Genomic DNA, 57,022 nt, shown 5'->3' with positions numbered 1-57,022 from the left:
CCCTTCGAGCCGCGCCGCTGGACCTCCACCTGGCGGCTGCTGGGCTGGACACTCCCGCTGACCGTCGGCGCCGTCACGCTGGCCGTCCACGGCCTGCTGGGCTGGCCGTGGGCCGCCGCGCTGCTGCTGGGCGCGGTGCTCGCGCCGACCGACCCGGTGCTCGCCTCCGACGTGCAGGTCGGCGAGCCCGTCGACTCCGAGACCGACGACGACGAGGTCCGCTTCACCCTCACCTCCGAGGCCGGGCTCAACGACGGCCTGGCCTTCCCCCTGGTGTTCGCCGCGATCGCGCTGGCGGCGGCGGGCGGCGGCCTGGAATGGACCGGGGAGTGGGTGCTGGTGGACCTGCTCTACCGGTGCGGGGCGGGCGTCGTGGGCGGCCTGCTGGCCGGCAAGGCGCTGGGCCGGCTGTTCTTCCGCGCCCAGGTCTCCGACCTGCGGCTCGCCGAGCATCGCGACGGCTTCGTGGCGCTGGCCGCGACCTTCCTCGCCTACGGCCTGACCGAGCTGGTGCACGGCTACGGCTTCATCGCGGTGTTCGTGACCGCCTGCACGATCAGGGCCGCCGAGCGCACGCACGGCTACAACGCCGTCCTGCACGGCTTCATCGAGCAGATCGAGCGGCTGTTCACCGCCTGGCTGATCCTGCTGCTCGGCGGGTTCGTGGCCACCGGCGGCCTGGCCGCGCTCACCTGGCGGGGCGCGGCGGTCGGCCTGCTCCTGCTGCTGGTGATCCGCCCGCTGACCGGGTGGCTCGCCACGCTCGGCGGCCGGCCGGGGCCGCGCGAGCGCGGCGTGATGGCCTTCTTCGGCATCCGGGGCATCGGCTCGCTGTTCTACCTCGCCTACGCCCTCGGCCAGGCCGACTTCGGCGTGCCCGCGGAGGAGCTGTGGGCGGTGGTGGCCTTCACCGTGCTGGCCTCCCTGGTGCTGCACGGTGTCACGGCGACCCCGGTGATGACGCGCCTGGACCGCCTGCGCGGCCACCAGGAGCCGGACGGGGCCGATGAGCGCTCCCCGGAGCGCACGGCCTAGGTTGGGGGACCGTGGAAATACGTGAGCTGACCGCCGGCGATCTCGACGCGGCGCTGGACAACCGTGTCCGGGCCTTCGGGCCCGTCCCGGAGGGCGAGGCGGAGCCCTGGCGGCGCGGCGTCCTGCCCGCCGTGGAGGAGGGCAGATACCTCGGCGCCTTCGACGGCGCCCGCCTCGTCGCCACGACCCGCATCGAGGACTTCACCCAGTGGTGGCACGGCAGGCCGCTGCCCATGGGCGGCATCGCCTCGGTCACCGTCGCCCCCGAGGACCGGGGCCGCGGCGTCGGACGGATGATCATGCGGGCCGCCCTGGACCGCTGCGCCGCGCTGAGGCTGCCGGTCTCGGCACTGTACCCCGCCACCACCCGCATCTACCGCTCGCTCGGCTGGGAGCACGCCGGGGCCCTGCACCGGGCCGTGCTGCCCACCGAGGGGCTGCGCTCGATCCGCACGACCGGCGACGTCCCGCTCCGCCGTACCGGCCCCGGGGACGCCCGCGCGCTGGGCGAGGTCATCGGGCGCGTCCACGCCGCCACCCGCGCCTCCGGGCCGGTCCGCCGGAGCGAGGCGGACGTGCGCCGGTGGCTGGAGAGCACCCGCGACTTCGTCTACCTGGCCGAGGACGGCTTCGTGGCCTACGGCTGGGACGGCCCCGACATCGCGGTCACCGGCCTGGTCGCCGGCTCGGAGGCCACGGCCAGGGCGCTGTGGGCGCTGGTCGGCTCCTCGTCCTCCGTCGCCAAGAAGGTCCGCGCGGTCGTCGCCCCCGACGACCCGGTGTTCTGGCTGCTCGGCGAGCGGGTGAACGACGAGGTCGCGCAGAGCCGCTGGATGTTCCGCGTGGTGGACCCGGCGGCGGCCGTCGCCGGGCGCGGGTTCCCGGCGGGCGTCACCCTCGACGTCGTGGTCCACGTCGACGACCCCGAGCGGCCCGCCTCCTCCGGGCCCTGGCATCTGGCGGTCTCCGGCGGCTCCGGTACGGCCCAGCCCGCCGGGACCATCCCGGGGACGGCCCCCGCCCTCACCGCCGGGGGCCTCTCCGCGCTGTTCGCGGGCGTGCCGGCCGCCACCCTGCGCCGCGCGGGCCTCCTCACCGGGCCGGCGGACGCCGACGACGCCCTCGACGCGGCCTTCCACGCCCGGCCGTACATGACCGACTCGTTCTGAGCGCGCCGGCCACGGGACGGGGTGGGACGGTGACGGCGGCGAGGGCGGTTCGATGGCCGTGCGCGCCCTGCCCGCAGACGGTAGAGTCGGGCACCGAACAGGTGTTCGGCGAGCGGAAGGCGTGCCGGTGCGGTTGCCCGAACTGCGGGTGATGGGGGTCGATCCGGGGCTGACGCGGTGCGGGCTCGGAGCGGTCGAGGGGCGCCCCGGGGCGCCGCTCCGCCTGGTCAAGGTCGGGGTGATGCGCACCCCCGCCGACGACGAGATCGGCGCCCGGCTGGTGGCGATCGAGGCCGGCATCGAGCGCTGGCTCGACGAGATCGAGCCGGACGCCGTGGCCGTGGAGCGCGTCTTCGCCCAGCACAACCTGCGCACCGTCATGGGCACCGCCCAGGCGTCGGCGGTGGCGATCCTGTGCGCCTCCCGCCGTGGGCTGCCGGTGGCGCTGCACACCCCGTCGGAGGTCAAGGCCGCGATCACCGGCAGCGGCACGGCCGACAAACGCCAGGTCGGCACCATGGTGACCAGGCTGCTGCGGCTCGACGCCATGCCCAAGCCCGCCGACGCCGCCGACGCGCTCGCCCTGGCCATCTGCCACGTCTGGCGGGGCGGCGCCCAGAACAGACTGGCCGAGGCGGCCGCGCGGGCCACCGGCGCGGGCGGCGGGGTCACCGCCGCCGCGTACTTCCGCGGGCGGGGCAGGCCCGCCGGATACTCGAGAGGAACGACGAAGTGATCGCCTCGGTGCGAGGACGGGTGGCCGCGATCGCCCCCGACGGAGCGGTGGTCGAGGTCGGCGGCGTCGGCGTGCTGGTGCACTGCACGCCCGGCACACTGGCGGCGCTGCGCGTGGGGGAGGAGGCCCGGCTGGCCACCTCGCTGGTGGTGCGCGAGGAGTCCCTCACGCTGTACGGCTTCGCCGACGACGACGAGCGGAGGATCTTCGAGCTGCTCCAGGCGGCCAGCGGGGTCGGCCCGAAGGTCGCGCTGGCGATGCTCGCCGTGCACACGCCCAACGCGCTGCGGATGGCCGTGGCCGCCGCCGACGTCAAGGCGCTGACCCGGGTCCCCGGGGTGGGCCCCAAGGGCGCCCAGCGGATCATCGTCGACCTCAAGGACAAGCTCGGCACACCCGAGGAGGCCGTCAGCGCCGCCCTCAACGGCGGCCCGGCCGTCCCCGCCTGGCGCGAGCAGGTCCACTCCGGCCTGGTCGGGCTGGGATACTCGGCCAAGGACGCCGACGAGGCCGTCGCGCTCGTCGCGCCCCAGGCCGACGCCGAGACGGCCCAGGGCCGCGCGCCCCAGGTGGCGGCGCTGCTCAAGGCCGCGCTGCGCGTGCTGAGCGTGCGGTGAGGGGGGAGACGCCGTGAGCTTCGAGCGGGAACTCGTCTCGGCCGACGCCGAGGGCGACGAGCGGCTGGTCGAGGCCGCGCTGCGGCCCAAGCGGCTGGAGGAGTTCATCGGCCAGGCGCGGGTGCGCGAGCAGCTGTCGCTGGTGCTGCAGAGCGCGCTGCGGCGCAACCGGCCGCCCGACCACGTGCTGATGAGCGGCGGCCCCGGTCTCGGAAAGACCACCCTCGCCATGATCATCGCCACCGAGCTGTCGGCCCCCATCCGGATCACCTCCGGGCCGGCGCTGGAGCGGGCCGGTGACCTCGCGGCCATCCTCTCCACATTGTCGGAGGGCGAGGTGCTGTTCATCGACGAGATCCACCGGATGGCCCGCCCCGCCGAGGAGATGCTCTACCTCGCGATGGAGGACTTCCGGGTGGACATCGTGGTGGGCAAGGGGCCCGGGGCCACCGCGATCCCGCTGGAGGTCGCCCCGTTCACCCTGGTCGGCGCCACCACCCGGGCCGGCCTGCTGCCCGCGCCGCTGCGCGACCGGTTCGGGTTCGTCGCCCACATGGACTTCTACGACGCCGGTGAGCTGGAGCTGGTGCTGCACCGCTCGGCGGCGCTGCTCGGCCTGGAGCTGCCCGGCGACGCCGCCCGCGAGATCGCCGGGCGCTCCCGCGGCACGCCCCGCATCGCCAACCGCCTGCTGCGCCGGGTCCGCGACTTCGCGGAGGTGCGGTCCGACGGCGTCGTCACCCGCGACGTCGCCGCGGCGGCGCTGAACCTCTACGAGGTCGACGCCGAGGGGCTCGACCGGCTCGACCGGGCGGTCCTCACCGCGCTGCTGGGCAAGTTCGGCGGCGGCCCGGTCGGCCTGTCCACCCTCGCGGTCGCGGTCGGCGAGGAGCCCGAGACGGTCGAGGTGGTGGCCGAGCCGTTCCTGGTGCGCCAGGGGCTGCTGGCCCGCACCCCCCGCGGCCGGGTGGCGACCGCCGCGGCATGGCTCCACCTGGGGCTCGTCCCGCCGCCGGACGCCTTCGGCGCCCCGCCGGCGTCCGCTGATCTCGGGGATGACCCGGGCTCGATGTGACGTTGGGATTGCAGAGGGAAACTCCGCGGGGTCAATCACAGATCGATGACAACGATATCGAAATGGGAACTTCCTTCGGAGCCCGTTCGTGGGTTCGTTGCCGCGCTCCTAACAGCTCGCCTAAACTCCGTGGCTTGGCTGGCTGTGTAGGCTGACGTGCTGAGCGGCGTGCCCGTTATACGACGTCCGGCGCCACGCCGGTCATTTCTGAGCGTAAGGAGCGGCCCCATGGGCGGCAGCAGCGGTTACTCAAGCCTCATCATGATCGCGTTGATGGTCGTGGTGTTCTACTTCCTGCTCATCCGGCCGCAGCGCAAGCGGCAGCAGGAGCAGGCCCAGATGCAGAACTCCCTGGCCCCGGGAGCCCGCGTCATGACGACGACCGGCCTGTTCGCGACCGTCACGGCCATCGACGCCGACGACGTGATCCTGGAGGTCGCCCCCGGCGTCGAGACCCGGTGGGTCAAGGCCGCGATCGGCCGCGTCCTGACCCCGGTCGACGACACCGCCTCCGATGACGTCGAGTCCGCGGGCGTCGTGGAGGACAATGAGGTGGAGACCGTTCAGCCGAAGAGCGACAACCAGGACTCGCAGCAGAAGTGAGCAGGCTCGCCATCCATCCCCTATAGCCGAAAGAACTGACGACCAGTGGCCCGACCGACCAGCGGCCAGAGCAAGCCGGGGCGCATGCTCCTGGCACTTCTGGCACTCATTCTCGCCATGGGCGGGGTGATGGCCCTCAACAAGGCGTTCACCCCCGAGTATGGCCTCGACCTCGCAGGCGGCACCACGGTGACGCTGACGCCCGTCACGCCCAACGGCGGGGCTCCCTCCCAGGAGAGCCTCGACCTGGCCGTGAACATCATCCGTGACCGGGTGAACGGCAACGGCATCTCCGACGCCGAGGTCGTCAAGTCCGGTGACAACATCGTCATCTCCGTCCCCGGAGCCGGCCAGGAGGAAGTCGTCAAGCTGGTCGGCACCACCGCGGAGCTGCGTTTCCGCCAGGTGCTGGCGGTGGGGGAGGGCTCGCCCGCGCCCCCGGGGCAGATGCCCACCCAGGCGCCGACGCCGTCCACCGCCCCGTCGGACGGCAAGGCCACCGACGGTGGCACGGGCTCGACGCCGGCCCCGACGAGCACCGCCCAGTCCAGCCCGAGCGCCTCGCCCACCGGCCGGGCCCTGTCGTCGGCGCTGACCGCTCCGGACCCGTCGGCGACCCCCTCCGCCGAGGCGGGGGCGAAGAAGGCCGCGCGCGACGGTGACAAGGCGAAGAACGCGGACAAGGCCGAGGACGGCGACAAGGCCGCCGACCGGGCCGCGCGCCGGGCGGCCAGGAACGCCGCGGCCCCGTCCGCCACCCCGAGCCCCAGCGCGACCCCGCCCGCGGCGAACGACCCGCTGGCCGGCGTCGACACCACCGGCGTCGACCCCAAGGCCCTCGAACGGTTCAAGACGCTCGACTGCGCCAAGGACAAGGGCCAGGGCGCCCAGGACGCGCCGGACCAGCAGTACGTCGGCTGCAGCCAGGACGGCTCGGCCAAGTACATCCTCGACAAGGCCGCCGTCACCGGCACCTCGATCGACAAGGCCACCTCCGGCGTCGACCAGACCACCGGCGAGTGGCTCGTCCAGCTCTCCTTCAAGGGCCAGGGCCCGCAGCAGTGGTCGAAGGTCACCACCACCGCCTTCAACTCCCAGCCGCCGCGCAACCAGGTCGCGATGGTGCTGGACGGCGTGGTGATCTCCGCGCCGGTCATCCAGGAGCCCATCACCGGCGGCCGGGCCCAGATCTCCGGCAACTTCACCCAGGTGACCGCCGACGAGCTGGCCAACCAGCTCAAGTACGGCGCGCTGCCGCTGAAGTTCAAGACGGACTCCATCGAGGAGGTCTCCTCGACCCTGGGCGCCGACCAGCTGCGCGGCGGCCTGATCGCCGGCGCGATCGGCCTCGGGCTCGTGCTGGTCTACTCGCTGCTCTACTACCGCGGCCTGGGCATCGTCTCGGTGCTGAGCCTCGTGGTCGCCACGATCCTGACCTACGAGTCGGTGGTCGTCCTCGGCGCCACCGCGGGCTTCCGCCTGTCGCTGCCGCACATCATCGGCCTCATCGTCTCGATCGGCATCACCGCGGACTCGTTCATCGTCTACTTCGAACGCATCCGCGACGAGATGAAGGAGGGCCGCCGCTCGCTGCGGGCCGCCGTCGAGGTCGCGTGGGCCCGAGCCCGGCGCACGATCCTGATCGCCGACGCGGTCATGTTCATCGCCGCCGTGGTGCTGTACTTCCTGGCCGTCGGCGGTGTGGCCGGCTTCGCGTTCGCGATGGGCCTGACCACGCTCATCGACATCGTGGTGGTGTTCATGTTCACCAAGCCGTTCGTCGCGCTCCTCGCCAGGAGGAAGTTCTTCGCCAAGGGCCACAAGCTCTCCGGCCTCGACGCCGAGCGCATGAGCCAGAGCCCCGCCGCCCCGACCGTTCCGCAGGAGGCCTGATGTCCGGCATCGCGCGCCGGCTGTACCGCGGCGAGGTCAACGTCGACTTCGTCGGCCGCAGAAAGCTCTGGTACGGCCTGTCGGCCCTCCTCCTGGCCATCTCCATCGTCGGCCTGATCGTCAACGGCCTGAACCTCGGCGTGGAGTTCAAGGGCGGCTCGGTCTTCTCCTTCAAGGCCCCCTCGGCGACCATCGAGCAGGTGCGCGGCACCTTCGAGGACGCCGGGGCGCACCAGGTCATCGTCCAGGAGACCAACAACGGCTGGAGGGTCACCACCGAGAGCCTGCCGGCCCAGGAGGTCACCAAGACCCAGAAGGCCGCGGCGGACGACTACGGCCTGGGGCAGAACGACGTCACCGTCCAGGTCATCGGCGGCTCGTGGGGCGGCCAGGTGGCCAACAAGGCCGTCATCGGCCTGATCGTCTTCATGCTGGCGATCATCCTGTACCTGACGGTGGCCTTCGAGTGGAAGATGGCGCTGTCGGCCATCGTGGCGCTCTTCCACGACCTTGTCATCACCGCCGGCGTGTACGCCTGGTCCGGCTTCGAGGTCACCCCGGCGACCCTGCTGGGCTTCCTGACCATCCTCGGATACTCGCTGTACGACGCGGTCGTCGTCTTCGACATGATCAAGGAGGTCACCGCCAAGCTCGGCACGACCTCCAAGATGACCTACACCGAGGCGGCCAACAACGCGCTGAACCACACGCTGATCCGGTCGCTGAACACCACCCTGGTGGCGATCCTGCCGGTCGCGGCGATCCTGTTCATCGGCACCACGCTGTTCGGCGCGGGCACGCTGAAGGACCTGTCGCTGGCCCTGTTCGTCGGCATGATCGTCGGTACCTACTCCTCGCTGTGCGTGGCGACGCCGCTGCTGGTGACGCTGAAGGAGCGCGAGCCGCGCTACCAGGCGATCGCCCGCCGGGTCGCGAGCCGCGGCACCGGGACCGCCCCCGTCAAGGGCGCCCGCCAGCCGGTCGCGGCGGCGGCGGCCAACGGCTCCGGCTCGGCCGGCTCCGTGGCCGACGGCGACAAGCGCAAGAAGAAGTAAACCCACCCAGATGGCGCCTCCGCTCCCGTCCCCCGGGAGCGGAGGCGTTTTCATAAGGAAGTGACATGAGCGACCTGCGCACCCTCATCCTCGGCCGGATCCGCGACGTGCCCGACTATCCCCAGCCGGGCGTGGTCTTCAAGGACATCACCCCCCTGCTCGCCGACCCCGAGGCGTTCGCCGCCGTGGTGGACGAGCTGGCCGGCGCGTACCGGGTGGACAAGATCGTCGGTATCGAGGCCCGCGGGTTCATCCTGGCCGCCCCGGTGGCGCACAAGGCGGCCGCGGGGTTCGTCCCGGTACGCAAGAAAGGCAAACTTCCTGCGGAAACGCTTGAGGAGTCCTACGATCTGGAGTACGGCTCCGCTGTCATCGAGGTGCACCGGGACGCCTTCGCCCCCGGCGAGCGGGTCCTGATCGTCGACGACGTGCTCGCCACCGGCGGCACGGCGCGTGCGGCGGTGGAGCTGGTCCGCAGGGCGGGCGCCGAGGTCGTCGCCATCGCCGTGCTCATGGAACTGGCCTTCCTCAACGGGCGGGAACGACTCGACGACGTCGAAGTCCGTTCCCTGGTGATCGTCTGATCCGACCCCGGTGGGGCAGGGTTCCTGACATGTCTGGATACACTGGAGGATCTGGACTCGAACGTGAGGAGTCTGAGTGCCCCGTGATGTGGTCGTTCCCGACGTGACCGCCGATGGAGGCGGGCCCGAGGAGGCCGCCCCGGCAGGCGGTGCCGGTTCCCCCATGTCCGGAGCCACCGAGGAGAAGCCTGCCGTACGACGCAGGATCGCACGCTTTGGGGGGCAATGGAGTGGCGCCATGAATCCGGTGCTGGAGCCGTTGTTCCGCACGGTCCGCGCGACGCATCCGAAGGCGGACCTGCGGCTCCTTGAGCGTGCCTACGACGTGGCGGCCTACCACCACCGTGATCAGAAGCGCAAGAGCGGGGACCCGTACATCACCCACCCCCTGGCGGTGGCGACGATCCTGGCCGAGCTGGGCACCGACGACGAGACCCTGTGCGCCGCGCTGCTGCACGACACCGTCGAGGACACCGCCTACGGCCTGGACGAGCTGCGGGCCGACTTCGGCGACAACATCGCGCTGCTGGTCGACGGCGTCACCAAGCTCGACAAGGTCAAGTTCGGTGACGCCGCCCAGGCCGAGACCGTCCGCAAGATGGTCGTGGCGATGTCGCGGGACATCCGGGTCCTGGTGATCAAGCTCGCCGACCGGCTGCACAACATGCGGACCATGCGCTACCTGCCCGAGCACAAGCGGCAGCAGAAGTCCCGCGAGACCCTGGAGATCTTCGCTCCGCTCGCGCACCGGCTGGGCATGAACACGATCAAGTGGGAGCTGGAGGACCTCGCGTTCGCCATGCTCTACCCCAAGCGCTACGACGAGATCGCCCGCATGGTGTCGGAGCGGGCCCCGCGCCGTGACCTGTTCCTGCAGGAGGTCATCGAGAGCGTCTCCAAGGACCTGCGCGAGGCCAAGATCCGCGCGGTGGTCAAGGGCCGGCCCAAGCACTACTACTCGGTCTACCAGAAGATGATCGCGCGCGACGTCGCCTTCGACGACATCTACGACCTGGTGGGCATCCGGGTGCTGGTCGACACGGTCCGCGACTGCTACGCCGCCCTCGGAACGATCCACGCGCGATGGAACCCGGTGCCCGGCCGGTTCAAGGACTACATCGCGATGCCCAAGTTCAACATGTACCAGTCGCTGCACACCACGGTCATCGGCCCCGAGGGCAAGCCGGTGGAACTGCAGATCCGCACCCACTCCATGCACCACCGGGCCGAGTACGGCGTGGCCGCGCACTGGAAGTACAAGGAGGACATGACGGCCTCCGGCGCCCCGGGGACGAAGCTGAAGCCCGCCAGCGACATGGCCTGGCTGCGCCAGCTCCTCGACTGGCAGAAGGAGACCGCCGACCCCGGCGAGTTCCTGGAGTCGCTCAGGTTCGACCTGTCGGTCTCGGAGGTGTACGTCTTCACCCCGCGGGGCCAGGTGATCGCCCTGCCCGAGGGGGCGACGCCGGTCGACTTCGCCTACGCCGTGCACACCGAGGTCGGTCACCGCTGTATCGGCGCCCGGGTCAACGGCCGCCTGGTGCCGCTGGAGTCGCGGCTGGGCAACGGCGACACGGTGGAGATCTTCACCTCCAAGTCGCCGGACGCCGGTCCCTCGCGTGACTGGCTGAAGTTCGTCAAGTCGGGCCGGGCCCGCAACAAGATCCGGCAGTGGTTCTCCAAGGAGCGCCGCGAGACCGCGATCGAGGCGGGCAAGGAGGCCATCGGCCGGGCCATGCGCAAGCAGGGGCTGCCGCTGCAGCGCCTGATGTCGGGGGAGTCGCTGCTGACCCTCGCCAGGGACCTGCGTTACCCCGACGTCTCCGCCCTGTACGCGGCCGTCGGCGAGGGCCACATCGCCGCCCAGGCGGTCGTGCAGAAGCTCGTGCACTCCGTCGGGGGAGTGGACGGCGCCGAGGAGGACATCGCCGAGGTCTCGGTGCCGACGAAGCTGCGGGGCCGTCCCCGCGGCGGCAGCGGCGGCGCGGGCGTGGTGGTCGCGGGCGACTCCGACGTGTGGGTGCGCCTGTCGCGCTGCTGCACCCCGGTGCCCGGCGACGACATCCTCGGTTTCGTCACCCGCGGGCACGGAGTGTCGGTGCACCGCACCAACTGCCCCAACGGGGATCAGCTGAAGACCCAGCCGGACCGGCTGGTGGAGGTGTCCTGGGCGTCGGGGAGCGACTCGGTGTTCCTGGTGGCGCTCCAGGTCGAGGCGCTCGACCGGCCGCGGCTGCTGTCGGACGTCACCCGCACCCTGTCGGACCAGCACGTGAACATCCTGTCGGCGTCGGTCACGACGTCCCGCGACCGGGTGGCGATCAGCAAGTTCACCTTCGAGATGGCCGACCCCAAGCACCTCGGGCACGTCCTGAAGGCGGTGCGCAACATCCCCGGCGTCTACGACGTCTACCGGGTGAGCGGCGCCGGCTCCTGACCGCCGCCCCGGGGCGTGTCCGTCCCGGGCGCGGAGAGGGAGCCGGCCCCGGGCCGTCGCACGGGCACGAGCCGACCTGACGGGCCCGCTCGGGCTCTGTCACGCGGACGGGGGCCCGTACAGCCGAACCGGGCGCCCCGCGCGGGGACACCCGGTCACGTGCCGTGCGGGAGGTCAGGAGAACTCGGCGAGCGTGCGCTCGGCCTCCTCCAGCCAGGAACGACGGGCTTCCAGGGCCTCCTCGGCGTCCTTGACGTCCTTGTCCCGGCCCGCAGCCCTGGCCTTGGCCAGGCGGGCCTCAAGCTGCTCGATCGACCGGTGGAGCTGGTCGACCGTGTTCTGGGCGCGGGCGCGGGCCTCGGGGTTGGAGCGCTTCCACTCCGCCTCCTCGGCCTTGCGGACCGCCTCGTCGATGCGGCGCAGACCGCCCTCCAGGCGGTCGCGCTGCTCCCGGGGGACCGGACCGGCGGCCTCCCAGCGCTCCAGGAGGCCCCGCAGGGTCGCCCTGGCCGACCGGGCGTCGGAGACCGGCAGGATCTTCTCCGCCTCGGCCAGGAGCTGCTCCTTGACCTCGGCGTTGGCCGCGAGCGAGGCGTCGCGCTCGGCGAAGACCGCCGAGCGGGCCTGGAAGAACTGGTCCTGGGCGGCCTTGAACCGGCCCCACAGCTCGTCCTCGACCTCGCGGGAGGCCCGGCCCGCGGCCTTCCACTGCCGCATCAGCTCGCGGTAGGCGGCGGCCGTCCCGCCCCAGTCGTCGGAGGAGGCCAGCGCCTCCGCCTCGGTGACGATCTGCTCCTTGGTGGAGCGCACGCCCTCCCGCTGCTCGTCCAGCCCGGCGAAGTACGCCTTGCGCCGCTTGGCGAAGGCCGTCCGGGCGGCCGACAGCCGCTTCCAGAGCGCGGCCTCGGTCACCCGGTCGATGCGCTCGGCGGTCTTCCACTCCTCGATGAGCTGGCGCAGCCGTTCGCCGCCGCTCTTCCAGTGCGTGGTGTCCTCGGCGATCCGCTCGGCCTCGCCGACGATGCGCTCCTTGACCGCCCTGGCCTCGGCTCGGGCCACGTCGCGCGCGGCCTTGACCTCCTCGCGGCGCTGGGCGACCGTCTCCGTGAGGGCGTTCAGGCGGCCCAGCAGCGCGTCGAGGTCGCCGACGGCGTGCGCGCCGGTGATCGCCTCACGCAGCTTGACGATTGTCGCCTCCGCCTGGGCCGGTGGCAGGTCGGTGCCGCGGACCCGCTGCTCCAGCAGCATGACCTGCCCGGCCAGCTCGTCGAACTTGCGATGGAAGTAGGCGAGTGCCTCTTCCGGCTCGCCGGCCTGCCAGGACCCGACGGCCCGTTCTCCCTCAGCCGTACGCACGTAGACGGTGCCGTCGTCGTCTACCCGGCCCCACGGGTCGGTGCTCACCGTGTCCTCCCGCACTTTCATCAGCCTTTCGAGGCTAACCGCATCTTGGTTGTATTACGTCAGCTCTTGCCGGACATTGTCACGTTTTTGATTTCGACGGTTTCCTTCGGAGCCCCGGTGCCGTCGGGTCCCGGCGTGATGACGCCTCCCTTGTTCACCTCGTCGATGATCTCCATTCCCTTCGTGACCGTACCGAACGGCGTGTAGTTCGGGGGGAGCTGGGTGTCGCCGTACACGATGAAGAACTGGCTGCCGTTGGTGTCGGCGCCGCTGTTGGCCATGGCCACGACGCCGCGGGTGTACTTGGCGCCGTCGAGGTTCTCGTTGACGAAACGGTACCCCGGCCCGCCCTGGCCGTCGGTCTGGCTCTTGCCGTCGGCCTTGGCGAGGGGGTCGCCGCACTGCAGCACCGGGAACTGCTCGGAGCCCAGCCGGTGGCACTTGGAACCGTTGAAGTAGTCCTTCTTCGCCAGGAAGGCGAAGGAGTTGACCGTGCACGGGGTCTTGTCGGCCGACACCTGGATCACGATGTCGCCACGGTTCGTCTTCAGCGTCATCGCCTTGGGCGAGGTGTCCACCTTGGCCGGCGGCATGCCGACGTTCTTCGCCGCCCCCTCGGTGTCGGGGACGTAGCCGCAGGTGCCGGTCGCCGGGTCGAAGGCGGCGGGCTTGGGGCCCTCGCTCGCGCTCGTGGCGGGGCTGGGGCTCCCCGACGCCGACGCGGCGGAGGTGGCGTCCGAGTCACCGCCCCCGATCAGGGCGATCGCGGCGACCACACCGCCCACCACCAGCACGACCCCGGCGGTGGTGCCGATGACCGCGACGCGCTTCGCCCTGGTCTCACGCTCGGTGCGCCGCTTCATCTGCCGCTCGTAGTGCTCGCGTGCCAGCTGCTTCTGGCGGTCCTTGCCGCTCACCGCTTCGCCCTCCCGAGTGCCGGAGTGTTACTTATTGAGGTGGGCGAATCGTATCGGCCAAAGGGTGATGGTTCGCAGCCCGGCGACCCGCACCGGTACCCTTCGGTTACATTCCCATCCGTATTCTTGACGAGATCGGCTGAGGCAGATGCTCATCGCCGGCTTTCCCGCCGGGTCGTTCCAGACCAACTGCTACGTCGTGGCTCCCGCCGCCGGCGAGGAGTGCGTGGTCGTCGATCCCGGGCAGAACGCGGTCGCCGACCTCGACGACGTGCTGCGCGAGCACCGGCTGCGGCCGGTCGCGGTGCTGCTCACCCACGGGCACGTCGACCACATGTGGTCGGTCGCCCCCGTCTGCGGCGCCCGCGACGTCCCCGCGTGGATCCACCCCGAGGACCGCGACCTGCTGTCCGACCCCGGCAAGGGGCTGCCGCTCGCGGCCAGGCAGCAGTTCTTCGGCGGGCTGACCTTCACCGAGCCCGACGACGTCCGCGAGCTGGCCGACGGTCAGGCGCTGGAGCTGGCGGGCATGGAGATCACGGTCGACCACGCCCCCGGCCATACCAGGGGGTCGGTGACCTTCAGGCTGCCCGCCTCCGGGGAGATCCCGGACGTGATGTTCTCGGGCGACCTGCTGTTCGCCGGCTCCATCGGCCGCACCGACCTCCCGGGCGGCGACCACCCGACGATCCTGCGCAGCCTGGCGGCCAAGTGCCTGCCGCTGCCGGACGACACGGTGGTCCTGCCGGGCCACGGACCACAGACCACGATCGGCCGCGAACGCGCCACCAACCCGTATCTGGCGGAGCTCGCCGGGCGGGCCGGGACGGCGCCGGGAGCGGGACCCACCAGGGGACTATAAGAGATGACTCTGCAGGCGCCGAAGGGCACCTTTGACTGGCTTCCACCCCGTTCGGAGGTGGCGCTCGCCGTACGTGAGGCGCTGACCGCCCCGGTCCGCCGCGCCGGCTACGGCTACGTCGAGACCCCCGTCTTCGAGGACACCGCGCTGTTCGTCCGCGGGGTGGGCGAGTCCACCGACATCGTCTCCAAGGAGATGTACACCTTCGCCGACAAGGGCGGCCGCTCCCTCACGCTGCGGCCGGAGGGCACCGCCTCGGTCGTGCGGGCGGTCCTCCAGCACGGCCTGCACAACGGCCAGCTGCCGGTGAAGCTCTGGTACTCCGGCAGCCAGTTCCGCTACGAGCGGGCCCAGAAGGGCCGCTACCGCCACTTCTGGCAGGTCGGCGCCGAGGCGCTGGGCGCGGAGGACCCGGCGCTCGACGCGGAGCTGATCGTGATGGCCGCCGACGGCTACGCCGGCCTGGGGCTGACGGGCGTGCGGCTGCTGCTGAACACGCTGGGCTGCCGGGAGTGCCGTCCCGCCTACCGCGCGGCGCTGCAGGACTTCCTGCGCGCGCTCGACCTCGACGAGGCCACCAGGCAGCGCGTCGAGATCAACCCGCTGCGCGTGCTCGACGACAAGCGGCCCGAGGTGCAGGCGCAGCTCGCCGGCGCCCCCCTGGTCGTCGACCACCTGTGCGAGGCCTGCAAGACCTACCACGAGGAGGTCCGCGCGCTGCTGACCGCCTCCGGCGTGACCTACGCCGACGACCCGAGGCTGGTCCGCGGGCTCGACTACTACACGCGCACCACCTTCGAGTTCGTCCACGACGGGCTGGGCTCGCAGTCGGCGGTGGGCGGCGGCGGCCGCTACGACGGCCTGAGCGAGATGCTCGGCGGCCCGGCCCTGCCGAGCGTCGGCTGGGCGCTGGGCGTCGACCGCACCGTCCTGGCCATGGAGGCCGAGGGGCTGCTCGGAGCCGGGGAGGCCGCCTCCCGCGTGCAGGTGTACGGTGTGCCGCTGGGTGAGGAGGCGCGCCGCCGGATGTTCCTGCTCATCACCGAGCTGCGCCGCGCGGGCCTCGACGCCGACATGTCGTTCGGGGGCAAGGGCCTCAAGGGCGCGATGAAGGGCGCCGACCGGTCGGGCGCGGGCTACGCCGTGATCCTCGGCGAGCGTGATCTCGCGGCCGGGTCCGCCCAGGTCAAGGACATGGCCAGCGGTGACCAGACCGCCGTGCCGCTCGCTGAGATCGTCGAGACTCTGAAGGAGAGACTGAGGAAATGATCCGCACGCACGAAGCGGGATCACTGCGCAAGGAGCACGCGGGCGAGCAGGTGACGCTGGCCGGGTGGGTGGCGCGCCGCCGCGACCACGGAGGCGTGGTCTTCATCGACCTGCGCGACGCCTCCGGCTCCTCCCAGGTGGTCTTCCGCGAGGAGGACGACGCGCACGGCCTGCGCGCCGAGTACTGCGTCAAGGTCGTCGGCGAGGTGCGGGTCCGTCCCGAGGGCAACGAGAACCCCGACCTGCCGACCGGCGGGATCGAGGTCGTCGCCTCCCGGGTCGAGGTGCTCAGCGAGGCCGCGCCGCTGCCGTTCCCGGTCGAGGGCGCCGCGGGCGTCTCGGAGGAGGCCCGGCTCAAGCACCGCTACCTCGACATCCGCCGCCCGCAGGTCGCGCAGGCCCTGCGGGTCCGCTCCCGGGCCACCTACCTCGCCCACGAGGTGATGCACGAGCACGGGTTCAACTACATCGAGACCCCGACGCTCACCCGCTCCACGCCCGAGGGCGCCCGCGACTTCCTGGTCCCGGTCCGCCTGCAGCCGGGCAGCTGGTACGCCCTGCCGCAGTCGCCGCAGCTGTTCAAGCAGCTCCTCATGGTCGCCGGCATGGAGCGCTACTACCAGCTCGCCCGCTGCTTCCGTGACGAGGACCTGCGCGCCGACCGCCAGCCGGAGTTCACCCAGATCGACGTCGAGATGTCCTTCGTGGACCAGGACGACGTCATCGCGCTGGGCGAGGCGCTGATCGGCCGCGTCTGGAAGGAGATCGCCGGCTACGAGCTGCCGACGCCGCTGCCCCGGATGACCTACGCCGAGGCCATGTCGCGCTACGGCTCCGACAAGCCGGACCTGCGCTTCGGCCAGGAGCTCGTCGAGATGACGGAGTACTTCTCCGCCACCTCCTTCCGGGTCTTCCAGGCCCCGTACGTCGGCGCCGTGGTCATGCCGGGCGGCGGCTCCCAGACCCGCCGGGAGCTCGACGCCTGGCAGGAGTGGGCCCGGTCGCGCGGCGCCAAGGGCCTCGCCTACGTCCTCGTCGGCGAGGACGGCACGCTCGGCGGCCCGGTCGCCAAGAACCTCTCGGAGAGCGAGAGCGCCGGCCTGGCCGGGAAGGTCGGCGCCGCCCCCGGCGACGCCGTCTTCTTCGCGGCCGGGAAGCCCTCGGAGGCCCGCGACCTGCTCGGCGCGGCCCGGCTGGAGATCGGCCGCCGCTGCGGGCTGATCGACGAGTCGCAGTGGAGCTTCCTGTGGGTCGTCGACGCCCCGATGTTCGAGGAGGACGGCGAGGGCGGCTGGACCGCGGTGCACCACCCGTTCACCGGTCCCAAGCCCGAGTGGGCCGACAACTTCCAGGACCATCCGGCCGAGGCGCTGGCCTACGCCTACGACATGGTCTGCAACGGCATGGAGATCGGCGGCGGCTCCATCCGGATCCACCGCGCCGAGATGCAGCAGCGCGTCTTCGACGTGCTGGGCATCTCCAAGGAGGAGGCCGAGGGCAAGTTCGGCTTCCTGCTGGAGGCGTTCAAGTACGGCCCGCCGCCGCACGGCGGCATCGCCTACGGCTGGGACCGCATCTGCATGCTGCTGTCCGGCGGCGACTCCATCCGCGACGTCATCGCCTTCCCGAAGACGGCCTCCGGGTTCGACCCGCTGACCGGCGCGCCCACCCCGATCACGGGTGCGCAGCGCAAGGAGGCCGGGGTGGACGCCAAGCCCAAGGGCGAGGCGTAACCTCCGCGCGGCACACGGCAGGGCCCCGGACGGATCACCCGTCCGGGGCCCTGCTCGTGCGCGGGGCCGTACGGGCCCTCCGGCGGGATCTCCCCGGGCCGTTCCTCCCGCGTCGCGACGCCGGGCCCGTACGGCCTCCGAGGGCTCTCACGACGACGGCGGCCGCCCCGCGCGGGGCGGCCGCCGGCCCTCCGATCCCGCTAGGAGACCTTCACGTTCTTGATGATCACCGGGAGCTTGGGCGCGGTGGAGCCGCCGTCACCGGTGATGTCGTCGGGGTTGGTGATCCAGCCGCCCTGGGAGATCTTCTCCAGGACCTCCATGCCCTTGGAGACCGTGCCGAACGGCGTGTACGCCTTCTCCAGCTGGGTGTTCTCGTCGCCCAGCGAGAACCAGAACTGGCTGCCGTTCTGGTTGGAGGCGTCCGCCGGCTGGGCCAGCGAGACCACGCCCTTGGCGTACGGCATGCCGAGGTTCTCGTCGTCGAAGACGTAACCCGAGCTGCCCTGGCCGTCGGTGGGGTTCTTGCCGTCGCCCTTGGCCTGCGGGTCGCCGCACTGCAGCAGGGCCACGCCGGAGTTCTCCGGGGTGGCCAGGCGGTGGCACCTGGTGCCGTCGTAGAAGTTCTTCTCGGCCAGGAACGCCAGGGAGTTCACGGCGCAGGGGGCCTGCTGCGTCATCAGGTCGATCACGATGTCACCCTGGTTGGTGGCGATCGTCATGGTCTTGAGCTTGAGGTCGGGCTTGCTCGGCGGCATGCCCACCTTCTTGGCGGGCACGCCGCTGGTGTCCTTGCGATAGGTGCAGGTCACCTTGCCGGGGGCGGCGGCCGGGATGGTCGGCGTCGCCTGGGGCGCCGCGGTCGAGGGGGCCGGGGAGGAGGCGGCCGCGGGCTCGGGATCGTCTCCTCCCGTGAAGGCCGCGACGCCGACCACACCCGCGGCGACGACGGCCACGGCGACACCGGCGCCGATGAAGGTGTTCCGCTTCGCCTTGGCCGTCGCCTGCTCGGCACGTTGAGCCTGCCGCTCCTTGTGCTCCCGCGCCAGCTGGCTCTGGCGGTCCTCGCCGCTCACCGCTATGTCCTCCAGGTTTGCCGTCTCATTACCTCTGACTGGCCGAAAGCGTACCGGCCCCCGGGTGTGCTGGACGTAAGTGACGAGGGTTAACGATGGTGATAAGTGGGAAATCAGGTGCTTTGTCCTGCTGTGTTGCGCAGCTTCCCCACGATAGATTCCGATCTCCGACGCCGGCGTCCGGCCTCGGACAGAGCGGCGACCCCCACGACCGGAGCACCACATGTTCGACGAGATCCTCGGCCTGCCAGCCCACCCCCTGCTCGTCCACGCCGCCGTGATCGCGGTCCCGGTCCTGGCGGTCCTGGCGGTCGTCTACGGGCTGGCGCCCCGTACGCGCACCGCGCTCGGCTGGGCGGTGGCGGCGCTGGCGGTGATCGCCCCGGCCGCAGCCTTCGTCGCCAAGGAGAGCGGCGAGTCGCTGGAGCACCGGCGCTTCGCCTCGGCGACAGGACCGCTGGCCCAGCGCATCGCCGAGCACGAGGAGTTCGCCGACCCCCTGCTGATCGCCGCCTTCGCGCTGGGTGCGCTCTCGCTCGTCCTCCTCTACCTCGTGCGCCGCGGCGGGAACGCCGGTGACGGCGGCCATCGCAACGGCGACGGAAACGGCAATGGAAACGGCGACGGAAACGGCGACGGCGGCCACCGTGTCGGCGGCCGCGCGGTGACGACGTCCGTCGCGGTGCTCACCGCGGTCGTGGCCGTCGTGGCGGGCTACTACGCGGTGCGGGCCGGCCACAGCGGCGCCGTCGCCGTCTGGGGGGACTGAGCGGGGCTCCGCCCCGGGCCCGCGGCTTCGGCGACCGTACCCCCGGCACCTCCCGATGCTCCCCGGTCCCGGGGCTCCCCGGCCGTCGCCCGCGCGCCCTGACGGTACTGTCGAGGCGTGGACAGCCTGTTCGACTCGGTGGCGGAGGAAGCCCATCGGGGCCACGAGCCCCTGGCGGTGCGGATGCGCCCGCGCGGCCTGGACGAGGTGATCGGCCAGCGCCACCTGCTGGGCCCCGGCACGCCGCTGCGCCGGCTCGTCGAGTCCGAGGCCCCGATGTCGCTGTTCCTGTGGGGCCCGCCCGGCACGGGCAAGACCACCCTCGCCTACGTCGTCGCCGGCGCCACCGAGCGCCGGTTCGTCGAGGTCTCCGCGGTGTCGGCGGGCGTCAAGGAGGTCCGCGCGGCCATCGAGTCGGCCCGCCGGGAACTGGGCATGTCGGGCCGGCAGACGGTCCTGTTCGTGGACGAGGTGCACCGCTTCAACAAGGCACAGCAGGACGCCCTGCTGCCCGCGGTGGAGAACCGCTGGGTCACCTTCATCGGGGCGACCACCGAGAACCCGTTCTTCTCCGTCATCTCGCCGCTGCTGTCACGCTCGCTGCTGCTGACGCTCGAACCCCTGTCCGACGACGACGTCGAAAAGGTGCTGGAGCGCGCCGTCGCCGACCCGCGCGGCCTGGACGGGAAGGTGACGCTGGCGCCGGAGGCGGCCGGCCACCTCGTACGGCTGGCCGGCGGCGACGCCCGCCGCTCCCTCACCTACCTGGAGGCCGCCGCGCTGATCGCCGACGGCGAGATCACCATCGAGACGGTGGAGCGCGCGGTGGACAAGGCCGCTGTGCGCTACGACCGCCAGGGCGACCAGCACTACGACGTGATCAGCGGCTTCATCAAGAGCATGCGGGGCTCCGACGCCGACGCCGCCCTGCACTACCTCGCCCGCATGGTCGAGGCGGGCGAGGACCCCCGGTTCATCGCCCGCAGGATCGTCATCTTCGCCTCCGAGGACGTCGGCATGGCCGATCCCACCTGCCTGCAGGTCGCGGTGGCCGCGGCCCAGGCGGTGGAGTTCGTCGGCCTCCCCGAGGGGCGGCTCAACCTCGCCCAGGCCGTGATCCACTGCGCGCTGGCCCCCAAGTCCAACGCCGTGATCACCGCCGTCGACGCCGCCGCCGCGGACGTGCGGCGCGGCGACATCGGCCAGGTCCCCGCCCACCTGCGCGACTCCCACTACGCGGGCGCGGGGAAACTCGGCCACGGCGAGGGCTACAAGTACCCCCACGACTTCGAGCACGGCCTGGTCCGCCAGGACTACGCCCCCGCCGAGATCCGCGACCGCCGCTACTACCGGCCCACCCGGCACGGCGCCGAGGCCGGCTTCGCCGACCGCTGGGCGCGGATCCGGTCCTTCCTGCGCGGACGGTAGCGCACCGCCCGCCGTACGGCCGCCCTGCCACGGCCCGCCCTGCCACGGCCCGCTCCGCCACGGTCCGCCGGTCCCGCTGCGGCCCGCCATGCGCCCTGCCCGTCCCGGAACGGCCCGCACGGCGGGCGGGCCGGGCAGGCGGTCAGCCGGGGGCGGGCGGCGTACGGCGGCGCGGCAGCCGCACCGTCAGCAGCCTGGCGCGCGGGGCGACCCTGCCGACCAGGTCGAACAGCGCCTCGGTGCGGGAGCGGTCGGCGTCGAGATGGGTGAAGACGTTGACGCCGAGATAGAAGGTGATCGCCGCGTAGGCGAGGTCGCGGGGCGGCATGAGGCGGGCGAGCGGTGAACCGCCGATGACCCGCTCCAGGGTCTCCTCGACGAAGCCGATCCACGGCTCGGCACGCTTGGTGATCTCCGCGCGGAGCTCGGGCCTGGCGAGGCCCGCCCCGACGAGCTCGGAGAAGAGCGTGATGTGCCCGCCCTCCAGATCGGCGCGGTAGATGGCGTTGGCCACCTCCACCAGCTCCTCCAGCGTGCGGGCCCCCGCCACGGCCTCCCGGTAGGCGGCCATGCGCTGCTCGGAGGAGCGGTCCAGGGCGGTCAGCAGCAGCTGGTCCACGCCGCCGAAGTGGTAGAAGACCAGGGCCGAGTTGACCTCCGCCTCCTTGGCGATGGCGCGGGCGCTGGTTCCGGCGTACCCCTCGGCCCGCAGCACCCGCGAGGCCGCCTCGACCAGCCGCTCGCGGGTCTCCGCCCCTGCCTGCCTGCTCACTCCGAGCCTCCCTTGCTCCGGCGATCTCCTCATCGTACGGTTTAATCAAGTGATTAAACCAACCGATGAAGAGGCCCCGTGAACGACTCACCCCCATCCCCCGAGCCGAAACCCGAACCGTTCCCCGAGCCGGAACGCGAGCCGGCCTCCGGGCCGCCTCCGGCACCGGAACCGGCGCCCGGACCCTCCCGGGAGCCGGACCCCGCGCACCGGAACCGGGCGCGCCGGACCCTCGCGGCGCTGGTGATCGCCCTGTTCGCCGCGCTGCTGCTCTACCGGGTGCTGCACGCCGGCCACCTGGAGCAGACGGCCCTCTTCTACCTGGGACTGCCGGCCGTCATCGCCGTCACCGTCATCCTCACCGCCCGGCCGCGCACCGTCACCGGGCTGATCATGGCGGCCATCACCGTCGGGCTCGCCCTGGCCGGTCCGCTGCTCGGCGAGGGGATCGTCTGCCTCGTCTTCGCGGCCCCGCTGTTCTACTTCATCGGCCTGATCTTCGGACTCGTCGCCGACGGCCATCGCAGACGGGGGACGAACGCGATCGCCGTCCCGCTGGTGCTGCTGACGCTGGCCGCCGGGGGAGCCGAGCTGGCCGCCCCGTCCCGCGACGGCGAGGTGACCGTGTCCGTCCAGACCTCCGGAAGGGACGTCGAGCGGGCGCTGGCCGCCGCGCCGCGGTTCGGCGCCTTCGACTCGCCGCTGCTCCGGCTGGGCTTCCCCCGGCCGGTGCGGTCGGCGGGGGAGGGGCTGCGGATCGGGGACCGGCGGGAGATCGTCTTCACCCCGCGCCGCTCCCTGGGCATCGGCGCCGCCCCCGAGCCCCGGTCGATGACCCTCGGGGTGAAGGAGCGTGCGCCGGGCCGGGTGACGTTCTCGGTGCTCGGCGACACCACCCTGGCCCGCTGGCTCGACCTGAGGGAGGCGGAGTTCGCCTGGGGCGGCGGGCGGGTCACCGTGACCCTGCGCTACCGCCGCACCTTCGACCCCGGCTGGTACTTCGGCCCGCTCCAGCGGTACGCGCTCGGCGAGGCCGCCGCCTACCTCGCCCGGACGTTCGGATGACCGGCGCCCCGGGAGCCCCGGCGGCGAGCGGCGCCGCGATGGTCCCGGCGGCGGCCGGCGGCGCGGGAGCCCGGCGATGACCGTCGCCGTGGGAGCCCCGGCGGCGGCCGCCGGTCCTGTCCCGGACCCCGCCGGTCTGAGCGCGGCCCTCGCCGGCATGACCGCGGACCCGGCGCTGGTCCGCGGCCTGGCGCTCATGGTCCCCGTGGCCGCCGTGCTCGCCGCCGCCGCGGCCCGCCGTCACCCGGAGCGGGACATCGCGGCGGCGATCCTCGCCACGGCCTGGAACCTGACGGTCCTCGCCGCCGTGAACGTCCTGGCCATCGGCGCGGGCTGGTGGCGCTTCACCGCCGAGGGGGCGGTCTGGCACGGCGTCCCCGCGGACCTGCTGCTCGGCTGGGCGCTGCTGTGGGGGGCGCTGCCCGCCCTGGCCGCCCGGCGGGCGCCCCTGCCGCTCGTCGTGGCGGCCCTGGCGTGGTTCGACCTGGCGGTCATGCCGCTCGGCCGGCCCGTCGTCGTGCTCGGCGACGGCTGGCTCACGGGCGAGACGCTGGCGGTCGCCGCCGCCCTGGTCCCCGGCCTGCTCCTCTCGCGGTGGACGTCCGCCGGGCGCCGCCTGCGCGCCCGGGTCGCGATGCAGGCGCTGCTCGCGGGCGGCCTCGGCCTGGCCCTGCCGATCGCCGCCACGCAGGCGTGGCGGCAGCCGTCGTGGGCGCTGGGCCTGCTCGTCCAGGCGCTCGCCGTGCCGCTGCTGCTCGGCCTGGCCGCGGTGCGGGAGTTCGCCGAGGAGGGCCGGGGCACGCCGCTGCCGTACGACCCGCCGGAGCGGCTGGTGCGGACCGGCCCCTACGCCTACGTGCGCAACCCGATGCAGGTCTCGATGACGGCGGCCTACCTGCTCCTCGCGACCCTCGACCGGGTCTTCCTGGCCGCCGCGGCGGTCGCCCTGGCCTACGGCGCCGGGCTGGCGGCCTGGCACGAGGGCGAACGGCTCGGCGAACGGCACGGCGCGGCCTGGGAGGAGTACCGGCGAGCGGTGCGTCCCTGGGTGCCGCGCCTGCGGCCCGCCGTACCGGAGGGTGTGCCCGGCGCCACGCTCCACGTCTCCCGCGTCTGCGGCCAGTGCGCGGGGGTCGGCGCCTGGTTCGCCCGCCGCCGGCCCGCCGGGCTGCGGATCCTGGCGGCCGAGGACCACCCGGCCGGCCTGCGCCGGATCACCTACACCGGTCCCGGCGGGGGCACGGCCCAGGGGGCCGCCGCCGTCGCCCGCGCCCTCGTCCACGTGCACCTCGGCTGGGCGCTGCTGGGCTGGGCGCTTCTCCTGCCCGGGGTGACCTGGTTCGCGCAGCTGTGCGTGGACGCCTTCGGCGGCGGCCCGCGGACGGAGGCGCGGTTCGCGGGACGTGTGCCGGGAAGGGTCGGTCAGACGCGATAGGGTCTTGCCGTTCCAGCCGGGTGAAGTAGGGAGATCGGCGCATGCTCACCGCCGGAGAGGTCGCGGGCCTGATGGTCGCCATGTTCTGGGCGATCCTGGTCTGCTTTCTTGCCGTGGTCCTGGTCAGGCTGGCACGCCTGCTGACCCAGACGTCCAAGATGGTCTCCGAGCTCGGCGACCGCGTCGTGCCGCTGCTGGAGGACATGACGGCCACCGTCGGCGAGGCCAACCGCCGGCTCGTCGCCGTCGAGGCCATCGCCGAGGACGTCAAGCAGGTCAGCGGTCACGTCGCCAAGGTCAGCGACGTCACGCAGACCCTCATCACAGGGCCGCTGATCAAGGTGGCGGCGCTGGGTCACGGCGTCCGGCGGGCCCTGGGCGCCCGCCGCGCCCGCGGCCGGTCCGCCCCCCGGGTGCTGGAGGGGCGCAGGTCATGATCCGCCGGTTGTTCTACATGTCCCTCGGCGCGTTCTGCGCGGTGTGGACGATGCGTAAGCTTCAGGCACTGCATCCGAACCACGTGGCCCGGCGCGCCCTTCACGGCGCCTCCGGGATGCTGGAGCAGGCACGGGAGTTCGCGGGCGACGCCCTGGACGGCGCCGCCCGGCGGGAAACCGAGTTGCGTTCCCGGTTCGGGCTGGACAGTGTTGACGACACCAACCACTACGACGTAAAGGACGGCCGCTGAAATGGAGTCGGCAGAGATCGCGCGCCGCTTCCTGCGCTTCTTCGAGGAGCGTGGGCACACCGTCGTGCCCTCGGCCAGCCTGATCGCCGAGGACCCGACGCTGCTGCTGGTGCCCGCGGGCATGGTGCCCTTCAAGCCCTACTTCCTCGGGCAGCAGAAACCCCCGTTCAAGCGGGCCACCAGCGTCCAGAAGTGCGTGCGCACCCCCGACATCGACGAGGTCGGCAAGACCACCAGGCACGCCACGTTCTTCCAGATGCTCGGCAACTTCTCGTTCGGTGACTACTTCAAGGACCAGGCGATCCCGCTCGCCTGGGAGCTGCTGACCAAGCCCGAGTCCGAGGGCGGCTTCGGCTTCCCCGCCGAGCGCCTCTGGGTCACCGTCTACCACGACGACGACGAGGCCTACCGCCTCTGGCACGAGAAGGTCGGCGTCCCGGCCGAGCGCATCCAGCGCCGCGGCCTGGAGGACAACTACTGGCACATGGGCGTGCCCGGTCCGGGCGGCCCCTGCACCGAGATCTACTACGACCGCGGCCCCGAGTACGGCAAGGACGGTGGCCCCGTCGCCGACGAGAACCGCTATCTCGAGGTCTGGAACAACGTCTTCATGCAGTTCCAGCTCGGCGCGGTCCGCAGCAAGACCGACTTCGACGTCATCGGCGAGCTGCCCGCCCGCAGCGTCGACACCGGCATGGGCCTGGAGCGCATGGCGGCGATCCTGCAGGGCGTCGACAACATCTACGAGATCGACACCACCTACAAGATCCTCGACCGGGCCGCCGAGCTGACCAGGACGCGCTACGGCCGTGACGAGCGCGCCGACGTCTCGCTGCGGGTCGTCGCCGACCACGTGCGCACCAGCGTGATGCTGGTGGCCGACGGCGTGCTGCCCTCCAACGAGGGCCGCGGCTACGTGCTGCGGCGCATCCTGCGCCGCGCCGTCCGCAACCTGCGCCTGCTGGGCGCGGGCGAGGAGCGCTACATGCACGACCTCACCGCGGTGACCATCGCCGTGATGGGCGATCTGTACCCCGAGCTCAAGGCCGACGCCCCGCAGATCCACGCGGTGATCGACGCCGAGGAGGCGTCCTTCCTGGGCACCCTCCGCACCGGCACCGCGATCTTCGACGCGGCGGTGGAGGAGAACAAGCGCAAGGGCCGGGGCACCCTCGGCGGGGACCAGGCCTTCCAGCTCCACGACACCTACGGCTTCCCGATCGACCTGACCCTGGAGATGGCCTCCGAGCAGGGCCTCAAGGTCGACGAGGAGGGCTTCCGCCGGCTGATGAAGGAGCAGCGCGACCGCGCCAAGGCCGACGCCGCCGCCAAGAAGACCGGCAACGCCGACATCTCGGTGTTCGGCCGGATCCTGGAGAAGACCGGCAAGGTCGACTTCCTGGGCTACGACCAGGTGACGGCGGAGGCGCAGGTCATCGGCCTGCTGGTGGACGGCGCGCCGGTCCCCGCGGCCGGCGCCGGCACCACGGCCGAGGTCGTGCTGAGCCGTACCCCCTTCTACGCCGAGGGCGGCGGCCAGCTCGCCGACCAGGGCGTCATCCGCACCGGCGGCGCCGAGGTCGAGATCGTGGACGTGCAGTCCCCGGTCGCGGGCGTCATCGTGCACCGCGGCAAGGTCCGCGCCGGGGAGATCCGGGTGGGCGACCAGGCCCAGGCCGAGATCGACGTCGAGCGGCGCCGCGCCATCTCCCGCAGCCACACCGCCACCCACCTGGTGCACCGCGGCTTCCGCAACGCGCTGGGGGAGACGGCGGCGCAGGCCGGCTCGGAGAACTCGCCCGGCCGCTTCCGCTTCGACTTCACCGCCGCCGGCGCCGTGCCGCCCAGCGTGCTGCGCGACGTCGAGGACGAGGTCAACGCCGTTCTGATCAACGACCTCACGGTCAACGCCTTCCACACCTCCCAGTCCGAGGCCCGGGCGATGGGCGCGCTGGCCCTGTTCGGCGAGAAGTACGGCGAGACCGTCCGCATCGTCGAGGTGGGCGACTACTCCAGGGAGCTGTGCGGCGGCACCCACGTCGCCAGCTCCGGCCAGCTCGGCCTGGTCAAGGTGCTGGGCGAGTCCTCGATCGGCGCCGGCGTGCGCCGCGTCGAGGCCCTGGTCGGCCTGGACGCCTTCCGGTTCCTGGCCCGCGAGAGCGTGCTGGTGGCCCAGCTGTCCGAGCAGCTCAAGGCCCGCCGCGAGGAGCTTCCCGAGCGGATCGAGGGCATCGTCACCCGGCTGCGCACCGCGGAGAAGGAGCTGGAGCGGCTCCGCTCGGCTCAGGTGCTGGCCGTGGCCGGCGAGCTCGCCGCCGCCGCCCGCGACCTGGACGGCGTCTCGGTCGTGACGCACCGGGCGCCCGACGGCACCTCCCCGGACGACCTGCGCAAGCTGGCGCTCGACGTGCGGGGCCGGTTCCCCGCCGACCGCGCCGCCGTGGTCGTCGTCGCCGGCGTGCCCGGTGACCGGCCCGTCGTCGTCGCGGCCGTCAACGACGCCGGGCGCGCCCGGGGCCTGAAGGCCGGCCGGCTCGTCGGTGTCGCGGCCAAGGCGCTCGGCGGCGGCGGCGGAGGCAAGGACGACGTCGCGCAGGGCGGCGGGGCCCGTCCCGAGGCGATCGGTGACGCGCTCGGCGCCGTGCAGCAGGCGATCGCGCAGGCCGCCTCCTGACACCGGGCGTCCGGGGGTCTGACGAGGCCCGGAGGCGGGGACGATGACCACATGAGAAACGGCATTCGCCTGGGCGTCGACGTCGGCTCGGTCCGCATCGGCGTGGCCCGCAGCGACCCCTCGGGGCTGCTGGCCACGCCGGTGGAGACCGTACGGCGCGGCAGAGGAGACCTGGAACGGCTCGCGGAGATCGCGACCGAGTACGACGTCGTCGAGATCGTGGTCGGTCTGCCGACCTCGTTGTCGGGCCGGGAGGGGCAGGCGGCGGGGCTCGCCCGCGACTTCGCGGCCCGGATCGCCCATCGGCTGGCGCCCGTCCCGGTGCGGCTGTTCGACGAGCGGCTGACCACGGTCACCGCCCAGCAGGGCCTCCGGGCCAGCGGGGTCAAGGCGAAGAACCAGCGCGGCGTGGTGGACCAGGCGGCGGCCATCGTGCTGCTGCAGGCGGCCCTGGACGCCGAGCGCGCCACCGGGAGGCCGCCGGGCAGTGCTCTGGGTGCCTCGGGGCCGCCGGGCGGGCCGCCCGGCACGGGATCGGGTGACGGGACACCGCGGTGATCCCCCGGCCCGCGTGGCTGCTGGCGGGCGGGGCCGCCGCGGTCGTCCTCGCGGCGGCCGCCGGGAGTTACGTGGTGGTCGGGCCGCGGCTGATGCCCGACGACTTCGCCGGGCAGGGCTCGGGCTCGGTCGTCGTGCGGATCCCCTCGGGCGCGAGCGCCGGGGAGATCGCCGAGACGCTCGCCGACGCGGGCGTCGTCGCGAGCGCCGGGGCGTTCGTCAAGGCGGCCGAGGAACGGGCCAAGACCGGCAGTCTGCGGCCCGGCCACTACCGCCTGCGGAAGGGCATGGCCGCCGACTCCGCCCTCGACCTGCTGCTCGCCCCGGGGTCGCGGGTGGTGCGCCGGGTCACGGTCCCCGAGGGGTTGCGCCTGACCGAGCTGTTCGACAGGCTGGCGGCCAAGACCGGTATGCCCAGGGACGCCTTCGTCCGGGCCTCCGAGGACCGTGAGGAGCTGGAGCTGCCGTCCTACGCCAAGGGACCCGAGGGCTTCATGTTCCCGGCGACCTACGAGGTCGAGCCGGACATGACCCCCGCCGACGTGCTCGGCCTCATGGTGGAACGGTACAAGAGAGCCGCGGCCAAGCTGGAGCTGGAGAACCGCGCGGCCGAGCGCGGCCTGACGCCACTGGAGGCGGTCACGGTGGCCAGCCTCGTCCAGGCGGAGGGCGGGCGCGACTCCGACTATCCGAAGATCGCTAGAGTGATCTACAACCGGATCAAGGCGGGCACGCCGCTGCAGATCGACAGTACGGTGCTCTACGCGCAGAACCGCCGGACGCTCAGGGTGACGGAGAAGGACACGAAGGTGAAGTCGCCCTACAACACCTACGCTCATCCCGGGCTGCCTCCGGGACCGATCGCGAATCCGGGGGAGAAGGCGATCACCGCGGCTCTCCGTCCAGATCGGGGTGATTGGTTCTGGTTTGTCACGATCGATCCGAAGCGTAGAATCACGAAATTCACTGACAAAGAGAGTGAGTTTGTGAGATACCGGGAAGAGCTGAACAGATACCTCGGGACGCATTGATGTCCGGCGGAACATCCCCGGTTCCGCCGCAAGCGGCGATGCCCACTGCGCGGCCGAGGCGCGGATCCCGGGACACCGGGCCGCTCGACCCCGTGTCCCCCCTCGGTTTGGCATGCCCGCTTGACGCCAGGCCGTCCCACCCGGGAGATTGGCCAGCGGACCTATGAACGATCTCGATATGGACTTCCTGGTCGGCGAGGACGACCCCTCACGTCGTCCTCGCCGGACCGGCCGTGGGCGCCGCAGACGACGGCGCCGCAACCGCGGCGGGTTCCTCGCCCCGATGCTCGCGGTCATCATCCTGGTCGGCGGCCTCGGCGCCGGCGGCTACTACGGCTACCTGTGGGTGCGCGACGCGATGACCGTCGAGGACTACAAGGGCCAGGGCAGCGGCGAGGTCGTCGTGGAGATCAAGGAGGGGCAGACCGCCTCCCAGATCGCCCTGACCCTCCGGGAGAAGGACGTCGTCAAGAGCTCCGAGGCGTTCACCGACGCCATCACCGACGCCGGCAAGAGCTCCTCCCTGCAGCCCGGCGAGTACCGGATGCGCAAGCAGATGGCCGCCGCCGAGGCCGTGAAGCTGCTCGACCCGGCCAAGCGGCTGCACGAGCGGGTGACCATCAAGGAGGGCCTGCGCCTGACGGCCATGCTGCAGGAGCTCGCCAAGCAGACCGGCAAGCCGCTGAAGGAGTTCCAGCAGGCCGCCAAGAACGGCAAGGCGCTGGGCCTGCCCTCCTACGCCAGGGGCAATCCGGAGGGCTACGTCTTCCCGGCGACCTACGAGATCACCCCCAAGATGACGGCCTCCGACATCCTGACCGCGATGGTCGACCGCTTCAAGGAGACCGCCGAGAAGGAGAACCTGGCCAGGGAGGCCAAGGCCCTGGGCTACACCCCGCACCAGATCGTGACGATCGCCAGCATCGTCCAGGCCGAGGCCGGCAACCTCGACGACATGGCCAAGATGTCCCGCGTCATCTACAACCGGCTCCACTCCGAGCCGCCGATGAAGCTCGGGATGGACAGCACGGTCATGTACGCGCTCGGCAAGTACGGCATCGAGGCCAGCCACGCCGATCTGGAGAGCGCCTCGCCCTACAACACCTACAAGCGTCTCGGCCTGCCGCCGGGGCCGATCTCCAACCCGGGCGACGACGCCATCCAGGCGGCGCTCAACCCGGCCAAGGGCGACTGGAAGTTCTTCGTCACCGTCGACCCCAAGCGCCGCATCACCAAGTTCGCCACCAACGAGACCGACTTCTTCAAGCTCAAGGCGGAGTACGAGCAGAACAAGGCGGGCGGATGACCGGGGCCGCCGGCACCGTCAGGGCCGCGGTCCTCGGGTCGCCCATCGCCCACTCGCTGTCGCCGGTCCTGCACCGCGCCGCCCACGCGGCCATGGGCCTGGACGGGTGGCACTACGAGGCGATCGAGTGCGACGAGGCCGCCCTGCCCGGCCTCGTCGCCGGGCTCGGTCCCGAGTGGGCCGGTCTGTCGCTGACCATGCCGCTCAAGCGCGCGGTGCTGCCGCTGCTGGGCACGGTCTCCGATCTCGCCGTGCGGGTGGGCGGGGCCAACACCGTGGTCTTCGACGGCGGCGCCCGTCACGGCCACAACACCGACGTCCACGGCATCGTCCGGGCGCTCACCGAGGCGGGGGTGGCGCCGCCCCGGTCGGCGACGATCCTCGGCGGCGGGGCCACGGCGGCCTCGGCGCTGGCCGCGCTGCGCGAGCTGGGCCTGGCCGAGGCGACCCTGGTGGTGCGCGACCCGGAGCGGGCCCGGACGACCGCCGGGGCCGCCGAGCGGCTGGAGACGGCCCTGCAGGTGCTGACCTTCGACAAGGTCGGCACGGCCCTGGAGACGGACCTGGTGGTCTCGACGCTGCCCGCGGGCGCCGCCGACGGCCTGGCGGACCTGGTGGCCGGGGTGCCCGCGCTCTTCGACGTCGTCTACGCCCCCTGGCCCACCCGCCTGGCCGCGGCCGTGGCCGCCCGCGGCGGCACGGTGGTCGGCGGCTTCCCCATGCTGCTGCACCAGGCGGCCCGGCAGGTCGAGCTGATGACCGGCCGGACCGACGTGCCGGTGGAGGCGATGCGCGCGGCGGGCGAGGCGGAGATCGCCCGGCGGGCCGCCACGGGCTGACCGGCCCCGCGGCCGTGGACCGGCCGGTCCCGCCGCTCCCGGGAAGGTTCGAGGGGCCTTCGGTGTTGTGATAGAGTGACTACTCGATCGGTCCGGCATGCCTGCCGGACGCGCAAGCGGAGGTTCACCTCCCACCTGGTCGGCCGAAAAGCCGGCAGGTCAAGGATCACACCGGTTGACCCCGGAAAGAGCCCGCGGCGGCGAAGCCGATGAGCTCATGTGGCCCCGCATGCGCGACGTGCGGGGCATTTCGCATTCCGGGCCCTCGGGGCCTCGGGGGTGACTTCCCGGCACGATCGAGTATGTGGCAGACGCCGCCGGGCAAGCCGGCGGTGGATCCGACCTAGGAGGCCCCATCAGCGCCGAGCCCCGCATCAACGACCGTATTCGTGTCCCCGAGGTCCGCCTCGTCGGCCCGAACGGCGAGCAGGTCGGCATCGTCTCCATCGGCGATGCCCTGAAGCTGGCTCAGGAGTCCGACCTCGACCTCGTGGAGGTCGCGGCTACGGCTCGCCCGCCCGTGTGCAAGCTCATGGACTACGGCAAGTTCAAGTACGAGTCCGCGATGAAGGCACGCGAGGCGCGGCGCAACCAGGCGTACACGATCATCAAGGAGATCAAGCTCCGTCCGAAGATCGACCCGCACGACTACGAGACCAAGAAGGGTCACGTGGTGCGGTTCCTCAAGGCCGGGGACAAGGTCAAGGTCACGATCATGTTCCGCGGGCGGGAGCAGTCCCGGCCCGAGCTGGGTTTCCGGCTCCTGCAGCGGCTGGCGGAGGACGTCTCGGAGCTCGGCTTCGTGGAGTCCCAGCCCAAGCAGGACGGCCGAAACATGATCATGGTGATCGGCCCGCACAAGAAGAAGGCCGAGGCCAAGGCCGAGAAGGCGGCGGCCAAGGCGCGACGTGACGAGACCTCCGAAGAGGCTCCGGCGCTCGTTGACGACGGCGTGTCCGTCGACGACGGCGCGGCCGTCCCGCAGGAGTGACTCGCACGGCCCGGACCACCGGGCAGTCGCGGGATTAAGCCGAGACCGGGTCCGGTCTCACAGTCAGGCATGCCCTTGACTCGGGTTACCGGCCCGGGACATCGGCACGATCGAGGGAGAGACGGCTGAGATGCCGAAGATGAAGACGCACAGCGGTGCGAAGAAGCGGTTCCGGCTGACCGGCACCGGCAAGATCAAGCGGCGCCGCGCCAACCGCGCGCACTACAACGAGTGGAAGTCCTCCACTCTCACGCGTCGTCTCAAGCCCGAGGTCGTGCTGTCCGACGCCGACACCAAGAAGATCAAAAAGCTGCTCGCCAAGTAACGACCCCCGGGGAGATAGATAGACATGGCACGCGTGAAGCGGGCGATCAACGCCAAGAAGAAGCGCAGGGTCGTTCTCGAGCGGGCGAGCGGCTACCGGGGCCAGCGGTCGCGTCTGTACCGCAAGGCCAAGGAGCAGATGCTCCACTCGATGACCTACGCCTACCGCGACCGCAAGGACCGCAAGGGCACCTTCCGCCGTCTCTGGATCCAGCGCATCAACGCCGCTGCCCGCCAGAACGGCATCACCTACAACCGGCTCATCCAGGGTCTGCGCCTGGCCTCCATCGAGGTCGACCGCAAGATCCTCGCCGACCTCGCGGTCAACGACGCCGCCACGTTCGCGACGCTGGTCGAGGCCGCCAAGAAGGCGCTCCCGGCCGACGTGAACGCGCCGGTCGCCGGCTGAGCAACACGCCCGCCGGGCCGCGGCCCGGCACCGGCGAGGGCGCGGCCCACAGCGATCACGCTGTGGGCCGCGTCCGCATTCCTGGGGGATTCGAACATGGCGGAATCTGAGCTCACCAACATCAAGTCGCCGCGGGTCAAGGCCGTGCGGCGGCTGACCAAGCGCGCCTTCCGGGACCGGGACCGGTCCTTCATCGCCGAGGGGCCGCAGGCCGTACGCGAGGCTCTGGCGCTGGACGGCGTCGTGACGCAGCTGTTCGCCACCGCCGAGGCCGAGGTCAGGCACGCCGACCTCGTCGCCGCCGCCGCGGCGGCCGGCGTGCCGGCGCAGCGCGCCAGCGGCGAGGTCATGGCCGAGCTCGCCCAGACCGTCACCCCGCAGGGCCTGCTGGCCGTCTGCCGGTTCGTGCACGTCCCCCTGGACGACGCCGTCACGGCCGACGCCCGGCTGGTGGCCGTCCTGGCGCACGTCCGCGACCCGGGGAACGCCGGCACCGTGCTGCGCACCGCCGACGCCGCCGGCGCCGACGCGGTCGTCTTCACCGACGCCTCGGTCGACCCCTACAACGGCAAGTGCGTCCGGGCCAGCGCCGGCAGCCTGTTCCACCTCCCGGTGGTCACGGGCACCCCCGTGGCACGGGCCGTCGGGCGGCTGAAGGAGCAGGGCCTGCGGGTGCTCGCGGCCGACGGCGCGGGGGAGCGCACCCTCGACGACGTCGACCTGTCCGGGCCGGTCGCCTGGGTCTTCGGCAACGAGGCGTGGGGGCTGCCCGAGGAGATCCTGAAGCTGGCCGACGAGGTCGTCCGCGTCCCGATCTACGGCGGGGCCGAGAGTCTCAACCTCGCGACCGCCGCCGCGGTCTGTCTGTACGCATCTGCCCGGTCTCAGCGGGCCGGTTCCCCGGGCAGCGCCGCGAGGCTGCCGTAGGACGCGGGAAACCCGCTATTGTCGGCGTTGTAGCGTCGAGGAGGCGGGGTCGTGCACGGCGAACACACCGACGAACGGAGCGCTGACTCCGCCTGTGTGATCGACGTGGACGACCTCCCCGACGGCCTCGTCGTGACCGACCGGGACGGCCACGTGCTGGCCGTCAACCGCGCCGCCGTCCGCCTCACCGGCGTCGCCCGCGACCGGGCTCTCGGACGGCACCTGCGGGACGCGTTCTCCTTCCGCGACCACGACGGGCGCGACTGGTGGAAGTGGTTCGACCCCTACGGGGGCCTGCCCGGCCGGGCCCGCCAGCCGGAGCTGCCGCTGCGCACTCCGGGCGGGCAGGAGATGCTCGTGGCCGCCCGCCTGGTGCGCCGGCCCGAGCGGGGCGGCCCGGTCGTCCGGGTGGTGATCACCCTGCGCGACGCGGGCGCCCGCGCCCGGCTGGAGCGCAGCCGCGCCGACCTGGTCTCCACGGTCGCCCACGAGCTGCGCTCCCCGCTGACCAGCGTCAAGGGCTTCACCGCGACGCTGCTGGCCAAGTGGACCCGTTTCACCGACGACCAGAAGCTCGTCATGCTGGAGACGGTCAACGCCGACGCCGACCGGGTGACCCGGCTGATCACCGAGCTGCTGGACGTCTCCCGCATCGAGTCGGGCCGCCTGGAGATCCACCGCCAGGTGGTCGACATCCCGGCCAGGGCCCGGAAGGTCATCGCCGGGCGGGTGGCGGCGGGAGAGCCGGAGGACCGCTTCCGGCTGGAGGTCCGCGGCGAGCTCCCCGAGACCTGGCTCGATCAGGACAAGATCGACCAGGTCCTGGCCAACCTGCTGGAAAACGCGGTGCGCCACGGTCGCGGTACGGTGACAATAGCCATAGAGCCGAACGACTGGGGAGTCGCCGTGTCCGTCCGCGACCAGGGAGAGGGCATCCCGCCCGAGCTGGTCACGCGCGTGTTCCGGCAGTTCTGGCGGGGCAACGCCCGTCGCCGGGGAGGCACCGGGCTCGGCCTGTTCATCGTCAAGGGCCTGATCGAGGCGCACGGCGGCACGATCTCCGTGCGGCGGGGCCCCGAGGGCGGCGCCGAGTTCCGATTTACCGTGCCCACCGGCACCCCTGACTTCGCCTGAGCACTTCGCCTGAGCGTCGATGCGGGCCCGGTGGGCTCTCCCGACTAGACTCATGGCCGCCTAAGCCCTGGATTCGGAGCTCCCTTGTCTAACTACGACCCGGTCGAGGTGACACCGCTGCACGCCGACGAGCTGGCGCGCATGCGGGACGACGCGCTCGACGCCATCAAGGCGGCGCGCGACCTCGACGAACTCAAGCAGGTACGGCTCGCGCACGCCGGAGACCGCTCGCCCATAGCCCTGGCCAACCGCGAGATCGGCGCACTGCCGCCGGCGGCCCGCGCCGACGCCGGCAAGCGGATCGGCGGAGCGCGCAAGGCCGTCGCCGAGGCCCTCGCCGAACGCCAGGCCCAGCTGGAGGCCGAGCGCGACGAACGGGTCCTCGTCGAGGAGACCGTCGACGTCACCCTGCCCTGGGACCGCGCCCCGCGCGGCGCCCGGCACCCGCTGACCACGCTGCAGGAGCGCGTCGCCGACGCCTTCGTCGCGATGGGCTACGAGGTGGCCGAGGGGCCGGAGCTGGAAGGCGAGTGGTTCAACTTCGACGCGCTGAACATCTCGCCCGACCACCCGGCGCGCTCGGAGCACGACACGTTCTTCGTCGAGTCCGTCGACTCCGGCAAGGTGCTGCGCACCCAGACCTCGCCGGTGCAGATCCGGGCGCTGCTCGGCCGGAGCCTGCCTGTCTACGTGGTCTCGCCCGGCAAGGTGTTCCGCACCGACGAGCTCGACGCGACCCACACCCCGGTCTTCCACCAGGTCGAGGGCCTGGCGATCGACGAGGGCCTGACCATGGCCCACCTGAAGGGCACCCTCGACCGGTTCGCCGAGGTCATGTTCGGCGAGGGCATCACCACCCGGTTCCGGCCCAACTACTTCCCGTTCACCGAGCCGTCCGCCGAGATGGACCTCAAGTGCTTCGTCTGCCGCGGCGCCTCGGCGACGCCCGGCAACCCGCCCTGCCGCACCTGCAGGTCGGAGGGCTGGATCGAGTGGGGCGGCTGCGGCATGGTCAACCCGCGGGTCCTCGTCGCCTGCGGCGTCGACCCGGCCCGCTACAGCGGTTTCGCTTTCGGCATGGGCATCGAGCGCACGCTGATGTTCCGCCACAACGTCGAGGACATGCGCGACATGGTCGAGGGAGACACCCGCTTCACGCTCCCGTTCGGGATGGAGGTCTGATGAAGGTCCCGCTTTCATGGCTGCGGGAGTACGTCGATCTCCCCGCCGTCACCGCCCACGGAGTCGCCGACGCGCTCACCCGCGCCGGCCTCAAGCTGGAGGCGATCACCTCCTACGGCCACGACATCAAGAACATCGTGGTCGGCGAGGTGCTCGCCATCGAGGAGCTCACCGGCTTCAAGAAGCCCATCCGGCACTGCCAGGTCGAGGTGGGGGAGGCCGCGCCGCGCGAGATCGTGTGCGGCGCGACCAACTTCCAGGCCGGCGACCGCGTCCCGGTCGCGCTGCCCGGCGCGGTGCTGCCCGGCGGCTTCGAGATCGCCTCCCGCAAGACCTACGGCCGCGTCTCCGACGGCATGATCTGCTCGGAGGCCGAGCTCGGCGTGGCCGAGTCCTCGCCCGGCATCCTCGTGCTGTCGCCCGGCACCCCGATCGGCGTCGACGTGGTCGAGTTGCTCGGCCTGCGCGACGACGTGATCGAGCTGGAGATCACCCCCGACATCGGCTACGCGCTGTCCATCCGGGGCGTGGCGCGGGAGGCCGCGACCGCCTTCGGCGTGCCGTTCCGGGACCCGGCCGACATCACCCCGCCCGACGGTTCCGGCGCCGCCCACCCGGCCTCCATCGCCGACCCGGCCGCCTGCGACCGCTTCGTGCTGCGCGAGGTCCACGGCTTCGACCCGGCGGCGGAGAGCCCGCTGTGGCTGCGGGTGCGCCTGGCCCGCGCCGGCGTGCGCCCGGTCTCGCTGGCCGTCGACGTCACCAACTATGTGATGCTGGAGCTCGGCCAGCCGCTGCACGCCTTCGACGCGGCGACGCTGACCGGCGAGATCGTGGTGCGCCGGGCCGAGCCGGGGGAGACCCTGGAGACCCTCGACCACGTCGTCCGCCCGCTCCACCCCGAGGACGTCCTGATCACCGACGGCTCGGGGGCGATCTCCATGGCCGGGACGATGGGCGGCCTGAAGACCGAGATCTCCGATCAGACCACCGACATCGTGATCGAGGCCGCGCACTTCTCGCCCAGCGGCGTCGCGCGGATGTCGCGCCGCCACAACCTCGTCAGCGAGGCGTCCAAGCGCTTCGAGCGGGGCGTCGACCGCGAGCTGCCGCTGTACGCCTCCTGGAAGGCGGCGCGGCTGCTGGCCGAGCTGGGCGGCGGCACCATCCAGCCGGGCGTCACCCATGCCGAGGCCGAGGTCGAGCCGGTCCGCGTCTCCATGCCGAGCGGCCACCCCGGCCGGGTCGCCGGGGTCCCCTACGACCGCGAGACGGTGGTCCGCCGCCTGGAGCAGGTGGGCTGCACGGTCCAGGCCGGCGGCGCCGCCCCGGCAGGCGGGATCGCCGCCAGACTCGCCGTCACCGGCGACGACATGCTGACGGTCACCCCGCCCTCCTGGCGGCCCGACCTGACCGACCCCAACGACCTCGCCGAGGAGGTCATCCGGCTGGAGGGCTACGAGAAGCTGCCCTCGGTCCTGCCGGCCGCCCCGGCGGGCGCCGGGCTCACCGAGGGCCAGCGGCTGCGCCGCAGGGTCGGCCGGTCGCTGGCCGGCGCGGGATACGTCGAGGTCCTCGCCTACCCCTTCATGGGGGAGCGCGACCTGGACGCCCTGCAGCTGCCCGCGGGTGACGAGCGCCGCCTGGCCGTACGGCTGGCCAACCCGCTCAGCGAGGACGAGCCGCTGATGCGGACCACCCTGCTGCCGGGACTGCTCAGAACGCTGGTCCGCAATGTGGGCCGGGGCTTCGCCGACCTCGCGCTGTTCGAGACGGGCCTGGTCTACCGGCCGGACCGGGAGGCCCCGGCGACCGCGCCGGTCCTCGGCGTGGACCGCAGGCCCACCGCCGAGGAGCTCGACTCGATCGAGTCCGCGCTGCCCGCCCAGCCGGTCCGCGTCGCCGTCGTGCTGGCCGGGGAGTTCGAGCGGTCCGGCTGGTGGGGCGGAGGGCGCGCCGCGAGCTGGGCCGACGCCGTCGAGGCGGCCCGCACGGTGGCCCACGAGGCCGGAGTCGAGCTCCGGGTCCGCGCCGACCGGCACGAGCCCTGGCATCCGGGCCGCTGCGCCGCCCTGTACGCCGGGGACGTCCTCGTCGGCCACGCCGGGGAGCTGCACCCGCGCGTCATCGAGGCGTACGGCCTGCCGCCGCGCACCGCCGCGATGGAGCTGGAGCTCACCCGGCTGGAGCCGCTGTCGGCCGGTCCGGTCCAGGTGTCGTCGATCTCCGCCTACCCGGTCGCCACCCAGGACGTCGCGCTCATCGTCGCCGCCGCCACCCCGGTGGCCGAGGTGGAGGCGGCGCTGCGCGAGGGCGCGGGCGACCTGCTGGAGTCGATCCGCCTGTTCGACGTCTACACCGGGGCCCAGGCCGGTGAGGGCAACAAGTCCCTCGCCTACACCCTGCGGTTCCGGGCGCCGGACCGGACGCTGACCGCCGAGGAGACCACCGCCGCCCGCGACGCCGCCGTGGCGCTGGCGGCCGAGCGCACCGGGGCACGGCTCCGCGGCGCCTGATCCGCGTGTCCGGGGTCCCGGCGGAGCCTTCCGCCGGGACCCTTCGGTTCCGGATCCCGATTCGGGAGGGACGATGAGGCACCTGCTGGTGTTCGCCGGCCGCGACGACGCCGAGGCGGTCGCGGAGCTCGTGGAGGAGGAGCTGCCGCGGGCGGGCGCGCCCGCCGTCGTGCGGGAGGCCCTGGCCGGCGAGGACGACGCCGAGGACGCCCAGTGGCTCGTGGTCGTGGAGAACGCCGACGGCCTGACCGCGGACGACCTGGCCCGCCTGGACGAGCTCGCCGAGGAGCACGACGGCTGGCGCGAGACGGACTGAACGACCCCGGACGACCGCGTCCGGCCGGAGCCCCGCGGGACCGGCGCCCGCCGGTCCCGCTCAGTCCAGGCGTCCCGGGGGGACGGCTTCCCGCAGAGCCAGCGCCAGCCACAGCTTCAGCCGGTGGGAGGGGTCCGAGAAGGAACGCCCCGACAACCGCTCGGCGGTGCGGAGCCGGGTCCTCAGGGTGTTGCGGTGCACACCCAGCCGCCGGGCCGCCGCCTCCAGGTTCTCCCCGCACTCCAGGAACACGTGCACCGAGGCCAGGAGCGCGGTGCCGTGCCGTACGTCGTGCTCACGGAGCGGGCGCAGCACGGTGTCGGCGAACAGGGCCGTCACCGCCGGGTCCACGGCGTCGCGCAGCAGGGTCCACGGCTCCAGCTCGTCGACGTGTGCGTAACCGGCGCCGCCCCGCGCGGCCAGTCCGGTGGCGTGCCGCACCGCGACCGGGATCTCACCGAGGTCGCGGGCCCGGCAGCCTCCGGCGACGACCTCGCGGCCGGACAGGGCGGTCAGCCGGTCGGTCAGCGCGCCGCCGATCGGCGCGCCGCCCGCGGCGGATCCGCCCTCGGGGACCACGAGGACGAGCCCCTCGGGGCGGGGGCAGACGAACGCCAGCTCCTCGGTGGCCGGGTCGCCGAGCACGTCGGCCACCGCGTCCAGCGCCGGGTCGACCAGGGCGGAGGCGTCGCAGCCGGCCGCCCGCGCCACCATGACCTCGTACGGCGGAGGCGCGGTGGAGCAGATCTCGGCCAGCCGGACGGCGAACGCCGGTTCGCCGGACAACACGCCGGACAGCACGGCCGCGCGCTGCCGGTGCGCGTGCGTCCGGGTCCGGCGCACCCCGTCCAGTTCGATCGCCAGCAGGCACGCCGCCTGGTTGGCCAGCACGCGCACGTGCCAGTCGGTGGGGCCGGCCGTCCACAGGGCCAGCCAGCCGCGGGGCGGGCCGGTGAAGCCGAGGCTCTGCATCTGCAGGACGCGGTCGCCGTGGTCGACGGCGATCGCGGTGTGCCGCGCTCCGGCCTCACCGGCCGCCTCGACCGCCTCTCCGGCCACCCCGACGGCCTCGGCGTGCCAGGGCCGGGTCGTGTCGGGGGCGGCGGCGCGGGGGCGGCCGCCGGGGTCGAGCAGGAGCGTCTCCCCTTCGGTGTGCTCGGCCAGGGCACGCAGGATGCCCGCGGGGCCGGAGCGCAGCGCGGCGCGCGCCATGGCCTCCTGACCGAAGACGGTCCGCCGCTCGCCGCGGACGCGCTCGTCGGAGTGCCATCGGGCCACCGCCTCGGCCACGGCGATGAACGGCGTCCTGCCGGTGATCTCCAGGACGGGCAGGTCCAGCCGCGCGGCGGTCTCCAGCACCTCGGGCGGCACCTCGGTGATCTGTTCGTGCAGCGCGAACGCCAGGCCGGCGCAGCCCGCCGCGGCCAGCCGTCCGACGTAGGCGCGGCACCCCTCGGCGTCACCCGGTAGCCCGAGACCGACCGTCATGACCAGCTCTCCGCCCCGCAGCCACGGCACCGGGTCGGGCAGTTCCGTCACGTGCGCCCACCGGACCGGGCGGGTCAGGCCGCCGGCTCCGGCGAGCAGCCGGATCTCCAGCGAGGGCAGGGTGAGGACGTCGGCCACGGTCAGGGGCATGTGAAGCTCCTACAGCAGGGCATATACCAGCCTAAATAGCGATATGCACCTTTCCGAAAGGTGTGCGTTCCGCACTATAGCCACTCTCCGACGGTGCGAATCGTCCACAGGCAGCGTCGTTGAGCCGCGCATATCGTCGCTGGAACGACGCACCCCCCGGAGGGCCCCATGGACGGACAACCGCCTCGCCGCACCGGCGAACCGCGCCGCGCAGGCGAACCGCGCCGCGCCGCCTTCGCCGCGTTCATCGGCACCACGATCGAGTGGTACGACTTCTACGTCTACGCGACCGCCGCCGCACTGGTCTTCGGCGACCTGTTCTTCCCCACCTCGACCGACCCCTTCGCCGGCGTCATGGCCTCCTTCGCCACCTACGCCGTCGGCTTCCTGGCCCGCCCGCTCGGCGGCATCGTGTTCGGCCACTTCGGGGACCGGGTGGGCCGCAAGTCCGCGCTCGTGGTCACCCTCCTCATGATGGGCCTGGCCACCTTCCTCGTCGGGGTGCTGCCCACCTACGCGTCGGCCGGCATGCTCGCCCCGGCGCTGCTGGTGCTGCTGCGGATCGTCCAGGGGCTGGCGGTCGGCGGCGAATGGGGCGGCGCGGCGCTGATGGCCGTGGAACACGCTCCGGAGGGCAAGAAGACCTTCTACGGGTCGTTCGCGCAGCTCGGCAACTCCGCGGGCGCGCTGCTGGCCACCGGCGCCTTCAGCCTGCTCAACGTCCTGGGCGGCGACGCGCTGCGGGACTGGGCCTGGCGGCTTCCCTTCCTCGCGTCGGCGGTGCTGGTCCTGGTCGGGCTCCTCATCAGGCTGAAGGTCGAGGAGTCGCCGGTCTTCGAGGAGACGCGCCGGAACGCGCCGGCCGGCCTGCCGATCAAGGAGGTCCTCCGGACGTCCTGGCGCACGGTGCTGCTCGGCATCGGCGCGCTGCCGGTGGCCATCGGCGGCTACTACATCACCACCACGTTCCTGCTGGCCTACGCGACCGGCCCCGGCGTCGGCGTGGAGGAGCAGGTGGTCCTCAACGCGCTGAGCTTCGCGGCCTTCCTGGAGCTGGTCGCCACGCTCGGCGTCTCGTGGCTCGGCGACCGGGTGGGCGCCCGGCGGGTGGTCATCGCCGGGCTCGTCGGCGTGGCCGTCCTGGCGGTGCCGCAGTTCACCCTGATGAGCACCCGGGACACCCTGCTGATCTTCGTGATCCTCGGCCTGATGCGGCTCGCCATGTCGGCGACGTACGGCCCGATGGCCACGATCCTCGCCCAGATGTTCCGGCCCGACGTCCGCTACACCGGCATGTCCCTGGCCTACCAGGTCGCCGGCGCCGTCTTCGGCGGCCTCTCGCCGCTGGCCGCGACCGCGCTGGTCGCCGCGTACGGCGGCGGCCCGGCTCCGGCCATCGTCCTGCTCATCGGGATGTGCCTGCTCAGCATCGGCTGCGTGGCGTTCGTCCGGATGCACCGGGACCCGGCTCCCCGGCCCGTTCCCGCGGCCCCCGGCTCCTGACCCCGGCGGCCCCGGCCGTCCGGGAGCCGGAGACGGTCCCGTCCGGCTCCCCGGCGGCTCGTCGGCCCGCCGGCCCGTCCCGTCCCCGGCGGCCTCCGCCCCTCCGGCGGGCCGTCTCCTTCGTGACCGCAGATCTCGTGACCGCAGAGTGAAGAGTGAGAGGAAGACCTCTTGTCCCCGATCGTCATCACCAACGCCAGGGTCCTCACCATGGACCCCGCCCGTCCCGCCGCGGAGGCCGTGGCCGTACGGGACGGACGGATCCTCGCCGTCGGCCGGGCGCCGGAGGTTCTCGGAGCGGCCGGGCCGGACGCGGAGACCGTCGACGCCGCAGGCAGGACCGTCCTGCCGGGGTTCATCGACCCGCACAACCACCTGCTGTCCACCGCCGAGTCCCTCGTCTCCGTGGACGCCCGCTACCCGCGGGTCGGCAGCGTCGCCGACCTGGTGGCGGCGATCGCGGCGGAGGCCGCGCGCACCCCGCCGGGCCGGTGGATCCGCGCCTTCGGCATGGACGACGCGAAGTTCCCCGAGGGCCGGCCGGACCGGCGCAGCCTCGACGAGGCCACGACCGACCACCCGGTGATCATCTACCACGTGTCGGGGCACCAGGCGGCGGTGAACTCCGCCGCGCTCGCCTGGCGCGGTCTCGACGACCAGGTGACCGACCCGGCGGGCGGCGCTTTCCTGCGCGACGAGGGCGGGCGGCTGACGGGCATGGTCATCGACTCCGCCATGGAACTGCTGCTGCCGCTCGCGGTGGACATCGGCTGCCACGGTCCCAACTTCCACACCGACCTGCCCGCCGAACAGTTGGTGTCCTGGCTTGAGGCGGCCGGGGAGACCTACCTGTCGGCCGGTGTCACCACCGTGTGCGACCCTCAGGTCTCGGCGCGGGAGATGCGGATCTACCGGGCCGCCCACGCCGCCGGCACGCTGCCGGTCCGTACGGTGTGCATGCCGCTGTCCCACCTGCTCGACGACCTGGTCAGGGTGGGGCTGACCGGGCCGTTCGGGGACGACCGGCTTCGCTTCGGCGCCATGAAGTTCTACTGCGACGGCACGCTCCTCGGCGGCACCGCCATGTTCGACGAGCCGTACGGTGAGCGCGGCCAGTTCGCCGGATCGCTGTACCACGCGCCCGACCGGCTCACCGACCTGGTACGGCGGGCCGCGCAGGCCGGATGGCAGGTGGGCGTGCACACCCAGGGCGACCGGGCGATGGGCTTCACCCTGGACGCGCTCCGCGCGGCGGCGGCGGTGTCCGGGGACGACGCCAGGCCGCGCATCGAGCACTGCGGCCACCCGACCCCGGCACAGGTGAGGGAGTTCGCCGCGCTGGGCGTCATCCCGGTCAACCAGCCCAACTTCCTGTACGACAGCGGCACGGACTTCATCCGCCGGCTCGGCGCGCGGCGGGCGCACCGGCTCCAGCCGATGCGGGAGGAGATCGACGCGGGTCTGCGCCCGGTGCTGTCCAGCGACTCCTTCGTCTCCTCCCTGCGCCCGATGGAGACGGTCGCCAACGCGGTGCGCAGGCGGACCCGCGAGGGCGGGCCGATCGGGGAGGAGCAGGCGGTCTCCCTGCACGAGGCCCTACGGGCGCACACGATCGACGCCGCCCACGCGTTGCGGATGGAGGACCGTATCGGCTCACTCAGCCCCGGGAAGCTCGCCGACGTGGTGGTGCTGGACGCCGACGTAGAGGCGCTGCCCGCCGGCGAGCTGGCGGGGGTCGGTGCGTGGCTGACCCTGCTGGACGGCCGCGTCGCCCACTCGGCTCGCCGCTGAGGCCCGCCCCGCCGGCGGTCCCTGTCGCCTCAGAGGGCGTCGATCTCCGTCAGGTCCACGTCGATCTCGAAGGGCGACGACACCTTGAGCCGATCGTGGTAGACGCCGGTGACGACGTACGTGCCGGTGACGTGGTCGAGCTCGTAGGTGTTGACGACGGGCCGGCCCGCGTCCTCCTCCACGATCCAGAAGTGCCGGATCCCGGCTTCGGCGTACAGCGACGGCTTGCGCTTGCGGTCGCGCTCCTTGGACTCGGGTGAGACCACCTCGGCCACCAGCACCACGTCCTCGGCCCGGTAGGAGGTCTGCCCGGGGCTCTGCTCCGCGGCGGCGTGGATGACGCTGAGGTCGGGCTCCGGCCGCTGCTTCGGGCCCAGGACGACGCTCATCTCACGTCGCACGCGGAATTTCCGGGGGGCGTGCTGACGCAGGGCTGACTCGAGAAGAGTGACAGCCCGCATATGGAAGGAAGCCTGAGGACTCACGAACACCAGACTTCCATCAATCAACTCTGTGTGTTCGGGCAATTGCGGAATGCGATCGAGGTCTTCGGCGGTGAACCCTTCCGGGGGAGGGAACGCCCAGTCGGGCAGCGACGAATCCGTCATCCTGGCACTTCCCGTCTCAGGGATTCGAACGTCGACCGTCATGTTCCCACCGTAGCAGCGGGACTCCACTCGGTGAGGGGATCGGCGAGGATACCCGCCCGCCACCATGACACCGGGTCCCGCCGGGGGCCGGGCGGCGGACCGGAGGTCATGCCGGGACGGCGTTCCAGCCGGCCGCCCGGGATCCCGTTCCCGTCACCGGGCTCCGTGGCGGCCGCGTCCGGGGAATCGTTTTCCCGGACGCGGGTCACCGCCGGGGGCGTCAGGAGCCCAGGACCTCCTGGCGCAGGCGGGTCTTGAGGATCTTGCCGCCGGGGTTGCGGGGCAGCTCGCCCTCGCGGATCCAGAACCGGACGGGCACCTTGAACGCCGCGATCCGCCCGAGCAGGAACTCCCGCAGCTCCTCGGCGCTCACCGGGGCGGCCGGCCGTACCACCGCGCCGACCTCCTCGCCCAGTTCCTCGTGGGGGATGCCGATCACCGCGACGTCGTCCACCGCGGGGTGCTCGAACAGCGCGGCCTCGACCTCGGCGCAGTAGACGTTCTCGCCGCCGCGGATCACCATGTCCTTGGCCCGGTCCACGATGTAGACGAACCCCTCGTCGTCCACCCGGGCGAGGTCGCCGGTGTGCAGCCAGCCGTCGAGGAAGGTCTCGGCGGTGGCCTCGGGACGGTTCCAGTAGCCGAGGATGACGTTGGGGCCGCGCAGGCACAGCTCCCCGACCTCGCCGGCCGGCAGCTCCCGGCCCAGCGGGTCGGTGATCCTCACCTCGACCACGGGCACCGGCAGGCCGATGCTGTCGGGCCTGGCGAGGTAGTCGGGGCCGCTGTTGTAGATCGCCAGCGCGGTGGTCTCGGTCATGCCGTACCCGTTGGAGGGGGCGCGGCCGGGGAGCATTCCGGTGATGCGCTCCAGCAGCCTGGGCGGCGCGGGGGCGCCGCCGTAGCCCAGCGAGGTGAGGCTGGAGACGTCGCGCCTGTCCAGGTCGGGGTGGGACAGCAGCTGCCACACGTTGGTGGGCACCCCGCTGAGCGTGGTGATCCGCTCGCGCTCGATCAGCTCCAGGGCCCGTCCGGCGTCCCACCTGTACATCAGCACGAGCCCGCCGCCGGTGAACATGGTGGTGGTCATGACCGCGAAGCAGCCGGTGACGTGGAAGAGCGGCACGGTCAGCAGGGTGACGCGGCGTTTCCCGGCGGCCTCGGCGGGGTCCTTGCCGGCCCTGGCCAGGCTGCGCACCATGCCGTAGGCAACCGTCATCGGCGACTGGCCGAGGTTGCGGTGGCTGCCGAGGGCGCCCTTGGGGCGGCCGGTCGTGCCGGAGGTGTAGAAGATGGTGGCCGGGTCCTCCGGGGCCACCTCCACCTCGGGCAGCGTCACGTCCGCCGTGACCTCGCCCAGGACCTCCTCGAACGGGCGCGCCCCCTCGGGTGCCTCGCCGCGGACCACGATCAGCTGTGCGCGGCCGGTGAGCAGGGCGGCGCGCTCGGCGTCGGCGATCACCACCTTCGCGCCGGAGTCCGACACGCCGAACTCCAGTTCCTGGGCGGTCCACCAGGCGTTGAGCGGTACGGCGACCGCCCCGGCGGCCAGTACCGCGGAGAAGGAGACGATCCACTCGGGGTAGTTGCGCATGGCGATGGCCACCCGGTCGCCCTTGGCCACGCCGTACTCCGCGATCAGGCGGTGCGCCAGCGTGGCGGCCCGGCGGAAGTGCTCCTCGTAGGTGAGGCTCTCGTCCTCGTAGGTGAGGAAGACCTGCTCGCCGTGGCCCCTGCTGCCCTCCAGCAGCGCGCGGAAGTGCGCGGGCGCGTGCTTCCAGGTCCTGACGGCGCCGCCGTGGCCGGGGACCTCCACCGTCTCGAACAGCTGTCCCGGGCCGGTGAGCCGGGCCTGGACCTCGTCGTGGGCGACCGTCATGCGTTCACATCTCCCGGGGCGAAGGGAACCGGACACGCCACGATACCGACCGGTAGGTACGTGCAACAGTGCCGAAACACGGCGCGTATGTCCATGCGCCGGGGGAGTCGTGTTCCTCCTGGTCGGAGGGTCCTTGGGCGACGCGCCTGCCTGGCCCGCTTGCATGACGATTACGGAGGATGCATAATTCTTCTAGTAAATCCATGAGATAGAGTGCATGAACATGCAGAGAGCGGGGGGCGGATGAGAGCGGCCATCGCCGGTGCGAGCGGCTACGCCGGAGGCGAGATCCTGCGTCTGCTGCTGTCGCACCCGGACATCGAGATCGGCGCGCTCACCGCCGCCTCCAGTGCGGGTACCCCGCTGGGCGCCCACCACCCCCACCTGGCCCCGCTGGCCGACCGGGTCCTCCTCGACACCACCCCCGGCACCCTCGCCGGCCACGACGTGGTCTTCCTGGCCCTGCCGCACGGCCAGTCCGCCGCCGTCGCCGCCGGGCTCGGCGACGGCACGCTCGTCGTCGACTGCGGCGCCGACTTCCGCCTCGCCGACCCCGCCGCCTGGGAGCACTTCTACGGCGGCGCCCACGCCGGCACCTGGCCCTACGGCCTGCCCGAGCTTCCGGGCCACCGCGACCCGCTCCGCACGGCCACCAGGATCGCCGTCCCCGGCTGCTACCCGACCGCCGTCACCCTGGCGATGTTCCCCGCCTTCGCCGCCGGCCTCGCCGAACCCGACCTCGTCGTGGTGGCCGCCAGCGGCACCAGCGGCGCGGGCCGGTCGCCCAAGCCCGCCCTCCTGGGCAGCGAGGTGATGGGCTCGGCCGCCGCCTACGCCGCCGGAGGCGTCCACCGGCACACCCCCGAGATGGAACAGAACCTCTCGCCGCTGGCCGGCGCGCCGGTGCGGGTCTCCTTCACCCCCGTGCTCGCCCCGATGAGCCGCGGAATCCTCGCCACCTGCACGGCGCCCGCGAAGCCCGGCGTCACCCCGCGGACGCTGCGCGAGGCCTACGAGGCGGCCGTCAAGGACGAGCCGTTCCTGCGCCTGCTGCCCGAGGGGCAGTGGCCCGCCACCTCGATGACCCTGGGCGCCAACACCGCCGCCCTCCAGGTCGCCCTGGACGAGCGAGCCGGGCGCGTCGTCGCCGTCATCGCCATCGACAACCTCACCAAGGGCACCGCGGGCGGTGCGATCCAGAGCGCCAACCTCGCCCTCGGCCTGCCCGAAGAGACCGGCCTTCCTCTCAACGGAGTCGCCCCATGAGCGTGACCGCACCCCTCGGCTTCCGCGCCGCCGGCGTCGCCGCCGGCATCAAGTCCGGCGGCGCCCGCGACCTGGCGCTGATCGTCAACGACGGCCCCTCCCGCGCCGCGGCGGGCGTCTTCACCGCCAACCGCGTCCAGGCCGCGCCGGTGTTGTGGTCCCGGCAGGTGCTGACCGCCGGCCGGGTCCACGCCGTCGTCCTCAACTCCGGAGGCGCCAACGCCTGCACCGGCCCGCTCGGATTCCAGGACACCCACGCCACCGCCGAGAAGGTCGCCGCCGCGCTCGGCGACTCCGCCGGCGAGGTCGCCGTCTGCTCCACCGGCCTGATCGGCGAGCGGCTGCCGATGGACGCCCTGCTGGCCGGGGTCGACCTCGCCGTCTCCCAGGTCAGCAGGGACGGCGGCCTGGCCGCCGCCGACGCCATCCGCACCACCGACACCGTCTCGAAGATCTCCTTCAAGCGGGGCGAGGGCGGCTACATGGTCGGCGGCATGGCCAAGGGCGCCGGCATGCTCGCCCCGGGCCTGGCCACCATGCTCTGCGTGATCACCACCGACGCCGACCTGACCGCCGGGCAGCTCGACGAGACGCTCCGCGAGGCGACCAGGCTCACCTTCGACCGGCTCGACACCGACGGCTGCATGTCCACCAACGACACCGTCCTGCTGCTGGCCAGCGGAGCCTCGGGCGTGACCCCCGACCCCGCCGAGTTCGGCCGCCTGGTCCAGGGCGTCTGCGCCGACCTCGCCCGCCAGCTCCTCATCGACGCCGAGGGCGCCAGCAAAGCGATCGCCGTCGAGGTCGTCGGCGCCGCCTCCGAGGACGACGCGCTCGCCGTCGCCCGCGCCGTCTGCCGTTCCAACCTGCTCAAGTGCGCCATCCACGGCGAGGACCCCAACTGGGGCCGCGTGCTGTCGGCCGTCGGCACCACCGACGCCGTCTTCGAGCCCGACCGGGTCAACGTCGCCATCAACGGCGTCTGGATCTGCCGGGGCGGCGCGGCCGGCGACGACCGCGCCAAGGTGGACCTGCGCCCCCGCGACGTGACGATCACCATCGACCTGTCGGCGGGCCCGAACTCGGCCACGGTCCACACCACCGACCTCACCGCCGCCTACGTCCACGAGAACTCGGCGTACTCCTCATGACGGCCGGCGACGCGCCGGCCAAGGCGCACACCCTGATCGAGGCACTGCCGTGGCTGGCCCGCTTCCACGGAGCGACCGTCGTCGTGAAGTACGGCGGCAACGCCATGACCGAGGAGCACCTGCGGGAGAAGTTCGCCGCCGACGTGGTCTTCCTGCGCTACGCCGGCCTGCGGCCGGTCGTCGTGCACGGCGGCGGCCCGCAGATCAACGCCCACCTCGACCTGCTCGGCATCGAGTCCACCTTCACCGCCGGGCTCCGCGTCACCAGCCCCGAGGCCATGCGGGTCGTCCGGATGGTCCTGGTCGGCCAGGTCAACCGCGACGTCGTCGGCCTGGTCAACCGGCACGGGCCGTTCGCCGTCGGCATGTCCGGCGAGGACGCCCACCTGTTCACCGCTGAGCGCAAGCACGCCGTCGTCGACGGGACCCCGGTGGACATCGGCCAGGTCGGCGACATCGTCGCCGTCGAACCCGGCGCCGTGCGGGCCCTGCTGGACGACGGGCGCATCCCGGTGATCTCCTCCGTCGCGCGCGGCGAGGACGGCACCGTCTACAACGTCAACGCCGACACCGCCGCCGCGGCCCTGGCCGTGGCACTCGGCGCCGCCAAGCTGATCGTCCTCACCGACGTCGAGGGCCTCTACCGGGACTGGGACCCCGAGACCCGCAGCGGAAAGGTCATCGACCGGCTGTCGGCCTCGGAGCTGCGCGAGATGCTGCCCGGCCTGTCCAGCGGCATGGCGCCCAAGATGGAGGCGTGCCTGACCGCCGTCGACGGAGGCGTCCCCCAGGCGCACGTCCTCGACGGCAGGGTGCCGCACGCCGTACTGCTGGAGATCTTCACCGACGAGGGGGTCGGCACCATGGTGCTGCCCGACGCCGCGCCGGCCGTGCCCGACGCCGCGCGGCCCGCCGTCACGAGCCTGAACGGGAGCGAGCAGTGAGCATCGACGGCCGGCCCGCGGGGGACGACCTCGCCAAGCGCTTCGAGACCGCCTTCATGCCCACCTACGGCGTGCCGCCGGTCGCGCTGGCCCGCGGCGAGGGCGCCCGGGTCTGGGACGCCGACGGCGGCGAGTACCTCGACCTGATCGGCGGCATCGCGGTCAGCTCCCTCGGCCACGCCCACCCGGCCCTGGTGGAGGCGGTGTCCCGCCAGGTCGCCGTCCTCGCCCACACCAGCAACCTGTTCATCAACGAACCCGAGGTGCTGCTCGCCGAACGGCTGATCGGCCTGCTCGGCGCGCCCGCCAGGGTCTTCCTCACCAACTCCGGCACCGAGGCCAACGAGGCCGCCCTCAAGATGGCCCTCAAGTACGGCGGGAGCACCGGCCGCACCTACGTGGTGGCCGCCGAGAACGCCTTCCACGGCCGGACCCTCGGCGCGCTGTCGCTGACCGGCAAACGCGCCATCCGCGACCAGTTCGGCCCGTTCCCGACGGACGTCAGGTTCGTCCCGTACGGCGACGCCGACGCGCTGCGCGACGCCGTCACCGCCGAGTGCGCCGCCGTCTTCCTGGAGCCCACCCAGGGCGAGGCCGGCGTCGTCCCCCCGCCCGCCGGCTACTTCAGGGCCGCCCGGCGCGTCTGCGACGCGACCGGCGCGCTCCTGGTAGCCGACGAGATCCAGTCGGCGATCGGCCGCACCGGCCACTGGTTCGCCCACCAGCACGAGGGGATCCTGCCCGACGTGCTCACCCTGGCCAAGGGCCTCGGCGGCGGCATGCCGATCGGCGCCTGCGTCGGCGTCGGCCCCGCCGGGACGATCTTCGCCAAGGGCGACCACGGCTCCACCTTCGGCGGCAACCCCGTCTCGGCCGCCGCCGCGCTCGCCGTACTCGACACCATCGACGCCGACGGCCTGCTGGAACACGTCCAGACCGTCGGCGCCCAGCTCGCCGGCGGCATCGCCGCGATCGGCCACCCCCTGCTCGCGGGCGTCCGCGGCCGGGGCCTGTGGCTGGCGATCGTGCTGACCGCCGACCGCGCGGCGCAGGTCCAGGCCGCGGCCCAGCGGGCCGGCTTCCTGGTCAACGCCGTCCAGCCCGGCGCCGTACGGCTCGCGCCCCCGCTGGTGATCACTCCCGGGCAGGCCGCCGCCTTCGTGGCCGCCCTTCCCGCCATCCTTGACGAGGCAGCAGAATGACCAGGCACTTCCTTCGCGACGACGACCTGACGCCCGCCGAGCAGACCGAGGTGCTCAGGCTCGCCGAGGCCATGAAGAAGGACCGCTACGGCTACCGTCCCCTCGCCGGTCCGAAGACCGTCGCCGTGCTGTTCGACAAGCCCTCCACCCGGACCCGGCTCTCCTTCGCCGTCGGCGTCGGCGAGCTGGGCGGCCTGCCCCTGGTCATCGACGCCGCCGCCTCCCAGCTGGGCCGGGGCGAGCCCGTCGAGGACACCGCCCGGGTCCTGGAACGCCAAGTCGCCGCCATCGTGTGGCGCACCGGCGGACAGGAGCGGGTCGAGACGATGGCCACCTGGTCGTCGGTGCCGGTGGTCAACGCCCTCACCGACGAGTTCCACCCCTGCCAGATCCTCGCCGACCTGCAGACCGTCCGGGAGCGCTTCGGCGCCACCGCCGGCCTCACCCTCGCCTACCTCGGCGACGGCGCGAACAACATGGCCCACTCCTACCTCCTGGGCGGCGCCGTCGCCGGGATGCACGTGCGGATCGGCGCCCCGGTCGGCTACCACCCCGACCCGGAGATCCTGCGCCGCGCCCAGGAGATCGCCGCCGCCACCGGCGGGTCGGCCACCGTGCTCACCGACCCCGCCGCCGCCGCGACGGGCGCCGACGTCGTCACCACCGACACCTGGGTCTCCATGGGACAGGACGGCAAGGAGCAGCGGGTCGCCGACCTGATGCCCTTCCAGGTCGACGGCCGCCTGATGGACCTGGCCGCCCCGAGCGCGATCTTCCTGCACTGCCTGCCCGCCTACCGTGGGCTGGAGGTGACCGCCGACGTCATCGACGGCCCCCGCAGCCTGGTGTGGGACCAGGCCGAGAACCGGCTGCACGCCCAGAAGGCCCTGCTGCACTGGCTGCTCACCGCCGGCGGGAACGGCGGGAACACCGATGGGAACGGCGGAGCCGCCACCGGCGGGATCGGCGGGGACACCGGCGCCCCCGCTACGATCCGGGCGGAGGAGGTCACGTGAAGATCCCCATGACGAAGGTCGCCCGCCAGGCGCGGATCACCGAGCTGCTGCAGCGCCGGCCGATCCGCTCGCAGCCCGAGCTGGCCAAACTGCTGCTGGAGAGCGGAGTCGAGGTCACCCAGGCCACGCTCTCCAGAGACCTCGACGAGCTGGGCGCGCTCAAGCTGCGCGCCGAGGACGGCTCCCTGGTCTACGCCCTGCCCGGCGAGGGCGGCGGCCGGATCCCGCTGGCCCGGGTCGGGACGGGCGAGACCCCGGCCGCCCGGCTGAGCCGGATCGCCGAGGAACTGCTCGTCTCCGCCGACGCGTCCGCCAACCTGGTGATCGTCCGCACGCCGCCGGGCGCCGCGCAGTTCCTCGCCTCGGCCATCGACCACGCCGACTGGGAGTCCATCCTCGGCACGGTCGCCGGAGACGACACCATCCTCGTCATCAGCCGCGACCCGACGGGCGGCGCCGCGGTCGCCGAGGCGCTGCTCCGCCACGCCGACCGTCGTGGCGGGTGATCGCGGCACACGGGAAGACCCATGACACGGGTCCCGGGTGCGGGGTGACCCGCACCCGGGAGACCATGGAGAACACTTGATCACGCCTGACCGGGTCGTGCCCGCCTTCTCCGGCGATCCCGGCGCCTCCGCCGCCACGTCGCTCCCCGCCGGGAGCCCCGGCGCCGGGGCCGCCGCCGGGCCGCGGGGACTTCCCCGGAGGGCCGCCGCGGCCCGGAACATCCGAACGCCCAGGTTGGGCTAAGGTCGCGGAGTGGAAGGGGAGGAGAACAACGGTGACTGATGGTGGCAAGCCGATGCGGCTGTGGGGCGGCAGGTTCGAGGGAGGCCCGGCCGACGCGCTGACCAGGCTCTCGGTGAGCGTGCACTTCGACTGGCGGCTGGTGCCGTACGACCTGATGGCCTCCCGGGCGCACGCCCGGGTGCTGCACCGCGCCGGGCTGCTGACGGCCGAGGAGCTGGAGCGCATGATCGGCGCGCTGGACGACCTCGAACGCGCCTGCAAGGCCGGCGAGTTCCGGCCCACCGTGGCCGACGAGGACGTCCACACCGCGCTGGAGCGCGGCCTGCTGGAACGCCTCGGCACGCTCGGCGGCAAGCTGCGCGCCGGACGCAGCCGCAACGACCAGATCGCCACCGACCTGCGGCTCTACCTCCGTGACCACGTCAGGAACATCGTGTCCCGCCTGGTCGAGCTGGAGACCGCGCTGATGAGTCAGGCCGAGGAGCACGCCGAGACGGCCGCCCCCGGCATGACCCACCTGCAGCACGCCCAGCCCGTCTCCTTCGGCCACCAGCTCCTGGCCCACGTGCACGCCTTCGCCCGCGACATCGACCGGCTGCGCGACTGGGACCGCCGCGCGGCCGTCTCGCCCCTGGGCTCGGGCGCGCTGGCCGGCTCGTCGCTGCCGCTCGACCCGCAGGCGGTGGCCCGGGAGCTCGGCTTCGACTCCGCCGCGCCCAACTCGATGGACGCCGTCGCCGACCGCGACTTCGCCGCCGAGTTCCTGTTCGACGCGGCGATGATCGGCGTGCACCTGTCGCGGCTGGGCGAGGAGATCGTCCTGTGGGCCTCCCAGGAGTTCCGCTGGATCGAGATGGACGACGCCTACTCCACCGGCTCGTCGATCATGCCGCAGAAGAAGAACCCCGACGTCGCCGAGCTCGCCCGCGGCAAGAGCGGCCGGCTCATCGGCAACCTCACCGCCATGCTGGCCACGCTCAAGGGCCTGCCGCTGACCTACAACCGCGACCTGCAGGAGGACAAGGAGCCGGTCTTCGACTCCGTCGACACCCTCATGCTGGTCCTGCCCGCCATGGCCGGCCTGGTCTCCACCATGCGCGTCAACACCGCCAAGCTGGAGTCCTCGGCCCCCGACGGGTTCGCCCTGGCGACCGACCTGGCCGAGCTGCTGGTCCGCAGGGGGGTGCCGTTCCGCGAGGCGCACGAGGCGGTCGGCCACCTGGTGGTCTGGTGCCAGGTCAACGACAAGGACCTCGGGGACCTCAGCGACGAGGAACTCGCCAAGGTCTCACCCCACCTGACGCCCGACACCCGCGAGGTCCTCTCGGTGCCCGGCGCGCTGGCCGCCCGCAAGGCGCACGGCGGCACCGCGCCCGACCGGGTCCGCGACCAGCTCGTCGCGCTGCGCGAGACCGTCGACGACCAGGCGGCCTGGGCGAGCGGCGCCTGATGCCCGCGGGAGCCTCCGTCCCGGCCGGGTCGGCCCCGCTGACCCGGGACTTCTTCGACCGGCCCGGCCCCGAGGTCGCTCCCGACCTGCTGGGAAGGGTGATCACGCACGGGCCGGTCTCGGTGCGCATCACCGAGGTCGAGGCGTACGGCGTGCCCGGCGAGGACCCCGCGTCCCACACCTACCGGGGCCGTACGGCGCGCAACGCGGTGATGTTCGGGCCGCCGGGACACCTGTACGTCTACTTCACCTACGGCATGCACTTCTGCGCCAACCTCGTCTGCCTCCCCGAGGGGATCGGCTCGGGCGTGCTCCTGCGCGCCGGGGAGGTGGTCGTCGGCGCGGAGGTCGCCACGGCCCGCCGTACGGCGGGCACGAGCCGGGCCGTCGCCCCGCGCGATCTGGCGCGGGGACCCGCCCGGCTGGCGGTCGCGCTGGGCTTCACCCGGGAGCACGACGGGGTGGACGCCTGTCCGCCCGGTCCGGTCAGCGTCCTTTCGGGAGATCCCCCGGTGTCCGGGGCCGTCCGCTCCGGGCCTCGCACCGGGGTGTCGGCGGCCAAGGACGTCCCCTGGAGGTTCTGGATCGACGGGGAGCGGACGGTCTCGCCGTACCGGCCACACGTTCCGCGCCGGCGCGCTTCCTGAGGGCGGGCGCCGGCGTCGGACCCTAGGGTCCTGAGAAGAGACGCCGCTACGGAGATCCTCCGATCGCGAGGGATGCCTCGATGCGAAGATCCTCCGGTCCTGAGGGGAGATACCCGCGTGGAGATCTTCTGATTCGTTCCTGTTCGATGCCTTTCGCGTTGCCCGCCCCAGTTCAGGCCGGTCACGGGGGAGGTTTCAAGTGGCGAAGCGGGGCCGTGATCGGGCAGTCTGTACGGAAGTGACAGGTGTCCCTTCGAACATTGGAAAGCCAGGATCGTGACCGACATCCTCGATGAGCTCGAATGGCGCGGCCTGATCGCGCAGTCCACCGACATCGACGCCCTGCGCGCGGCGATGGCCGGGGGTCCGATCACGGTCTATTGCGGCTTCGATCCGACCGCGCCCTCGCTCCATGTCGGCAACCTGGTTCCCATGCTGACCCTCACCCGCATTCAGCGGGCGGGCCATCGAGCGATCGGTCTGGTCGGTGGCGCTACCGGCCTGATCGGTGATCCCAGCGGTCGCAGCACCGAGCGTTCGCTCAACTCCTCGGAAGTCGTCGCCGAGTGGGTCGCACGGATCCGGGCCCAGGTGGAGAGGTTCCTCGACTTCTCCGACGAGTCACGCGGGATCATGGTCAGCAACCTCGACTGGACCGAGGGCCTGTCGGCGATCGACTTCCTGCGTGACGTGGGCAAGCACTTTCCCGTCAACCGCATGCTGGCGCGCGAGTCGGTCTCCGCCCGTCTCGGTGGCGAAGGACTCAGCTACACCGAGTTCAGCTACCAGATCCTGCAGGCCAACGACTATCTGGAGCTCAACAAGCGGTACGGATGCACGTTGCAGGTCGGCGGCAGTGATCAGTGGGGCAACATCACCGCGGGAACCGACCTGATCCGCAGGGTGACCGGCGAGCACGTACACGCGCTGACCGTGCCGCTGATCACGAAGGCTGACGGGACGAAGTTCGGCAAGTCGGCCGGTGGCGCGGTGTGGCTCAACCCGGAGATGACCTCTCCGTACGCCTTCTACCAGTTCTGGCTGAACGCGGATGACCGCGACGTGGTGAGGTTCCTCAAGATCTTCAGCTTCAGGTCCCGAGAGGAGATCGAGGAGCTGGAGAAGGTGGCCGCCGAACGGCCTGCCGCCCGTGAGGCTCAGCGTGCGCTCGCGACGGAGTTCACCACGCTGCTGCACGGCGCGGAGGAGTGCGCCGCGGTGGTCGCGGCCTCTTCGGCCTTGTTCGGACAGGGCTCGCTGGAGGATCTGCCGGCCAGGACACTGGGAGAGGCCCTCGCCGAGGTCCCGCGTGCCGAGGTCTCCGCGCTGGGTGCCTCGTTCGTTGACCTGCTCGCCCACAGCGGCCTGGTCAAGTCCAAGTCCGAGGCCCGTCGCGCGGTGAAGGAGGGCGGCGCCTACCTCAACAACGTCAAGGTCTCCGACGACTCCTACGTGCCCACGGCGGACGACCTCCTTCACGGTCGCTTCCTGGTGCTGCGGCGCGGCAAGCGGTCCATCGGAGGCGTCGAGGTCGTCGCCGGCTGACGTCAGCCGGCATCGGCATCGGCGTCCGGCGAACGCCCCGGTTCCGGCCGGGGCGTTCGCCGTCTCCGGAGGCCGATGCCCCGGTACGTGCCGTCTTGCTCCCTCCGGCTCTCATACGGGGAGGGGACGGCGGCGGGGCCTCCGTGCCCGACGGGCTCCCGCGGGTTAATTGATTTGACGGCGTCGGATGGGCGGCATAATCTTCTGCAGTGCCCGGGAGCGAGCCGGACGCCTGAGAGGCGGACGGGCCCCGAGGTGACTCCCACCAGAACGAACCTCAGCGTTCGACCCTTGTCAAGATCATTCGGATCATCCGAACCACTTGACGCGGTCTGAATGTCAAGGTATGTTTGGAGGGTTGCTCTCAAAAGAGGGCGAGCAAAATCCTAGCTCGACCGGATTTACCAAGGCAAATCGTTCGAGAAAAACGATTTGACAGGGAAATTCGATAAAAGCTAAGATGGAAATACGAAATGGAACGCCCCGGAGAGACGGGCCTGAGAGTCCGGTTCGACGGTGAACGCGTCCGTTTCTTGAGAACTCAACAGTGTGCTAAAAGCCAGTGCATGATGCACAACCCCGTCCCACCCATCTTTGGTGGGAGGACGGATTCCTTTGGTTGATGCACCGCCCTGTTGCAGGGGCGGATGCTTTCAGCCGGGAGAAACTGTTCAGACATTGTTTGGAGAGTTTGATCCTGGCTCAGGACGAACGCTGGCGGCGTGCTTAACACATGCAAGTCGAGCGGAAAGGCCCTTCGG

50 protein-coding genes and 1 rRNA gene (1 of these 51 cut by a window edge) are annotated in these 57,022 nt (G+C 72.4%); 44 read left to right on the top strand and 7 right to left on the bottom strand.

Going from position 1 to position 57,022, the window contains the following annotated elements:
* The 10 genes from ACFYSC_RS34235 to ACFYSC_RS34190 all read left to right on the top strand — a co-directional run.
* Positions 1-1,035 carry the 3' portion of a cation:proton antiporter gene (locus tag ACFYSC_RS34235; protein ID WP_389969821.1) on the top strand. The gene continues 249 nt to the left of window position 1, outside the view, so 1,035 of the gene's 1,284 nt are visible here — the last part of the coding sequence; the start codon falls outside the window, past its left edge; its stop codon occupies positions 1,033-1,035.
* Positions 1,036-1,046: 11 nt separating this feature from the next.
* Positions 1,047-2,204, top strand: coding sequence for an enhanced intracellular survival protein Eis (eis, locus tag ACFYSC_RS34230; protein ID WP_389969819.1), 1,158 nt, complete (start codon positions 1,047-1,049; stop codon positions 2,202-2,204).
* Between the two features lie 142 nt (positions 2,205-2,346).
* A complete protein-coding gene (gene ruvC, locus ACFYSC_RS34225) occupies positions 2,347-2,940 on the top strand; it encodes a crossover junction endodeoxyribonuclease RuvC (protein ID WP_389969883.1) in 594 nt (197 codons plus the stop codon).
* Complete coding sequence (gene ruvA / locus ACFYSC_RS34220; protein ID WP_362934285.1) at positions 2,937-3,557, top strand: Holliday junction branch migration protein RuvA; 621 nt, start codon at positions 2,937-2,939, stop codon at positions 3,555-3,557. The genes ruvC and ruvA overlap by 4 nt, the downstream gene beginning before the upstream one ends.
* 13 nt (positions 3,558-3,570) lie before the next feature.
* Complete coding sequence (gene ruvB, locus ACFYSC_RS34215) at positions 3,571-4,632, top strand: Holliday junction branch migration DNA helicase RuvB (RefSeq protein ID WP_362934288.1); 1,062 nt, start codon at positions 3,571-3,573, stop codon at positions 4,630-4,632.
* Between the two features lie 228 nt (positions 4,633-4,860).
* Positions 4,861-5,235, top strand: a complete 375-nt coding sequence (gene yajC, locus ACFYSC_RS34210; protein ID WP_362934291.1) for a preprotein translocase subunit YajC — start codon at positions 4,861-4,863, stop codon at positions 5,233-5,235.
* An 84-nt stretch (positions 5,236-5,319) separates the two neighbouring features.
* Entirely contained in the window at positions 5,320-7,128 is a 1,809-nt protein-coding gene (secD, locus tag ACFYSC_RS34205; RefSeq protein WP_389969816.1) for a protein translocase subunit SecD, read from the top strand.
* Positions 7,128-8,183 (top strand): protein translocase subunit SecF, encoded by a 1,056-nt coding sequence (gene secF / locus ACFYSC_RS34200; RefSeq protein WP_389969814.1) that lies wholly within the window; start codon positions 7,128-7,130, stop codon positions 8,181-8,183. Before secD ends, secF begins: the two co-directional genes overlap by 1 nt.
* A gap of 65 nt (positions 8,184-8,248) precedes the next feature.
* The gene (locus ACFYSC_RS34195; protein WP_389969812.1) at positions 8,249-8,767 is read left to right on the top strand and encodes an adenine phosphoribosyltransferase; all 519 of its coding nucleotides are present in this window, start codon (positions 8,249-8,251) and stop codon (positions 8,765-8,767) included.
* 238 nt (positions 8,768-9,005) lie between these two features.
* Positions 9,006-11,204, top strand: a complete 2,199-nt coding sequence (locus ACFYSC_RS34190; RefSeq protein ID WP_362934303.1) for a bifunctional (p)ppGpp synthetase/guanosine-3',5'-bis(diphosphate) 3'-pyrophosphohydrolase — start codon at positions 9,006-9,008, stop codon at positions 11,202-11,204.
* A 174-nt stretch (positions 11,205-11,378) separates the two neighbouring features.
* Here ACFYSC_RS34190 and ACFYSC_RS34185 read toward each other — a convergent pair whose 3' ends face one another.
* Both ACFYSC_RS34185 and ACFYSC_RS34180 read right to left on the bottom strand, forming a co-directional pair.
* Positions 11,379-12,629, bottom strand: coding sequence for a DUF349 domain-containing protein (locus tag ACFYSC_RS34185; protein WP_389969810.1), 1,251 nt, complete (start codon positions 12,627-12,629; stop codon positions 11,379-11,381).
* A 38-nt stretch (positions 12,630-12,667) separates the two neighbouring features.
* Positions 12,668-13,525 carry a peptidylprolyl isomerase gene (locus ACFYSC_RS34180; protein WP_389969808.1) on the bottom strand — a complete coding sequence of 286 codons (858 nt, stop codon included), beginning with the start codon at positions 13,523-13,525 and terminating at the stop codon, positions 12,668-12,670.
* Between the two features lie 148 nt (positions 13,526-13,673).
* Here ACFYSC_RS34180 and ACFYSC_RS34175 point away from each other — a divergent pair, with 148 nt between their 5' ends.
* From ACFYSC_RS34175 to aspS, 3 genes are read left to right on the top strand one after another with little or no spacing between them, the layout of a single operon-like run.
* Positions 13,674-14,387 (top strand): MBL fold metallo-hydrolase, encoded by a 714-nt coding sequence (locus tag ACFYSC_RS34175; RefSeq protein WP_362934312.1) that lies wholly within the window; start codon positions 13,674-13,676, stop codon positions 14,385-14,387.
* A gap of 3 nt (positions 14,388-14,390) precedes the next feature.
* The gene (gene hisS / locus ACFYSC_RS34170) at positions 14,391-15,656 is read left to right on the top strand and encodes a histidine--tRNA ligase (protein WP_362934315.1); all 1,266 of its coding nucleotides are present in this window, start codon (positions 14,391-14,393) and stop codon (positions 15,654-15,656) included.
* On the top strand, positions 15,653-17,389 hold the full coding sequence (aspS, locus tag ACFYSC_RS34165; RefSeq protein ID WP_389969806.1) for an aspartate--tRNA ligase: 1,737 nt from the start codon (positions 15,653-15,655) through the stop codon (positions 17,387-17,389). The genes hisS and aspS overlap by 4 nt, the downstream gene beginning before the upstream one ends.
* 200 nt (positions 17,390-17,589) lie before the next feature.
* On the opposite strand, the gene ACFYSC_RS34160 is transcribed toward aspS, so the two are convergent.
* Complete coding sequence (locus ACFYSC_RS34160; protein WP_389969804.1) at positions 17,590-18,465, bottom strand: peptidylprolyl isomerase; 876 nt, start codon at positions 18,463-18,465, stop codon at positions 17,590-17,592.
* A 223-nt stretch (positions 18,466-18,688) separates the two neighbouring features.
* Here ACFYSC_RS34160 and ACFYSC_RS34155 point away from each other — a divergent pair, with 223 nt between their 5' ends.
* Together ACFYSC_RS34155 and ACFYSC_RS34150 are read left to right on the top strand one after the other, a co-directional pair.
* Positions 18,689-19,234 carry a hypothetical protein gene (locus tag ACFYSC_RS34155; protein WP_389969802.1) on the top strand — a complete coding sequence of 182 codons (546 nt, stop codon included), beginning with the start codon at positions 18,689-18,691 and terminating at the stop codon, positions 19,232-19,234.
* A gap of 117 nt (positions 19,235-19,351) precedes the next feature.
* Positions 19,352-20,662, top strand: a complete 1,311-nt coding sequence (locus ACFYSC_RS34150) for a replication-associated recombination protein A (protein ID WP_389969800.1) — start codon at positions 19,352-19,354, stop codon at positions 20,660-20,662.
* Between the two features lie 142 nt (positions 20,663-20,804).
* On the opposite strand, the gene ACFYSC_RS34145 is transcribed toward ACFYSC_RS34150, so the two are convergent.
* Positions 20,805-21,467: a TetR/AcrR family transcriptional regulator gene (locus tag ACFYSC_RS34145; protein WP_389969798.1), complete on the bottom strand. Its 663-nt coding sequence runs from the start codon at positions 21,465-21,467 to the stop codon at positions 20,805-20,807.
* A gap of 45 nt (positions 21,468-21,512) precedes the next feature.
* On the opposite strand from ACFYSC_RS34145, the gene ACFYSC_RS34140 reads away from it, so the two are divergent.
* The 17 genes from ACFYSC_RS34140 to ACFYSC_RS34060 all read left to right on the top strand — a co-directional run bounded on the left by ACFYSC_RS34140 (position 21,513) and on the right by ACFYSC_RS34060 (position 38,829).
* Positions 21,513-22,499: a hypothetical protein gene (locus ACFYSC_RS34140; RefSeq protein WP_389969796.1), complete on the top strand. Its 987-nt coding sequence runs from the start codon at positions 21,513-21,515 to the stop codon at positions 22,497-22,499.
* A 76-nt stretch (positions 22,500-22,575) separates the two neighbouring features.
* Positions 22,576-23,934, top strand: a complete 1,359-nt coding sequence (locus tag ACFYSC_RS34135; RefSeq protein WP_389969794.1) for a methyltransferase family protein — start codon at positions 22,576-22,578, stop codon at positions 23,932-23,934.
* Between the two features lie 41 nt (positions 23,935-23,975).
* Complete coding sequence (locus ACFYSC_RS34130) at positions 23,976-24,371, top strand: DUF948 domain-containing protein (RefSeq protein ID WP_362945389.1); 396 nt, start codon at positions 23,976-23,978, stop codon at positions 24,369-24,371.
* On the top strand, positions 24,368-24,622 hold the full coding sequence (locus ACFYSC_RS34125) for a hypothetical protein (RefSeq protein WP_389969792.1): 255 nt from the start codon (positions 24,368-24,370) through the stop codon (positions 24,620-24,622). The genes ACFYSC_RS34130 and ACFYSC_RS34125 overlap by 4 nt, the downstream gene beginning before the upstream one ends.
* A gap of 1 nt (position 24,623) precedes the next feature.
* Complete coding sequence (gene alaS, locus ACFYSC_RS34120; RefSeq protein ID WP_389969790.1) at positions 24,624-27,296, top strand: alanine--tRNA ligase; 2,673 nt, start codon at positions 24,624-24,626, stop codon at positions 27,294-27,296.
* Between the two features lie 51 nt (positions 27,297-27,347).
* A complete protein-coding gene (ruvX, locus tag ACFYSC_RS34115) occupies positions 27,348-27,854 on the top strand; it encodes a Holliday junction resolvase RuvX (protein ID WP_362945395.1) in 507 nt (168 codons plus the stop codon).
* Positions 27,851-28,885, top strand: coding sequence for an endolytic transglycosylase MltG (mltG, locus tag ACFYSC_RS34110; protein WP_389969788.1), 1,035 nt, complete (start codon positions 27,851-27,853; stop codon positions 28,883-28,885). The genes ruvX and mltG (ACFYSC_RS34110) overlap by 4 nt, the downstream gene beginning before the upstream one ends.
* A 163-nt stretch (positions 28,886-29,048) precedes the next feature.
* Positions 29,049-30,191: an endolytic transglycosylase MltG gene (gene mltG, locus ACFYSC_RS34105; RefSeq protein WP_389969786.1), complete on the top strand. Its 1,143-nt coding sequence runs from the start codon at positions 29,049-29,051 to the stop codon at positions 30,189-30,191.
* Positions 30,188-31,030 carry a shikimate dehydrogenase gene (locus tag ACFYSC_RS34100; protein ID WP_389969785.1) on the top strand — a complete coding sequence of 281 codons (843 nt, stop codon included), beginning with the start codon at positions 30,188-30,190 and terminating at the stop codon, positions 31,028-31,030. The genes mltG (ACFYSC_RS34105) and ACFYSC_RS34100 overlap by 4 nt, the downstream gene beginning before the upstream one ends.
* 355 nt (positions 31,031-31,385) lie before the next feature.
* Positions 31,386-32,021: a translation initiation factor IF-3 gene (gene infC / locus ACFYSC_RS34095; RefSeq protein WP_362945434.1), complete on the top strand. Its 636-nt coding sequence runs from the start codon at positions 31,386-31,388 to the stop codon at positions 32,019-32,021.
* A gap of 130 nt (positions 32,022-32,151) precedes the next feature.
* Positions 32,152-32,346 (top strand): 50S ribosomal protein L35, encoded by a 195-nt coding sequence (gene rpmI, locus ACFYSC_RS34090; RefSeq protein WP_068924211.1) that lies wholly within the window; start codon positions 32,152-32,154, stop codon positions 32,344-32,346.
* A gap of 24 nt (positions 32,347-32,370) precedes the next feature.
* The gene (gene rplT, locus ACFYSC_RS34085; RefSeq protein ID WP_189248256.1) at positions 32,371-32,754 is read left to right on the top strand and encodes a 50S ribosomal protein L20; all 384 of its coding nucleotides are present in this window, start codon (positions 32,371-32,373) and stop codon (positions 32,752-32,754) included.
* 96 nt (positions 32,755-32,850) lie between these two features.
* Positions 32,851-33,681 (top strand): RNA methyltransferase, encoded by an 831-nt coding sequence (locus ACFYSC_RS34080; protein ID WP_362945404.1) that lies wholly within the window; start codon positions 32,851-32,853, stop codon positions 33,679-33,681.
* A 51-nt stretch (positions 33,682-33,732) separates the two neighbouring features.
* Positions 33,733-34,815: an ATP-binding protein gene (locus tag ACFYSC_RS34075; protein WP_389969782.1), complete on the top strand. Its 1,083-nt coding sequence runs from the start codon at positions 33,733-33,735 to the stop codon at positions 34,813-34,815.
* 84 nt (positions 34,816-34,899) lie between these two features.
* Positions 34,900-35,997, top strand: coding sequence for a phenylalanine--tRNA ligase subunit alpha (gene pheS / locus ACFYSC_RS34070; protein ID WP_389969780.1), 1,098 nt, complete (start codon positions 34,900-34,902; stop codon positions 35,995-35,997).
* On the top strand, positions 35,997-38,513 hold the full coding sequence (pheT, locus tag ACFYSC_RS34065) for a phenylalanine--tRNA ligase subunit beta (RefSeq protein WP_389969778.1): 2,517 nt from the start codon (positions 35,997-35,999) through the stop codon (positions 38,511-38,513). The genes pheS and pheT overlap by 1 nt, the downstream gene beginning before the upstream one ends.
* 73 nt (positions 38,514-38,586) lie before the next feature.
* A complete protein-coding gene (locus tag ACFYSC_RS34060; RefSeq protein ID WP_362945410.1) occupies positions 38,587-38,829 on the top strand; it encodes a hypothetical protein in 243 nt (80 codons plus the stop codon).
* A gap of 60 nt (positions 38,830-38,889) precedes the next feature.
* Here ACFYSC_RS34060 and ACFYSC_RS34055 read toward each other — a convergent pair whose 3' ends face one another.
* Positions 38,890-40,467, bottom strand: a complete 1,578-nt coding sequence (locus ACFYSC_RS34055; RefSeq protein ID WP_389969776.1) for a PucR family transcriptional regulator — start codon at positions 40,465-40,467, stop codon at positions 38,890-38,892.
* A gap of 168 nt (positions 40,468-40,635) precedes the next feature.
* Here ACFYSC_RS34055 and ACFYSC_RS34050 point away from each other — a divergent pair, with 168 nt between their 5' ends.
* Together ACFYSC_RS34050 and ACFYSC_RS34045 are read left to right on the top strand one after the other, a co-directional pair.
* Positions 40,636-41,970 (top strand): MFS transporter, encoded by a 1,335-nt coding sequence (locus tag ACFYSC_RS34050; protein ID WP_389969774.1) that lies wholly within the window; start codon positions 40,636-40,638, stop codon positions 41,968-41,970.
* Positions 41,971-42,180: 210 nt separating this feature from the next.
* Positions 42,181-43,761 (top strand): amidohydrolase, encoded by a 1,581-nt coding sequence (locus ACFYSC_RS34045; protein WP_389969881.1) that lies wholly within the window; start codon positions 42,181-42,183, stop codon positions 43,759-43,761.
* Between the two features lie 29 nt (positions 43,762-43,790).
* Here the strand turns inward: ACFYSC_RS34045 and ACFYSC_RS34040 are convergent, their stop codons facing one another.
* Entirely contained in the window at positions 43,791-44,369 is a 579-nt protein-coding gene (locus ACFYSC_RS34040) for a Uma2 family endonuclease (RefSeq protein ID WP_389969879.1), read from the bottom strand.
* 262 nt (positions 44,370-44,631) lie between these two features.
* Positions 44,632-46,290, bottom strand: a complete 1,659-nt coding sequence (locus ACFYSC_RS34035) for a class I adenylate-forming enzyme family protein (RefSeq protein ID WP_389969772.1) — start codon at positions 46,288-46,290, stop codon at positions 44,632-44,634.
* A 243-nt stretch (positions 46,291-46,533) separates the two neighbouring features.
* Between ACFYSC_RS34035 and argC the strand changes: the two genes are divergently transcribed.
* The 10 genes from argC to ACFYSC_RS33985 form a co-directional block, all read left to right on the top strand.
* A complete protein-coding gene (gene argC / locus ACFYSC_RS34030; protein WP_389969770.1) occupies positions 46,534-47,556 on the top strand; it encodes an N-acetyl-gamma-glutamyl-phosphate reductase in 1,023 nt (340 codons plus the stop codon).
* Entirely contained in the window at positions 47,553-48,707 is a 1,155-nt protein-coding gene (gene argJ / locus ACFYSC_RS34025) for a bifunctional glutamate N-acetyltransferase/amino-acid acetyltransferase ArgJ (protein WP_389969768.1), read from the top strand. Before argC ends, argJ begins: the two co-directional genes overlap by 4 nt.
* Positions 48,704-49,651 (top strand): acetylglutamate kinase, encoded by a 948-nt coding sequence (gene argB, locus ACFYSC_RS34020; RefSeq protein WP_389969766.1) that lies wholly within the window; start codon positions 48,704-48,706, stop codon positions 49,649-49,651. The genes argJ and argB overlap by 4 nt, the downstream gene beginning before the upstream one ends.
* Positions 49,652-49,707: 56 nt before the next feature.
* Entirely contained in the window at positions 49,708-50,853 is a 1,146-nt protein-coding gene (locus ACFYSC_RS34015; protein WP_389969877.1) for an acetylornithine transaminase, read from the top strand.
* Complete coding sequence (argF, locus tag ACFYSC_RS34010) at positions 50,850-51,869, top strand: ornithine carbamoyltransferase (protein WP_389969764.1); 1,020 nt, start codon at positions 50,850-50,852, stop codon at positions 51,867-51,869. Before ACFYSC_RS34015 ends, argF begins: the two co-directional genes overlap by 4 nt.
* An 8-nt stretch (positions 51,870-51,877) precedes the next feature.
* A complete protein-coding gene (locus ACFYSC_RS34005) occupies positions 51,878-52,375 on the top strand; it encodes an arginine repressor (RefSeq protein ID WP_362945440.1) in 498 nt (165 codons plus the stop codon).
* Between the two features lie 275 nt (positions 52,376-52,650).
* Complete coding sequence (gene argH / locus ACFYSC_RS34000) at positions 52,651-54,069, top strand: argininosuccinate lyase (RefSeq protein WP_389969762.1); 1,419 nt, start codon at positions 52,651-52,653, stop codon at positions 54,067-54,069.
* The gene (locus ACFYSC_RS33995; RefSeq protein ID WP_389969760.1) at positions 54,069-54,716 is read left to right on the top strand and encodes a DNA-3-methyladenine glycosylase; all 648 of its coding nucleotides are present in this window, start codon (positions 54,069-54,071) and stop codon (positions 54,714-54,716) included. The genes argH and ACFYSC_RS33995 overlap by 1 nt, the downstream gene beginning before the upstream one ends.
* 276 nt (positions 54,717-54,992) lie before the next feature.
* The gene (tyrS, locus tag ACFYSC_RS33990; RefSeq protein ID WP_389969758.1) at positions 54,993-56,261 is read left to right on the top strand and encodes a tyrosine--tRNA ligase; all 1,269 of its coding nucleotides are present in this window, start codon (positions 54,993-54,995) and stop codon (positions 56,259-56,261) included.
* 679 nt (positions 56,262-56,940) lie between these two features.
* A 16S ribosomal RNA gene (locus ACFYSC_RS33985) occupies positions 56,941-57,022 on the top strand; the annotation flags it as partial.

The sequence above is a fragment of the Streptosporangium sp. NPDC004379 genome, from assembly GCF_042873875.1.
Lineage (GTDB): Bacteria > Actinomycetota > Actinomycetes > Streptosporangiales > Streptosporangiaceae > Streptosporangium.
The sequence above is the reverse complement of the archived record's forward strand: the minus strand, read 5'-3'. Positions and strand labels throughout refer to the sequence as shown.

What these genes read in the sequence shown, in the direction of transcription:
- ACFYSC_RS34155 (WP_389969802.1), top strand. Translation starts at nt 18,689, where the DNA reads ATGTTCGACGAGATCCTCGGCCTGCCAGCCCACCCCCTGCTCGTCCAC.
- ACFYSC_RS34190 (WP_362934303.1), top strand. Translation starts at nt 9,006, where the DNA reads ATGAATCCGGTGCTGGAGCCGTTGTTCCGCACGGTCCGCGCGACGCAT.
- ACFYSC_RS34195 (WP_389969812.1), top strand. Translation starts at nt 8,249, where the DNA reads ATGAGCGACCTGCGCACCCTCATCCTCGGCCGGATCCGCGACGTGCCC.
- alaS (WP_389969790.1), top strand. Translation starts at nt 24,624, where the DNA reads ATGGAGTCGGCAGAGATCGCGCGCCGCTTCCTGCGCTTCTTCGAGGAG.
- mltG (WP_389969786.1), top strand. Translation starts at nt 29,049, where the DNA reads ATGAACGATCTCGATATGGACTTCCTGGTCGGCGAGGACGACCCCTCA.
- secF (WP_389969814.1), top strand. Translation starts at nt 7,128, where the DNA reads ATGTCCGGCATCGCGCGCCGGCTGTACCGCGGCGAGGTCAACGTCGAC.
- rplT (WP_189248256.1), top strand. Translation starts at nt 32,371, where the DNA reads ATGGCACGCGTGAAGCGGGCGATCAACGCCAAGAAGAAGCGCAGGGTC.
- aspS (WP_389969806.1), top strand. Translation starts at nt 15,653, where the DNA reads ATGATCCGCACGCACGAAGCGGGATCACTGCGCAAGGAGCACGCGGGC.
- ACFYSC_RS34005 (WP_362945440.1), top strand. Translation starts at nt 51,878, where the DNA reads ATGACGAAGGTCGCCCGCCAGGCGCGGATCACCGAGCTGCTGCAGCGC.
- ACFYSC_RS34125 (WP_389969792.1), top strand. Translation starts at nt 24,368, where the DNA reads ATGATCCGCCGGTTGTTCTACATGTCCCTCGGCGCGTTCTGCGCGGTG.
- ACFYSC_RS34135 (WP_389969794.1), top strand. Translation starts at nt 22,576, where the DNA reads ATGACCGTCGCCGTGGGAGCCCCGGCGGCGGCCGCCGGTCCTGTCCCG.
- argB (WP_389969766.1), top strand. Translation starts at nt 48,704, where the DNA reads ATGACGGCCGGCGACGCGCCGGCCAAGGCGCACACCCTGATCGAGGCA.
- ACFYSC_RS34175 (WP_362934312.1), top strand. Translation starts at nt 13,674, where the DNA reads ATGCTCATCGCCGGCTTTCCCGCCGGGTCGTTCCAGACCAACTGCTAC.
- ACFYSC_RS34015 (WP_389969877.1), top strand. Translation starts at nt 49,708, where the DNA reads ATGCCCACCTACGGCGTGCCGCCGGTCGCGCTGGCCCGCGGCGAGGGC.
- pheT (WP_389969778.1), top strand. Translation starts at nt 35,997, where the DNA reads ATGAAGGTCCCGCTTTCATGGCTGCGGGAGTACGTCGATCTCCCCGCC.
- ACFYSC_RS34185 (WP_389969810.1), bottom strand. Translation starts at nt 12,629, where the DNA reads ATGAAAGTGCGGGAGGACACGGTGAGCACCGACCCGTGGGGCCGGGTA.
- argC (WP_389969770.1), top strand. Translation starts at nt 46,534, where the DNA reads ATGAGAGCGGCCATCGCCGGTGCGAGCGGCTACGCCGGAGGCGAGATC.
- ACFYSC_RS34040 (WP_389969879.1), bottom strand. Translation starts at nt 44,369, where the DNA reads ATGACGGATTCGTCGCTGCCCGACTGGGCGTTCCCTCCCCCGGAAGGG.
- argF (WP_389969764.1), top strand. Translation starts at nt 50,850, where the DNA reads ATGACCAGGCACTTCCTTCGCGACGACGACCTGACGCCCGCCGAGCAG.
- ACFYSC_RS34050 (WP_389969774.1), top strand. Translation starts at nt 40,636, where the DNA reads ATGGACGGACAACCGCCTCGCCGCACCGGCGAACCGCGCCGCGCAGGC.
- ACFYSC_RS34060 (WP_362945410.1), top strand. Translation starts at nt 38,587, where the DNA reads ATGAGGCACCTGCTGGTGTTCGCCGGCCGCGACGACGCCGAGGCGGTC.
- yajC (WP_362934291.1), top strand. Translation starts at nt 4,861, where the DNA reads ATGGGCGGCAGCAGCGGTTACTCAAGCCTCATCATGATCGCGTTGATG.
- ACFYSC_RS34130 (WP_362945389.1), top strand. Translation starts at nt 23,976, where the DNA reads ATGCTCACCGCCGGAGAGGTCGCGGGCCTGATGGTCGCCATGTTCTGG.
- rpmI (WP_068924211.1), top strand. Translation starts at nt 32,152, where the DNA reads ATGCCGAAGATGAAGACGCACAGCGGTGCGAAGAAGCGGTTCCGGCTG.
- ACFYSC_RS34145 (WP_389969798.1), bottom strand. Translation starts at nt 21,467, where the DNA reads ATGAGGAGATCGCCGGAGCAAGGGAGGCTCGGAGTGAGCAGGCAGGCA.
- ACFYSC_RS34100 (WP_389969785.1), top strand. Translation starts at nt 30,188, where the DNA reads ATGACCGGGGCCGCCGGCACCGTCAGGGCCGCGGTCCTCGGGTCGCCC.
- ACFYSC_RS34035 (WP_389969772.1), bottom strand. Translation starts at nt 46,290, where the DNA reads ATGACGGTCGCCCACGACGAGGTCCAGGCCCGGCTCACCGGCCCGGGA.
- argJ (WP_389969768.1), top strand. Translation starts at nt 47,553, where the DNA reads ATGAGCGTGACCGCACCCCTCGGCTTCCGCGCCGCCGGCGTCGCCGCC.
- ACFYSC_RS34045 (WP_389969881.1), top strand. Translation starts at nt 42,181, where the DNA reads ATGGACCCCGCCCGTCCCGCCGCGGAGGCCGTGGCCGTACGGGACGGA.
- secD (WP_389969816.1), top strand. Translation starts at nt 5,320, where the DNA reads ATGCTCCTGGCACTTCTGGCACTCATTCTCGCCATGGGCGGGGTGATG.
- ACFYSC_RS33995 (WP_389969760.1), top strand. Translation starts at nt 54,069, where the DNA reads ATGCCCGCGGGAGCCTCCGTCCCGGCCGGGTCGGCCCCGCTGACCCGG.
- hisS (WP_362934315.1), top strand. Translation starts at nt 14,391, where the DNA reads ATGACTCTGCAGGCGCCGAAGGGCACCTTTGACTGGCTTCCACCCCGT.
- ACFYSC_RS34055 (WP_389969776.1), bottom strand. Translation starts at nt 40,467, where the DNA reads ATGCCCCTGACCGTGGCCGACGTCCTCACCCTGCCCTCGCTGGAGATC.
- ACFYSC_RS34080 (WP_362945404.1), top strand. Translation starts at nt 32,851, where the DNA reads ATGGCGGAATCTGAGCTCACCAACATCAAGTCGCCGCGGGTCAAGGCC.
- ruvX (WP_362945395.1), top strand. Translation starts at nt 27,348, where the DNA reads ATGAGAAACGGCATTCGCCTGGGCGTCGACGTCGGCTCGGTCCGCATC.